The following is a 55,622-nucleotide window of genomic DNA, read 5'->3' as shown; positions in this document are numbered from 1 at the left end:
CGGTTTCACCACGACCTCCTCCTGATCGAGGACGGCGTCGCAGTGGAGCGCGACCTGCCGCGTCTCCTCGCGGATGCGGACGAGCATCCCGTCGCCGTCGACGCCGCCGTCGGTCGACGCGGAGCCGGCGTCGGCCGTCGGTTCGGTGGTGTCGGCCGTCGGTTCGGTGGCGTCGGCGACCGGTTCGCCCGCGTTAGCCGTCGACCCGCTCGCGCCCGATCCGGCCGCCACCGCACCGCTGTCGGCGAGCCGCTCGCTCAGTCGGATCACGGGGTACAGGTCGTCCTCGTGTCGGACGATCTCGTCGCCGTGGACCTCCTCGACGTCGTTCGCGCGGGCGACCTCGGCGATCGATTTGATCGGGATGCCGTACTCCGTGCCGCCGACGTCGACGAACATCACCTTCACGATGGCGACGGTGACCGGGAGCCGGAACCGAACCGTGGTCCCTTCACCCGGGTCGCTCTCGACGGCGACCGAGCCGTCGAGGTCGCGGGCGGTCGTCCGGACCACGTCCATTCCGACCCCGCGGCCGGAGACGTCCGTGACCTCCTCCGCGGTGGAGAAGCCGGGGTGGAACACGAGGTCGTACGCCTCGTCGTCCGACATCGCTTCGACCGCCTCGCGGCTCTTGACGCCCTCGTCGACGGCCTTCTCGCGAAGCTGGTCGGCGTCGAGCCCGCCGCCGTCGTCGACGACCTCGATGATGACGTGATCGCGTTCGCGCTCGGCGCGGAGCCGGACGCGACCGGTCGGGTCCTTGCCGGCGGCCTCGCGCTCCGCCGGCGACTCGATGCCGTGATCGACCGCGTTTCGGAGGACGTGCACGAGCGGGTCGCGCATCTCCGTCAGGATCGTCCGGTCGAGCTCCACGTCGTCGCCCTCGATCTCGAAGGCGATCTGTTTGTCGAGGTCGCGCGAGATGTCGCGAACGAGCCGCGGGAACGAGTCCGACACCTGCGAGAACGGGATGAGCCGCATGTCCATCGCCGTGTCCTGCAGGCTGGACGCGAGCTTGTCGAGCTCGTCTAGCGCGTCCGACTGGACGTTCGATTCCGCCAGCTCCCGCCGGAGCTTGATCCGGCTCGTCACCAGCTGCTCGACGAGCCCGTACAGCTCGTCGACCTGGTCGACGTCGACCCGGATCGACTTGATCTCGTCGCGGTCGGCGGAGCCGGAACTGGACCCCGAGCGGGAACCCGCGTCGCCCGCCTCCGCCGTGTCACCGTCTGCCTCCGCCGTGTCGTCCGCTTCCACCGTGTCACCGTCCGTCGCCTCAGCCACATCGCCCTCCGGATTCGTCGCGTCGTTATCGGTCGCTTCTGCCGCGTCGCTGTCGGCCTCCCCGTCGCCGACGACCGCCGTCTCCACCGCCTCGACCTGCGTGAGTGCGCCGAGTCCCTCGGCGACGACGGCGGGGTCGGCGGCGGCGACGAAGGCGTCGAACCCCTCGTCGTACTCGCCGTCCTCTAGCGCGTCCGGAGCCGGGTCGGTGACGTGGCCGTCGAACTGGCCGTCGAGCGCCTGTAACACGAGCGCGGCGTCGACGCCGGCCATCGCCGTCTCGCCGATCGTGACGGCCGCGTACACGACGGGCGCGTCGAGGTCGGCGGCCGCGTCGGGGAGGTCGGGGACGGAACGTGCGGTCTCGCCGGCGGCGCCACCGTCGTCAGCGCCGCCGCCCTCGATCTCGCCTCCCTCGCCTCTCTCACCGCTCTCGTCGCTCGCGGTCTCATCGTCGCCAGCGGTGCTCTCGTCGCTTGCACCGCCCTCGATGCCGTCCTCCTCCATCGCGCGCAGTCGGCGTTCGAGGTCGGACGGGTCCGTGGTCACGTCGCCGCTGTCGGCGATCTCCGCGACCATCGCCTCGACGGTGTCGACGCCCTCGAAGAGCAGGTCCATCAGCTCCGGCGTCACCTCCCGCTCGCCCTGTCGGACCGCGTCCAACAGGTCCTCCAGCGCGTGGCCGAACGAGGAGACGTCCTCGTAGCCCATCGCCGCGGCGTTCCCTTTCAGCGTGTGGGCGACGCGGAACACGTCGTCCATCGCCGCGGCGTCCTCCGGGTCCGCCTCGAGCGCGAGCAGGGCGTTGTTGAGATCGGTGATGCCCTCCTCCGCCTCGGCGACGAACGCGGCGCGGTGCGAGTCCATCAGGCCTCACCCCCGAGTATCGCGCCGGCCACGTCGTCGAGGTCGCGTACCTCGTCGACGCCGCCCGTCTCGACGGCGCGCTTCGGCATGCCGTAGATGACGCAGGTGTCCTCGCTCTGCGCGAGCGTTCGCGCTCCCGCGTCCGCCATCGCCCGAATTCCCTCGGCCGCGTCCGAACCCATTCCGGTCAACACGACCCCGACGAGCGGCCCGTCGACCACCTCGGCGGCCGAGCGCATCGTGACGTCCGCGGCGGGCGTGACCGACTGAGAGTCGTCCTCGTCAAGCTTGACGCGGAGCCGTCCCGCCCGATAGCTGTCGATCCGCGTGTGGCTCCCGCCGGAGGCGACGAGCGCCTCGCCGGCCCCGATCCGCGCGCCGTCGCTCGCCTCGCGGACGTCGTACGCCGACGCGGCGTCGAGTCGCTCCGCGAAGCGCGGCGTGAACGCCTCGGGCATGTGCTGGACGATGACGACGCGGCAGTCCGCCATCGGCAGCGCGGCCATCACGCGCTCGACCGCGTTCGGACCGCCCGTGGACGCGGCGATCACCACGGTCAGCGGCCCGTCGACGGCGACTTCGCTCGGTCCCGTCGCCGTCGTCGATCCTGCCGCCGATCCCGCGGTCGACCCCGGTCCCGTCGCCGTCGTCGATCCTGCCGCCGATCCCGGTTCCGTCGCCGTCGCCGATCCCGCTCCCGTCGCCGATCCCGCTCCCACCGACGGACTCGACGCGTCGGTCGACGCGGATCGAGCCGCGGACCCGTCTCGTCTCTCTCGCTCGCGCCGATCGCGCGTCGCCGCGGCGAGGTCGGCCCCCGCCACCGATTTGACGGCCTCGACGAGCCGGTCCGATTCCCGAGAGACGCCGGTCGAAACCTCGCCACCGGGCTTCGAGAAGAAGTCCACCGCACCGCGCTCGAGCGCCTCGAACGTGACCGACGCGCCCTCGGCCGTGTGTGCGGACAGCATCAACACGGGCGTCGGCGTCTCGTCCATCAGCCGCTCGACGGCTTCGAGGCCGCCCATTCCCGGCATCTCGACGTCCATCGTCACCACGTCGGGGCGTGTCTCGGCGACCACCGACAGCGCCTCCGCGCCGTCGCCGGCCTCCCCGACCACCGACACCCCGCCGTCAGTCAGGAGGTCGGCGATCAGCCCTCGCATGAACGGCGAGTCGTCGACGACCACCGCCCGCACGGGATCCCCGCGACCGCCCCGCCGATCCGTCGTCCTACTCATGTCCGTAAGCGGTCTCAGAATCAGCATAAACCCACGGACCCAGTAATCACCCCTGATAATTCAGGGGACACGGTTATTGGTGGCTTCGCCGCAGCTACCCCCATGGCAGCCATCGAGACGGAGTCCGAACCCACGAAGGTGTTGGAGTTCGGCCTCGGCGACGGTACGTACTGTCTGGACATCGGCGTGATCGACGAGATCGTCGACGCCGGCGAACTCACGCGGATCCCCAACTCTCCGGACCACGTCGAGGGCGTGATGGACCTCCGCGGTCGAACGACGACTATCGTCGACCCGAAGACGCTCTTCGACATCCCGGAGGCGGGGCCGAGAGAGCGTATCGTCGTGTTCGACGACGCCGAGATCGACGAGGGCGGCACCGTCGGCTGGATGGTCGACGAGGTGTTCCAGGTCCGCGACGTCGCCCCCGAAGACGTCGATCGGGGGACGACGATCAACGACGAGGGCGTCCGCGGCATCGTCAAGTCCGACGACCGGTTCGTCGTCTGGGTCTCGCCCGATATCGACGACCTCGACGCCGCCCCCGACGACGGCGAGGCGTGATGCCCGCCGGATCCGGACGCCTCGCGTCTCGAACGGTTCTCACCGGTGAGAACCGGGTGACAACCCTTATCCAATGACCGACAAGTCTGACAGTATGCGCGTCTCAAGCGGCGTTCCCGGGTTCGACGCCCTCGTCGACGGGGGGTTCCCGGAGAACCGTCTGTACGTCATCAGCGGTCCCCCGGGAAGCGGGAAGACGACGTTCTGCTCGCAGTTCGCCGCGCAGGGCGCCCGCAACGGAGAAGACGTGCTGTACATCAGCATGCACGAGACGAAAGCGGGGATCCGCCGGGACATGAGCGGATACGAGTTCGGATTCGACCGCGCGCTCGACACCGATCGAATCACGTTCCTCGATTCGTTCTCCTCCGACGGCCGGCGCTTCTTCGGCCTCCCGGGCGAGCGGCGGGACCACTCCGGGGTGACGAACCGGCTCACCGGCTTCATCAACTCCCGCGACATCGACCGCGTGGTGTTCGACTCCACCATGCTGTTGCGGTTCCTCCTCGACGACGACGAGGACACGATGATCCAACTGCTCTCGTCGCTCAAGCGGACCGACGCCACCACGCTTCTGATCTCGGAGATGACCGATCCGAACGCCTACTCGGAGGAGCACTACCTCGCACACGGCGTCGTATTCATGCACAACTACCTCGAAGACGAGGGGATGCGTCGGGGGATCCAGGTGCTGAAGATGCGCGGAACCGGCGTCGACACGGATATCCAAGAGATCGAGTTCACCGACGGCGGGCTCCGTGTCGGCTCGGCCGCGACGGTGACGCACTGATGTACGACCGTCTCTTCGGAACGGAGTGGAACGACATTTCGCGGGAGAACGCCGTCGAGCGTGCGTTCGCGCTCGGCGTCGCCGCGGGCGTCGGTGACGAGCGCCCCGCCGAACTCGACCGCGTGCTCTCGTCGTTTTCGAGCGCCTACGACCGCAGTCTGGTCGAACTCGCCTACGACGAGGGACGGACCAAGGCGCTCGACGCCGCCGTCGAGGCGGACAGCTCGACGGAGGTCTGGAACGAGCTCGTCGATCCGGCCGGCGCGCCGCTGACGCCGCCGGTGTCGGCCGCGCTCCCCGGTGCTCTCTCGGAACTGACACTGACGAACCGACCCAAATCGGGGCCGCCGTCGTCGCTCGACTTCCCCTCGATGCTTCGGAAGTGATCCCTCGGAAGGGTTTTACGCGATACCCACCCAACCCAGACACATGACCGTGCTTCCCGACGCTGTCCGCACCGCAGACAGCGTGCTCATCAGCGGCCCCCCGATGAGCGGGAAGTACGACCTCTTCAACCGGCTGCTCGCCGAGTGGTCGACCGGCCCGGTCGTCATCTCGACCGGCCGCACGGCGGAGAAGGTCCGCGGCGATTACGAGACCATCACCGGCGAGGACGGCGACGACGTGATCGTCATCGACTGCGTCACCCACGAGCAGGGCGACAAGCGCGACGACACGCCGACGACGAAGTACGTCGGCAGCGCGGGGAACCTCACCGACATCGGGATCAAGTTCACCGATATCGTCGAGTCCTCGGCCGGCCGCGAGCGCGCCGTCGGCATCTACTCGCTCTCCCAGTTGTTGATGTACTGGGACCCCGAACGGATCTACCGATTCACCCGCGTGATGACCTCTCAGACGTCGGGCGAAGGATGGCCGTTCGTCGGCGTCGTCGGCTCCACCGCCCACGACGAGCAGGTCGTCCACACCCTCCACGAGCCGTTCGACGTCGTGGTCGAGACGCGCGTCGAGGACGATACCCGGGAGTTCCGCGTCCGCGGACGAGTCGGCCAGCCGTCGGAGTGGACGCCTTTTTAACTCGAGTCCGGAAGGCCACCCGACGCGCCACCCGCCCGCTTAGCCGACCAGTTCGAATTCGACGCCGATGGGCGGCGCGTCGACGATTCCCCAGTAGACGAACCGATGGGTTCCGGCCCCGAGCGGCGGACAGACGGCGAGTTCGAGGTCGGGGACCGCCGACGCGAGGGCGGCCTCGTCGAGTTCGATCGACCAGCTGTACGACGATCCGGGATCCATGGTCGCCTCCGAGCGCGGGAGATCGACCGCCGCGCCCGTCGTCGAACCGCGGACGTCGAGCCACCCCTCAGCGGTCTCCCGCTGGACCGAGTACGCGTACTCGCCGAGGGCGGTCGCCGACCCGTCGCCGGTGTTCCGGAGCACGAGTCGGACCGACTGTCCGTAGGTCTCGGCGGTCCCCTCCGTGGCGAGTTCGAACCGGGTGTTCGGCGCGTCGACGGTCGTGCTCTCGACCGGCTCCTCGAACGGCTGGCCCAGTCTGACGAAGTCGGCGTCGTCACACGACAGCGTCTCGGGGGTCCCCTCGGGACCCTGCGGTCCGTCGCCCGCGGCGAAGTCGAGACAGCCGGCGGCCCCGACCGAGCCCGCGGCGGTGACGGTCGCCGCCGTCCGCCTCAGCAGGTCGCGTCGCGTTCGCTTCATGCGGGTCGTACGGACGGGACGGGTTTCAACCGCACGCGTCGCCGGCGCGCCGCTCGACCGTGCGATCGCCTCTCTCCCTGACCGGCGTTCGGAACCGCTTTCCCGTCGGCCGGCGCATGGCCGTCCATGGAGCTGTTCGGATCTAGCGGCATTCGCGGGGTCGCGCTGCGGTATCTCACGCCGGAGCTCGTCCTCGACATCGCGAAGGCGGCCGGCACGGTGTGGGACGCCGACCGGGTCGCCGTCGCCCGCGACACCCGCACCACCGGCGAGCTGTTCGCCAACGCCGCCGCGAGCGGGCTCGCCGCGGTCGGCTGTGACGTCGACCGGCTCGGCGTCGTGCCGACGCCCGCGGTCGGGAACTACTGCGAGTCCGCGGGCGTCCCCTGCGTGCTCGTCACCGCCTCGCACAACCCGCCCGAGTTCAACGGGATCAAGCTCGTCGGCGACGACGGCGTCGAGCTGTCCGTCGACGTGCTCGAACGCGTCGAGCGCCGCGTGCTCGACGACGACTACGACCACGCGGACTGGCGGACCGCCGGCTCGACGACCCGCGTCGACGGCGCCGTCGACGACTACGTCGACCAACTGCTCGACGCGGTCGACCGCGAAGCGATCGCCGAGGCCGACCTCACGGTCGCGGTCGACCCCGGGCACGGCGCCGCCTCGGTCAGCTCGCCGCGGATCTACCGCGAGCTAGGCTGTGAGGTGATCACCGTGAACGCGACGCCGGACGGGCACTTCCCCGGCCGGGAGTCCGAGCCGGTCCCGGAGAATCTGTCGGCGCTCTCCCGGCTGGTCGCGACCTCCGACGCCGACGTGGGGATCGCTCACGACGGCGACGCGGACCGCGGTGTCTTCATCGACGAGAACGGGAGCTTCGTCGACGGTGACACCTCGTTCGCGGCGATGGCGGACGCCTGCTTGGACCCCGGCGACGCCGTGGTCAGCGCGGTGAACGTCTCACAGCGGCTCGTCGACGTCTGCGACGCCAACGACGCCGACCTCGAACTCACGCCCATCGGGGCGACGAACATCATCACTCGGACGCGGGAGCTACAGGACGCGGGCACCCGCGTTCCGATCGCCGGCGAGGGCAACGGCGGCGTCTTCTTCCCGCCCTACCGGCTGTCGCGCGACGGCGCGTACATCGGCGCGCGGTTCTTGGAACTGCTCGCTGCCGCCGACGGCGCGCCCGTCAGCGACGTGATCGCCCCCTACGCCGACTATCACTTCGTGCGGCGCAACGTCGAGTACGAGGACGCCGACGAGCGCGACGACATGCTGTCGGCGGCGCGGGCGTACGTGGAGACGGCGGACGCGGAACCGAACACCACCGACGGCTACCGGCTCGATTACGGTGACGCGTGGGTGTTGGTCCGACCCTCCGGCACCGAGCCGAAGATCCGCATCTACGCGGAGTCGGCCGACGCCGACCGCGCGGAGCGACTCGCCACGGACATGCGGGTGGCGGTCGAGAGCGGCCGGTAGCGCGTACGCGAACACCGGCCCGTCGCGGTCGGTGATTGACCCGTCGCGGTCGGTGATTTTGTCGGAGGATCGAGCTCGTTTCAGATCCGTGAGTGATGGCTCTCGGTCGATCGGAGGCCGACGCACGCGAACCCCGTACGACAACCCGCGGCACGATCTGCGGACGTTCGGTCTCCTGGTGACAAAAATATCAGATAGCGTATGTCTACCGGCAGTAATATATTAACTCAGTCTGTAGTAAGAATTGACATGAGAGCCACGGACCCTAACACTGCCTCACGGACCGCCTCACAGACCGCCTCACAGACCGCCTCGCAGAGCGTCTCGCCGACCGCCGCGCCCAACTCGACCGCCGCTGCCGAACTGGTCGCTATCCTCGAGAGCGACACCGAGACGCTCACCGGTGCCGTCGCCGCGGGCACGGTCACGCTGGATCAACTGGACCAGTTCGTCCGGGCCGTCGACCGCGGCGAGACCGACGGCTGCCGGGGCGTCGACGCCGTCATTCGGATCGTCTGTTCGCTTCTGGGCGACGACACTCCGTGCTGGGAGGAGATGGAGGCGGCCGCGCCGGCGGTCGGCCGCTAGCTCGCTAGGCGAACGCAGGGGTCCGTCGCCCGCCGATATCCGTCGACCGTCGCCCGTCTTTTGTTCGGCAGCCGTCCGCGCCGCCGACCGACCGCGCCGCCGTTTCGCACGTGTCGTCGATATGTTTCCGAGTCTCCCGGAGTGTCACCGATCGAGCGCAGAGAGCGTCTCCGCCGCCTCGCGCGCGGCTCGCAGGTGATCGCGGGCGCGCCGCGGATCGTCGGTCCGTTCGGCGGCACGGGCGAAGCGCGACAGCGTCCGCGTCAGCGACTCGCGAGCGTCGGCGACCGCGTCCGACCCCGCCGCCGACCCGTTCCGCTGTGGCGTCGCCGAGCCGCCGACCGAGCCCTCGCCTCCGGCCGCCTGCCGGTCTCCGGTCCGTTCTGCGCCGACAGCCGATCGTGTGTCCGGGGCCCCTCCCGCCTCCGTGGATGCGTCTCGGTTCGGCGCCGCGCCCGCTTCCGGCGTCGCGCCCGCTTCCGGCGTCGCGCCCGCTTCCGGTGTCGCATCCGCTTCCGACGCCACAGCTGCTCCCGGTGTCGCGTCTGCGTCCGTGCCACTCCCCGCCTCTGCGGTCGATGTCTCGTCCCCTTCCACGTCTGCGGCGTCGACGGTGTGACACGTCGGGCAGAACTCCCGGCCGTCCTGTCGGAAGATCGGGTCGCCGCAGTCGTCGCAGTGGCGATTCGTCATCGTCGCGCCTTTCAAGAGGAGTTCGGACATCCGCTGGGTGTGTTCGCGCTTCTCGTCGTCTTTCGCGAACTTCTCGCGGAGCTTCTCCCGTTCGGCCTCCTTGTCGAACCCGTCGCTCATGGGCGGACGAACGTGACTCACGAGCAAAAGTCCGGTGGGCTCGGGACGGGCCGCGGACCGTCCGCGGGTCGGCCCGGCTACGCTTCGAGGTTGGTCCGGTCGTCCGGGTCGAGCTCGCCGCGGTGGATCTTCGAGCCGTCCTGCGCGACCTGCCTGCCGAGCACCGCGCACTTCACGCGCATCGGCGAGATGTCGACGCCGAGCATCTCGGTGATGTCGTCGGTGTCGAGCGCGTCGAGGTCGTCGACGGCCATCCCGTGGAGCCGCTCGGAGAGCATGCTTGCGGACGCCATCGAGATGGCGCAGCCGTCGCCGGTGAACCGCACCGCCTCTATCGTCTCTTCGGCGTCGTCGAGGGCGACCTCCATCCGGATCGTGTCGCCACAGGAGGGGTTCTCGCCGATGTGCGTGAAGTCCGGATCCTCGAGTTCCCCGTAGTTGCGCGGGTTCTTGTAGTGGTCGAGGATCTGCTGTCGGTACATGTCCGAGCCCAGTCCCATCGTACCGTCGGGTAGGATGGTGCCGGTCAAAAGGGTTCCGTCAGTATCGATTCGAAAAGCCCCGTCAACCCCAGTCGAGGCGGGACGCTACGCGAACAGGTCGCGCGCTTCCCGCACGGCGTCGACCAAGGCGTCGATCTCCTCGACGGTGTTGTAGATGTAGAATGACGCCCGCGCGGAAGCGGCGATGCCCATCTCGTCGTGGAGGGGTTGGGTGCAGTGATCGCCGGCGCGGATCGCGACGCCGTAGTCGTTGAGAATGCTGGACAGGTCGTGCGCGTGGACGCCCTCGACGTTGAACGCGACGAGCCCGCCGCGCTCGTCGCCCGGCGGCCCGTAGATCTCCACGCCGCCGAGCGCCTCCAGTTCGTCGTAGGCGTACTCGGCCAGCAGGTCCTCGTGGGCCTCGACCCGGTCCATTCCGATGTCGTCGAGGTAGTCGATCGCGGCCGCGAAGGCGATCCCCTGCGCGATCGACGGGGTGCCGGCCTCGAACTTCCACGGGAGGTCCTCCCACGTGGAGTCCTCGAAGGAGACGCGTCGGATCATGTCCCCGCCGTAGAGGTAGGGCTGCATGGCGTCGAGCAGCTCTTCGCGACCGTACAGCGCGCCGATACCGGTCGGGCCGCACATCTTGTGGCCCGAAAACGCGAGGAAGTCGACGCCGAGTTCCTTGACGTCGACGGGGCGGTTCGGCACCGACTGGGCGCCGTCGGCGAAGATGTACGCGCCGTGGTCGTGCGCCAGCTCCGCCAGTTCCGCGATCGGGTTCACGGTGCCGAGCGTGTTCGAGACGTGGACGACCGAGACCATCTCGGTGTCGTCGTCGATCAGGGCCGCGGCGTCGTCCATGTCGAGCCGGCCCTCGTCGGTGACGTCGATGAAGCGCACGTCGGCGCCGGTCCGCTTGCCGATCTGCTGCCAGGTCACCAGCGACGCGTGGTGTTCCATCTCGGAGAGGACGACGTTATCGCCGGGACCGAGTTCTTCGAGCCCCCAAGCGTACGCGACGAGGTTCATCGCCTCGGTCGTGTTCTTCGTGAAGACGATCTCCTCGCGGCCCGCGGCGCCGACGAAGTCGGCGACGGTGTCGTGCGCCTGCTCGTAGGCGACGGACGCCTCTTGGCTCAGCTGGTGGATCCCGCGGTGGACGTTGGCGTTGTAGCCGCGATAGTAGTCCGAAATCGTGTCGACGACGGGGTCCGGCGTGTGCGAGGTCGCCGCGTTGTCGAGGTAGACGAGCGGGGTGTCGTCGCCCGGCCCCTCGCCGGGCGTCTCCGGATCCCCGCCGACCAGCCGGTCGAGGACCGGGAAATCGGCCCGGACGGCCTCCACGTCGAACGGGTACTGCTCCTGAACTCCCATTGCCCGTATATGGGCCCCGAGCACTAACACACCTTCGGTCCGGTACGTGTTGCCCGTACCTCGGAGGTGGCGTTGGTGAATCAGAGAGTACGTTTCGTGTGTTCTTTGATGTGTGGTGAGATTCGATTGTGGGTGATGAGATTCGATTTTTTCACTCAGAGAGCGCGTTTCGCGTGTTCCCCGTGACTGAGAGGGCTCGATCGTCCCACAGAGAGACGAGGCGAAAGCCCGCGAGCTCGATCACGGATCACTGACAGTGAGAGAGTACATTTCGCGTGTTCTTCGACAGACCCAGAAGTGCTCTCGTCCGTATTCGTCCAGATTCTATGAGAGTACATTTCGTGTGTTCCGTGAACTACGGAGAGCTGCTTTCGCTCGCTTTTCTGTTCTGATCCTGACTGCAGACTTAGGACCGAAAATCCTCTCAGCGGGTCTGATCAGCGATCTTCTTCCGTGTTTCGACAATGATGTTCGGATCAAGATCCAGCTCGTACTCGTAGTACTGTCCGCCGCTTCGACCCTGGTTCTGTTCATGCCGGATGAGAAACCCGAGCATGTGGAGATCGGAGAGGTGGTCCTGCACGCTTTTAAGGGTCGTCAACGGCGACGCGCCGTGCGCGTCGGCAACCGTCTCGTATACCGTCTGAATCTCCTTGGATCGTGCTGGGAGTCGATCCCCTTTGGCAAGCGTGGCGATCGATTCGAGAATATACTGGCCATGCTCTGTCTGATCGCGGATCTTGTTCTGGAGACGACCCCGCTGGACGAGTGCTCGCGCCCGCTCGATGTGACTGTCGATTACGCGTCGGTCACCCTCCCGTTCTGCGACTTCTGATCCAACACGGAGAAAGTCGATCGCTTGTCGTGCGTTCCCCATATCTTGTGCAGCGAGTGCCGCCGCCTTCGCGATAGCCGACTGGTCACAAACATCGTCAATGAACGCTTTCTCCGCCCGGTGACGAAGGATCGTCTGAAGTTCACCCGCGTCGTACGGACTGAACGAGATCTCCGTCTCCATCAGCGTGTCTTTGACCTTCGGCGACAGCGACCGGCGAAAAGTGTAGTCGTTGCTAATGCCAACGATACCGACGAGCGCCTCCGAGATGTGATTGTTCGCACGTGCCCGTGGCAACTCGTACAAGAGTGTGTTCGCGTCGTTGAGATGGTCGATCTCGTCGATAACAAACAGATGTGTTCCACCGATTCGGTCGAGTTGCGTGTACAGTTCGTCGAACGCGTTGCCCGTTCCGAGCCCCCGCTTCGGGAAGCTACTGGCGCCCTCGGGTAACAGCCGGTTGACAAGCTGTCGAACGACCATAAAGAGCGTCCGACCGTTACAGTTTATTTGGTGGATGTGTAGGTCGTCTGCCTGCTCGCGAGTTGCTGCCTCCTCCCGCAATTCGTCCATCATATACTCGGTGACAGCGGTCTTTCCGAGACCGGCTTTCCCGTACAGAAAGACGTTCTCAGGCTCGCGTCCGAACAATACGTCTTGAAGGGCGTGACTGTACGCTTCGATCTCCTCGTCGCGTTCGAGGATCGTCTCGGGTTGGTAGCTTTCGGTGAGAACCGACTTGTCGGCGAAAATCGTTTCCGTAATATTGCTGAAAGGCCCCGACATCCGTTGGAACACGCAACAACATATCCACTTAAAAAACTACTGTTCGTGAGTTTCGTATGCTTCTGATTCTTAGCGTTCCTCCTGTGACCCCACGTGCATGCACTGGATTTTCTACGTTCGTTTCTCAAGAACACACGAAATGTACTCTCTCACTTCGAGCGGCTCGTGGATCGAGGGCAGCTGACCTGCCACACACATCTCTCAAGAACACACGAAACCCACTCTCACGATTTGAGGGACTGAATATCCGACACGGCCTGCAACCACCTCGGAGAACAGACGAAATGTACTCTCTCAATGTCACCGACGTCTCAGACGGCGTACGGATCGCGGTACGCACACACGTCGTGATCCCGCATTCCACTCCCGTACCAACGTCACGCTCGAACTAATGCCCTTTTGAACGCGGGGACCCTCCCCTCGGGTATGACCGATACGCTCAGGCTCGCCACCCGCGGGTCGGATCTGGCCGTGCGGCAGGCCGGAACCGTCCGCGACGCCCTGTCGAGCCGACGACGCGACGTCGAACTCCGGCGCGTCGAGACCCGCGGCGACCAGATCCCCGACGAGCTGATCCACCGGCTCGGGAAGACCGGCGCGTTCGTGCGCGCGCTCGACGAGGAGGTCCTCGCCGGCGACGCCGACCTCGCCGTCCACTCGCTGAAGGACGTGCCGACCGAGGGGATGGACGACATGGTCGTCGCCGGCGTCCCCGAGCGGGCGCCCTCCGGCGACGTGCTCGTCCAGCCCGACGGCCTCGGGATCGAAGACTTGCCGGCCGGCTCCGTCGTCGGCACCGGATCGCTCCGGCGCACCGCCCAGATCAAGGCCGCGCGTCCGGATCTCGTCGTCGAGCCGCTCCGCGGCAACGTCGACACCCGCATCGAGAAGCTGCTCGCGCCCGCCCTGCAGGCGGAACACGAGCGACGGCTGATCGCCTCGGGCGAGGCGCGCGCCGAGACGGCTGACTCGGGCGGCGAGGGGGTCGAAGCCGACGAGACCGACGAGACCGAGGAGGTCGACGAGGAGTTCGATCGGACCGTCGAGGAGTGGTTCGACTCCCTCTCCGACCTCGAGCGCTCCGCGATGGAGCGGAAGGTGGAGACGGAGTACGACGCCATCGTCCTCGCGGAGGCCGGCCTCCGGCGCTCGGACCTCTACTACGAAATCGAGACGACGCGGCTCCCGCGCGAGGAGTTCGTCCCGGCGGCCGGGCAGGGCGCCATCGCCGTGACCGCGACCGACCCGGACGTGATCGAGGCGGTCCGCGAGGCGGTCGACCACCCCCGGACGCGAGTCGCCGTCACCGTCGAGCGGACGATCCTCGGCGAGCTTAACGGCGGCTGCGTCGCGCCGATCGGCGTCTCCGCGCTCGTGCGGGGCGAGCACGTCCACACGCGGGTCCGCGTGCTGTCGACGGACGGCACCGAGGAGGTGGCGGCCACCCGCGACCTCCCGATCCGCTCGCACGCGAAGGCCGCCGAGGCGTTCGCGGCGGACCTCGCGGACCGCGGCGCGGCCGACCTGATCGCGGCGGCGCGCGAGGCGACGCGCGAAGAGGCGGAGGGCGATGAGTGAACGGGACGACGCGGTCGGTACCGTCTACCTCGTCGGCTCCGGGCCGGGCGATCCGGACCTGCTGACGGTGAAGGCCGCGCGGCTGATCGAGTCGGCCGACGTGGTGCTCCACGACAAGCTTCCCGGCCCGGAGATACTCGGTCGAATCCCCGAGGAAAAGCGGGAGGACGTGGGCAAGCGCGCCGGCGGCGAGTGGACGCCCCAGGAGTACACGAACCGGCGGCTGGTCGAACTCGCGCGCGAGGGGAAGTCGGTCGTCCGGCTCAAGGGCGGCGACCCGTTCGTGTTCGGCCGGGGCGGTGAGGAGGCCGAACACCTCGCCGAGGCGGGAATTCCCTTCGAGGTCGTCCCGGGCGTCACCTCGGCCATCGCGGGGCCGGCCGTCGCCGGAATCCCCGTGACGCACCGCGATCACGCCTCCTCCGTCTCGTTCGTCACGGGCCACGAGGACCCGACGAAAGACGAGTCGGCGGTCGATTGGGACGCGCTCGCCGCAACCGGCGGAACGATCGTCGTGCTGATGGGCGTCGGCAAACTGCCGGCGTACACCGCCGAACTCCGCGCCGCCGGCCTCGACGGCGACACCCCCGTCGCCCTCGTCGAGCGCGCGACGTGGCCGGACATGCGGGTCGCGACCGGCACGCTCGACACCATCGTCGACGTGCGCGACGAAGCGGGCATCGAACCGCCGGCGATCACCGTGATCGGCGAGGTGGCCGCGACGCGGGATCGCGTCGTCGAGTTCCTCCGGAACGACGGCGAACGAGGTGGAGACGCGTGACCGACGCCGACACCCCGCGCGTCGCCGTCTTCCGCCCGGACGACGAGCGGATCGACGACGCGGCGTCGCTGTTGACGTCGCTGGGCGCCGACCCGGTCGCGGACCCGATGCTCGCGGTCGAGCCGACGGGCGCGGTGCCGGCGGACGCGCCGTACGTCGTCCTCACGAGCAAGACCGGCGTGGAACTTGCGGCGGAGGCGGGCTGGGAGCCGGGAGACGCGACGCTCGTCGCCATCGGCCCCGCGACCGCCGGCGCGGCTCGCGACGCGGGCTGGACCGTCGATATCGTCCCCGACGAGTACACCTCGGCGGGCCTCGTCGAGGCGCTGTCCGGACACGTCGCCGGCGAGCGCGTCGAGGTGGCGCGCTCGGACCACGGCAGCGACGTGCTCCTCGACGGACTCCGCGAGGCCGGTGCGACGGTGAACGAGACGGTGCTGTACCGCCTCACGCGCCCGACGGGCGCCGGCGAATCCGCCGAGCTGGCCGCCGCGGGAGCGCTCGACGCGGCCGCGTTCACCTCGTCGCTCACGGTGAGCCACTTCCTCGACGCTGCCGACGAGCGCGGAGTCCGCGAGGCGGCGATCGACGGGCTGCGGGACGCCGTCGTCGGCGCGATCGGCGCCCCGACGGCCGAGACGGCCGCCGAACACGGGATCGACGTTGACGTCGTCCCGGACGACGCCGCGTTCGAGCCGCTCGCGCGGGCGGTCGTCGAGGCGGTCGAGCGGGAGGCGACGAACCGCCGCGCGGCCCCGGACGCGAACGCGAGCGACGAGTAGGCGACCACCCCCGCGGTCGGTTCTGCGGTTGCGACTCACGGCCGAGCGTTCGAGACCCGACTCGGTGGGCCGGTGTATCAAACGTGATGAGATGTCTCGCCTGCCGATATCCTGACGCGTCGCACCGGCGGACGTGTTGTTTATTTCTGAGAGAGCGACGTCCTCCGGCGACGGCTCCGCTATCTGGTGGCGTACCAGCTGTGGCCGTCAAAAATCAATAGTGATAATTTGGGGCGTGAGTTTATATTCCGACAGGTGAGAGACGTTGGCATGGAATCGAGCGAGCGATGGTCACTGCGACTCGACGACGGGGTGCTCGTCGTCGAGTTCCCGCACGGGACCGGGCTCTCGCCCGCGGACGGGGAGGGGCTCCTCGATCGGTGGCGAACGCTCGCGCGCGAACGCCAGGTCGACGCCCTCGTGCTCGTCGTCCGGACCACGCGACCCTGCTCGGACGCCGGCCGACGGACCCTGCAGCTCGCGGCGCAGATCGCCGTCGAACACGGCGTGACGCGTTTCGCCGTCGTCGCCGAGCGCCCGAAGCGCCGGTACCTCGAACGCACGATGGACATCGATGGCGTCGAGGCCGAGCCGTTCAACGACGCCGCGGCCGCGCTGCGATGGGCGAAATGCCAATCGAAGCCGTGTCCGCCGATCGAGTCGCCGTCGTGAGACTTTCCTGAGGCGGCCCTGTGACGGTCCTGAGGCGGCCCTGTGACGGTCCTGAGGCGGCCCTGTGACGGTCCTGAGGCGGCCCTGTGACGATCGCGACTACGCCAACTCGGGCGCCTTTTCGCCGGCGGGAACGACGATCTCCAGCCAGTTCTCCTCCGGGGGGAGCGGACAGGAGAACGCGTCGCTGTACGCGCAAAACGGGCTGTACGCGAGGTTGAAATCGATGGTGACGGTGTCGCCGTCGGCAAGCGCTCCGTCGGGTTCCAACTCCATGTATCGCCCGCGGTGGTACGTCTGCTGGCCGGTCGTCTTGTCGCGGAAGGGAACGAAGATGGCGCCGTCGTCGCCCTCCTGCCGGTAGCCCGCGAGGGTGTGCTCCTCGCCGCGAATCTCGAACGTGAAGGTGACGACCCGGAGGTACCGAACCGGGTTGCTCGCGGTCGTCTCCATCTCGACCGGCTCCGGCTCGTCGTGGACGGTCACGGTCGCCTCGACGCGGTAGTCGGCGTCGGGCGCGAAGTATTCGAGCCCGTCGAAGTCGTCGCGGTGCTCGGGCGGGATCGGCGACTGCGGGTGCTCGTCGAAGAAGTCGTCTTTCTCGCGACGGTTGGCGCGGAGCCGCTCGTCGTAGTCGTCGGTCATGCCGACACGAACGAGCGCCGGAGGTTTCAGGCGTGCGGTTCGGGGCGTCGCCGACGCCGACGGCAGGTGTCGTCGGCTCGCGGCGGTCCGGTCACAGCGACTGGAGGTCCGCCAGACAGTCGTCGAGGTCGCGGGTCGACGTCGCCAGCGAGAACCCGTCGACGCGGGCCAGGTCGGCGGCGTGGTCCCACAGGTCGCCGTCCTCGATCCCGTGGAGCACGACCGCGTTCGGCGTCGGGCTCACGACCCGCAGCGCGACCAGCGGCGACTCCCCCCGGGTCACCTTCGTGAACACGAGCGCGCGGTTCGTCGACTGCCCGTACAGTCGGTAGAACTCCTCGCTCGACAGGCGGGTGATCGCCTCGATGGAGTTGATGACGGTGTGGCCGTTCACGTGGTCCTGATCGCCGCGAACGATCTCCGTCGCGCCCATCGCCTCGTAAAACGTCTCCAGCGGGACCGTCGTCGCGTACTCCCGGAGGTCGTGGACGATGTCGCTCTCGAAGCCGGCGGAGAGCACCCGCGCGTACTGCCGGAGGCGGCCGCCGCCCCGCTGCTCGTCGATGTCGAGGAGACCGTCGACGGTCCGCCGGACGACGCCGATTCCCGGGCTCTCGCGCCGGCCGCTCTCGTAGTCGGAGACCACCGAGGAGGAGACGCCGAGCTGGTCGGCGAGCTCCGTCTGTGAGACGTCGAAGTCGGTCCGCCACTTCCGGAGCGTCGCTCCGGGGTCGTCGCTCAGCGTGATCTCGCCGGCGATCCGACGGGAGAGCTCCTCGCGTGCGTCGCTCATTACCGGTTTCGACGGGCGAGCGGCGCAAAAGGCTACCGAAACGGGGGTTCGTCGGACGTCGATATCGCAGGACCGACCGCGGCCGCGAGTCGCCGGGCGGTCACTCCACGTACAGCGAGTAGACGATGACGCCGAAGCCGACCGCCGTCAACAGGCTGTCGATCGCGATCCCGACGGCCAGATCCGTGCCGATGATCTGGTGGGACACGCCGCCGATCAGCGCGCCGACGGTGACGATCCCGAAACCGATCGAGAGGGCTCGGAGCGAGGGGTCTCCCGTTCGCCCGTACGCGCGGAGCGCGTAGTAGGTGATACTGCCACCGAGCAGCAGGATGGCGGTCTTCGCGACGATGATGAGCAGATCGATGTGGGTAGTCATGTTTCCTCTCGTAGCTCGGACCACAGGTCCGCGAGTCGTTCGTCCCGGGTGCGCTCCGGGCGGGTGAACTCGACGTCGAACGAGCGGTCGCCGTCCGCCTCGTCGACGGAGACGGTCACGCTCTCGAAGGAGACCGAGTACCGGGTCGTGTGCTGTCCGTCCCGCCGGATGTCGGTCGACTCCTCCAGCAGCGAGGCGTCGGTGAGCTTCTCCAGCTTCCGGTACGTCGTCGACAGAGGGATGTCACACTCCTCGGAGAGATCGCTCGCGGTCTTCGGCTCGGCGAGCGCGGCAATGATCCGCCGTGCGGCGTCGTCGGCCAGCGCGTCCAGCACGTCGTCGACCGACGGCGGATCCTCCTCGCGTGACGGGTCCCGCACCATACGTGACCGTTCGACCGCCGGGACTTAAAGCATCGAACTTCCGATCGGGTCTCGGCGATCCTCGCGCCCGACGCGTCCCGCTTTTGTGGATGGGCGTGCTACGCCGCCGTAATGGATTCGTGGAAGCGCCGCGTCGTCGGCTACGGCGCCTTCGTGTTCGTCGTTCTCGTGTTTACCGCCGTGTTCTACCGCTGGGGAATGCGGGTCTACGAAGGCGAGACGCGGACGATGATCGAGGCCCTCCGCTTTTCGATCGAGATGTTCTCGACGACGGGGTTCGGCGGCGACGCGCCGTGGGAGAGCCAAGAGATGAACGCGTTCATCGCGGTGATGGACCTCGTCGGCATGGTGCTCCTGATCGGTGCGCTCCCGGTCGTGGTGACGCCGCTTCTCGAGGCCGCCTTCTCGACGACGGCGCCGACGAAAGCGGAAGACGACCTCTCGGGACACGTCGTCATCTGCTCCGACACTTCGCGGGCGGACACGCTCATCGACGAGTTCGACTCTCAATCGATCCCGTACGTGATCGTCGAGTCGAATGCGGACCGGGCGGTGAGGCTCTACGAGACCGATCACGCCGTTATCAGAGCCGATCCCGAGTCGACCGAGGGATTGGAGGCCGCTCGCCTTCCAGCCGCCCGCGCGCTGGTGACCGACGTGTCGGACCAGGTCGACGCGAGCATCGTCCTCGCCGCCAAGGAGGTCGCGCCGGACGTCAGAGTCATCAGCGTCGTCGAGGACGCCGACCGCGAGCGGTACCACCGCCTCGCCGGCGCCGACGAAGTCCTCTCGCCCCGATCGCTGCTCGGCGGGAGCCTCGCCGCGAAGGTGACGACCGCCCTCAGGACCGACCTCGGCGAGGCGGTCGAGATCGGCGACTCCCTCCAGCTCGCCGAGGTCTCCGTCCCCCACGGGAGCCGGCTCGCCGGGTCGACGCTGTCCGACAGCGGGATCGGTGAACGGACCGGAGTCAACGTGATCGGCGCGTGGTTCAACGGCGAGTTCGACGCCGCCCCCTCGCCGGACGCGATGCTGTCGGCCGGGACGGTGCTCCTCGTCTCCGGGCGGTCGGACCAGTTGGAGCGACTCGTCGACCTCGCCAACTCTGCGACCCGGCGGTTCGGGGCCGGATCGACGATCGTCGTCGGCTACGGCGAGGTCGGACGTACCGTCGCCGAGACGATCGAAGACGCCGACCTCCCGGTCACCGTCGTCGACCACGTCGACAAGGACGGCGTCGACGTGGTCGGCGACGCGACGAAGCCGGAGACGCTGCAGGCCGCCGATATCGAGAACGCGCGGACGGTGGTGCTCGCGCTGCCGGACGACACCACGACGGAGTTCGCCACGCTGGTGGTCCGCGACCTGGCGCCCCAGGTGGAGATCCTCGCGCGGGTAGAAGAGAGCACGAGCGTGCCGAAGATGCACCGCGCGGGCGCGGACTACGTCCTTTCGTTGGCGACGGTCACCGGGCGGATGGCCGCCTCGACGGTGTTAGCGAACCGCGACGTGCTCTCTCTCGACCAGCAGATCGAGGTCGTCAGAACCAGCGTCCCCCGGCTCGCGGGACGGACGATAGCCGAGGCGAACGTCCGCGGACGGACCGGCTGTACCGTCATCGCGATCGACCGCGAAGACGAGACGGTCTCCGATATCGGCCCGGACACCCGGATCGCTCACGGCGACGAACTCGTTATCGTCGGCACCGACGACGGCATCCACGCGTTCGAGGGGGCCTTCACGTGATGGGAGGCCGACGGAGCGGGGCGTTCGTCACCGCGGACCGTCGCCGCTCGTTCGCCCCCGAACGCCGCTCTCGGGTCTCTCGGTGCCGCGACGAGTCGAACGCTTCAAGTATTCGCTGGCTGTTCGTACCTGTATGAAAGACCAGGGACGCTCCACCCGCAAGCGCACCGGCGGCCGACTCAAGCACGCCTCGAACAAGAAACGCCACCAGCTCGGACGCGAGCCCGCCGAGACGACCGTCGGCGAGACCCGAGTCCAGTACATCGACTCCCGCGGCACCGAGTCGAAGGTCCGCGCGCTCTCGACGAACGTCGCGCAGGTCGCACAGGACGGCGAAGTCTCCGAAGCCGAGATCGAGAACGTCCTCGACAACCCGTCGAACGTCAACTACGCCCGCCGGAACATCATCACCAAGGGCGCCATCATCGAGACCTCCGCCGGTCGCGCCCGCGTCACCTCGCGCCCCGGCCAGTCCGGGCAGGTCAACGCGGTCCTCCTCGACTGAGCGGCCCCGCCCCGTTCGCCGGACCGACCGCGATCGCTTTCTGAACGTATTTACTTCTCGACCGCGACCACCGACGCGTGTACCTCGGCGTCGACGAAGCCGGAAAAGGGCCCGTGCTCGGGCCGATGGTCGCCGCGGCGGTTCTCGCGAGCCCGTCGAGTCTCCCCGCCGGTATCGACGACTCGAAACGACTCACTCCGGAGCGCCGCGAGTCGCTCGACGCCGCGATCCGCGACGCCGACGCTGTCGCCGTCGGCATCGCGTTCGTCGATACCGGCGAGATCGACCGGCCCGACACGGACATGAACACGCTCACCGTCTCGGGGCAGGCCCGGGCGGTGCGGGCCGCGCTCGCCGACAGCATCGACGGCGGCCTCGTCGGCGCCGACCGCGACGAGCCGGTCCGAGTCGTCGCCGACGCGGGAGACACCAGCGAGGAGCGGTTCGCTCGTCGTTTGGGAGAGCACATCACCGCGCCCGCAGACTGGCCCGAAGACGGGCCCGCATCTCCGGCGGACGACCGTCGGGGCCTCGACGACGGTCTCGATCCTGCCGGCGGCCGCGCGCTTCCGGGTGTCGACGTCGAGGCCGCCCACGGCGCCGACGAGGACGATCCGCTCGTCGGTGCCGCGAGCGTCGTCGCGAAGGTGGCGCGGGACGCGCGGATGGACGCGATCGACGCGACGTACCCCGACTACGCGGCCGTCGGCAGCGGCTATCCGGGAGACGCGACGACGCGGGCGTTCCTCCGCGACTACGTCGCCGACCACGGCGAGGTGCCCGACTGCGCCCGCCGCTCGTGGTCGACCTGCGACGACGTGTTGGCGGCCGCCGAGCAGTCCGGGCTCGACGATTTCTAAAAGAGCCCCGACGCGGCCCCGCTCACGGTCCCGATAACCGTCTCCCAGACGGAGACGCCGGCGACGATCGAGAGGACGGTGTCGGCGCCGAAGAAGGCGAACAGCAGCGCCGACGCGAGGTGCGCCCGTCGCATGTCGAACCGGTGTGCGAAGGTGTGGAAAAAGTAGGCGTTGGCGAGGCTAACGGGAATGATAGCCAGCATCTCGCCGACCCAGATGGCCGAGGTCGCCCCGTACTGAACCGCCAGCCCGATCGTCACGATCTGGGTCTTATCTCCGAACTCGCCGGTCGCGGTGAGCACGAAAATCGGAAGGAACCCGCCGAACGAGCCCGCGTAGCGGTCCAGTGGTCCCGGTAGCGTCACCCTCTCCAGCGCGGTGAAGGCGGCGGCGCTCTCCTCGGGGTCGGCCTCCCGCTCCGTTGATGCCGCGTCACCCCCGGAGCCACTCGCTTCCGATTCGCGGGACGGCATCGACCGGTACAGCAGGTACGCGAACGCGAAAAACAGCGCCGCGGTCACGGCGTCGAGGACGACGCCGGGGAGCGCAGACTGCAGTGCGCGGCCGAACGCGATCTCGACCGCCGTCCAGCCCGCGAACGCCGAGCCCGCGGCCGCGACGACGATCTTGGGGTCGTATCGCGTCGACAGCGCGGCGATCATGAACTGCACCTTCTCGCCCGGCAGCACCGCGAGCTGGGCGACGAACGCGACGACCAGTATCTCGACGTAGCCGGTCACGGTGCGGCCCCCGCGCGGCTCGCGCGGCCCGCACGGCTCGCGAGCCACCGGCTCGGCCGCTCCGCGTCGGTTCGACTCGTCTCTCTCGTCGTGGTAGCGTGCATCCCGAGTTCGCTCGCGTCGATCCGTGGTCGCGTGCTTTGCGCGTATCTCGGTGCGGTTGCGAGCAGCAGTCGCGTTGACCCCCGCGATCGGTGGGGGCCGCAGCCGGTCGCTTACCGGACCGTCAGCAGGCGCCGCAGGATGTCGCCGTAGGCGGGGCGCGTGATCAACACGCCGATCAGGACGCCGAGGATGGTGAAGATCGCGAACCCGGAGAGGTCACCGAGCGAGAGCACCATCAGCGGCGACATGGCGATTATCGTCGTCGCCGCGGCCGCGCCGATCACCCAGAACGCTCGGCGGAACCGCGAGTCGAACACCTTCCGTGAGTTCACGTCGCCCTCGCTCATCACCTCGTCGGCGATGATCACGAGGTCGTCGACGCCGGTCCCGACGACCGCGATGAAACCGGCGATGACCGCCAGCTCGAGCGGGTAGCTCACGAGCGCGGCGAATCCGAGGAGGGCGTACACCTCCGCCAGTGCGGTGACGATCATCGGTAACGCCACGCGCGGTTCGCGGTACCGGAGGAACACCATGCCGGCGACCGCGAACACCGCGAGGATCCCGGTTATCAGCGAGTAGGTGCGGAAGTTCTCCCCCTGCGTGGCCGAAATCGTCGAGGAGGTTCCCTGGCCGCTGATGTCCAGCTCGGCCGGGAGCGCACCGGCGCGCAGGTTGATCGAAATCGTCTGTGCGCTCTCGAACTCGCCCGTGGTGAGCCGGAAGTTCCCCGTGTCGGCCCACGTCCCGCGGTCCATGCTGGCCGCGAGGTCCGAATCCATGCCGAAGGAGTTGACGACCTCGCCGTCGACGGTGAGCAACAGACACGGGTTGCTCACGTCGTCCGGGTTCTCGCCGTAGTCGCACTGCGCCGCGTTGGAGCTGTACGCCGACGGGAACCCGCGGTCGACGACCGCCTGCTGGAACTCGTGGGCCGGCGACTGCGAGCCGTCGCTCGCCGTGTTCCGAACGGTCACGGGCACGTACGCGCCCGGTCCGCGCTCGCTTTCGGCGGCGGTACCGATCTCGTCGAAGTCGTCTTGCGTCAGGACCGCCTCTTGGACCTCGGTCCCGTTATCGGTGGGATACGCGATGTCGATCTGGACTGTCCCACGCTCCTCTAAGAGGTCGATGACGTCGCTTCTGTCCTGCCCGGGGACTTCGACGAGGATGAAGTACTCTCCGGAGATCGATTGCACCTGCTGGACGCTCCCGCCCGAGAGACCGGCCTCGTTGATCTTCCCTTGGATGACGTTTTCGGCCACGTCTCTCGTCTCCTGGGTCACGCCGCTTCGGACGTCTTCGTACGCGTATCCGGACGCGTCCATCGCCGCCTGGAACTCCGATTCCGTCACGGACGAGTCGGTGACTTCGACCGCGCCTTCTTCGGCGTTGGCGCCGACGTCGCGGACCGGGACGCCGTCTAACTCGTCGGCGACGTTTTGTGCGACGTCCGTCGGTTGGTCTCCCCCGAAGTCGACGCCGGTGGCGGTGTGGCCGAGCAGCGGCGCGCGGACCCGCGTCCCGCCGGCGAGATCCAGTCCGTACTGGAGGTTGGTTATCCCCTGTTGGGCCTCGGACGCGTTCTCTCCCGGTGCGGTTTCGGGACCGAACTGCGGGGCGAACAGGGCGACGGACGCGGCGACGACGACGACGAGCAACAGCAGGATCCGCCAGTTCTTTTTGATCGGTTCGAGCATCAGCGACTCACCCCCTCGAACTTGTACCAGCGAAGCAATGAGACGTTGAGCAGGTACGTGTTCATCAGGTCGGCACAGAGCCCGACCGCGAGGATGATCCCGATATTCCGAAGCAGGTCGATACCGAAGACGGAGGCGACGATCGCCATAACGATCATCGCCGCCATCGACGTGAGCGTCATCGTCACCCCGGTGCGCGTCGCCCGGCTGACCGACTCGTAGAACTCGCCGGTCCGGCGCAACACGGAGTTGTTCAACAGGATGTCGGAGTCGACGCTGTAGCCGATGATCATCAGCAACGCCGCGATCGTCCCGAGCGTCATCTGGATCCCGAGCAGGTTCATTACCGCGATGGGGATGACCAGGTCGGAGAACGCCGAGGCGACGATCGCGATGGAGGGGACGAACGTCCGGAACAGCGCGAACACGAGCACGCTCATGCCGAGGAACGCCAGCCCGACGCCGAAGATCGCCGTCCGTGCCGTGTCGGACGCGAAGCTCGGCGAGACCTGATCGATGGCCTCTGTCGAGAGGTCGGCCGCGTCGGCTTGGGCTTCGAGGTCGCCCGCGAGTCCGTCCGGGTCGCCCTCAGCCGATCGGAACGTGACCACGTACACGTCGTCTGCGGGGATAGACCGGACCGAGTCCGGCTCCTGATCGAACGCGGTTTCGATTCGCTGTTCCATGTTCCCGTCGCCGTCGTCGGCGATCCGGAGTTCGACGCCGCCCGTGAACTCCAGCCCGAGGTTCGCCGGCGCACCCGTGACGAGGAACCACCCGCCGATGATCGCGAGCGCGAGGACGAGGACCGCGAGCGGAATCGCCGCGAGTTGCCGGTTCGAGTACTCGGTGTAGTTTATCTCCGGTACCTCGATCGCTACCATAAATACCGGTTCGCTCGCGGGCGCGAATAAGCCTTCTTATCTCCCCATTCGTCCCGTTCGGCCGATTCTGGCTACGGTCGCGTCGACGCCGAACACGGCCGTCGGGAGGGTCGGAACAGTACGAACCGATCGAGGCCTCCGCCGAAACGGATAGGACTCTGGACACCCTACGTGACGCCATGACACCACCCGAAGCCACCCGCGTCGTGCTCTCGTATCCGGAGGGGCTCAGCGGGTGGGGCCGCGACCAGATCGAGACGCCGCACTACCGGGCGTACTTCACCCGCGTCCTCGATCGACTCGCCGTCGGCGACGTTCGCGAGGAGTTCCTCGACGTCGGCTGCTGCGGTGACAGCCTCGACGTTCCGTTTCGCGTGGAACGGATCGAAGTCGGAAAAGACGCCGACGGGAACGCCGCTCACCCCGTCGACGAGGCGGTCGTGACCCGCGACACTGCGGTCGTCTACGAACCTCGCGCCGGCGAGGTCGGAGGCGGGTGGCGCGTCCAGAGCGCCGGGGGCCCCACCTGCGTCCGGAGCGACGGGGACTGAGTCGGACGGCGCCGCGGTCGCCTTCCGAAGCCGGCCCCGCTCCGTTACCCGGAACTCGTCTTATGCCGACCGTTCACGGCATGTACCGAACGCTGACGATCCCCGGATCCGATCGGATCTCGACCCTGTTCACGCCGAGGCGGGCCGCCCGTGAGAGCGTCCCCTCACGATCGTCGACCACGTCCGCGACGGCCTGTTCCGTCTCGGACTCCGGGGGCGTCAACACGTGTATCTCGCCGATCCCGGCCCGGGGTTCCCGTGCCAACTCTCCGGTCGGGGTCTCGGCGGCGAGTTCGCGTTCGTGGACGGTCGGGGGCTCCTCGCTCTCCTCGATCGAGAGGCTCCGCCGCTCCGTCACCTCGACGACTCGATAGGTGACTTCCATCGGGGGCTCGGGCGCGACGGTGGCCTCGACGGCGTCGTCGACGTCGAGGTCGGGATTCGACCCCAGCGTGTGCACCTGCCCGTCGTGGACGTCTTTCAGCACCGCAGAGTCGCTCTCGACGTGCGTGACGAGGAACGTGCTCTCCTTTTCGGTTCCGGCGTCATCAGTCATTGCCGTCGCGTAGGCGCCCGTCCCTTTTCCGGGTTTCGAGGCCGCGTCGCGGACGGATCGTCTCCGGAAGCGGTCAGCGCTCGGCCGCCCCGCCGGTACTCGGCTGCTCGTCGGCGTCGCCGGCCCCGGCCGCCTCCGCCGGCAGCCGAAGCCGGTAGTGGGTCCAGAACACGAAGAACGCGGCCGCGAGCGGCGGGACGACGCCGACCGGCTGCGGGAGCGCGTACAGGGCGCTGACGACGACGGACTCGGTCGGGTCTCGAAGCTCCGCCGGCGCGGAGATGACCATTCCGAGGTACAGCGAAGCGAGGAACGCGAATCCGCCGTACGCGAGGTTGCGGTCGTACCCGGGCTTCACCGGATCGCCGCGTCGGTGGCGCCTCGCCACGAACAACAGCGGGGCAAGCAGCGGCGCGACGGCGACGAATCCGGCGATCACGTACAGCGAGCGCGAAAAGAGGAACGTCCCGCTCTGTACCTCCGCGGTCTCGGCCATCCAGACGACGAGCGCGAGGGTGACGACCGTCGCGATCAGCCCCGCCGTGAGCGCACCGATCACGCCGTACAGGCGCATCGTCCACGATTCGGTGGTGCGGATCGCGTAGGGAATCGCCCCGAACACCCCGCGGTAGCTGTCGGTCATTGCCGAAGGTAGGGCCGACGGCGAATTAAACCCGTTGTCGGAGCGAAGAGCGGATTCCACACCGGGCCATGGACGTGAAAATTTATACGGCGGCGGCGGAAGCAACACGCGTGGGTTTGTACGACGCGTATCTCGCGGTTCGCCATCGCTTCCACGAGGGGAATCCTCCCGAGCACGTCGCGCTCGTGCTCACCGAACGGGACCTCCTCGCAGACGGCGCCTTCGACACGCTGACGTCGGCGCTCCAGTGGGCGCTGGAGTACGGTGCGACGCGGGTCACCGTTTCGGTCTCCGTCCTCGACGCCGCCGTCGTCTCGACGCTCACGCGCGAGCTCCGCCGACTCGATACGCCGGCTCCGGCGGTGGTCCGGGACCCGAACGACGTGGCGGCCGCCGACGAGTCGACCGACGCCGCCGATCGGACCTCGCTCGGTGACCGCACTCCGGCCGACGCCCCCATCCGGATCGTCGTCGGTCTCGGCGGCAAAGCGGAGTTCGCGGCCGCGGTCCGCGATATCGCGGTCGACGTCGACGCCGGGCGGCTCGACCCCCACGCGATCGACGCGACCGACATCACGGACCGGCTCGTGTTCCCCGAAGAGCCCGACCTCGTGATCAAGACGGGCGCCGAGCGGCTCTCCGACTTCGCCATCTGGCAGTCGGTGTACGCCGAGCTCTACTTCACGGACGTGAACTGGCGCGACTTCAGGAAACGGGACTACCTCCGAGCGGTGCTGGATTTCCAAGACCGGCAGCGCCGGTTCGGTCGGTAAGTGCCGACAGATCGGCGCTCACCGGCCGTCTGTGATTCCTTCCCCGCTCTTCTCCTCTCCCCCTGCGACCGAGCGGCCCGCTACCAGACGAACGAGAACAGCACCCAGAACGTTCCCAACGCGCCGACCGTCGAGAGGATCGGGACGACGTTCTGCATCAGAACGACGCGCGCGCTGGTCCCGGGATTGAACAGGTCGGCCGCGGAGGGGATGTCCGCCGGGTCGCCTTCCCCGATCGCGGGCATCTCGTCGGCTTTGAGCGCGCCGACCGACACGTTCGGCTCCTTCTCGCCGCGGATCCCTTGTTTGACCGTGACGGTCCGGGTCGCGCGCCCCCCCCCGAGCCCGACGATCGACATCGTCGCGATGATCACGAACGAGGCCGGAATCCCGACCGCGGACAGGCTGATCACGATCCCAGACGAGACCACGGCGACGACGATCGCCGCGGTGAGCGGCAGTTCGGTGATATCGTTACCGAGCGTGTCCAGCGTCCGGCGGGCGATGGTGAACGCGCCGACGGCGACCGCGGCGCTCCCGAGGAGGATCATCGGCGTCATCTCCACGCCGTCGAGCGCGACGAGCGGCGCGATCGCGTTCGCGATGTTCGACGTGCCGGACGAGAAGGCCATCAGACAGCCGATGGCGATGACGACGACGCCGCCGAACAGCTCTCGGCGGGTGGTGTTCGGTCCCGCGACCGGCTTGGGGACGACGCCGGAGCGGTCGATCTCGAACAGCGCGCCGTCGGTGCTCTCGATCGCCACCCAGCGGTCGATCGCCGGGTAGAAGTACCGCCCGACGACGCCCGAGACCCAGAAGCCGATGATCGGCGCGACGAGCCACCAGATGGCGATCTCGCCCATCACGGCCCGGTTGAGGGTGCCCGTCGCCAGCCCGAGTCCGGCGATCGCGCCCACGGCCGTCATCGACGTCGACGCCGGCACGCCCGCGTAGTTCCCGACGAACAGCGCGCCGCCGATGAAAAACAGCACGATGATGCTCGTCTCGAGGGTGAACACGTCCGCGCCGGTGATGAGGTCCTCTCCCAGGGTCGTCACGACGCGCTGCCCCAGCGTGCCCGCTCCGATGAAAAAGAAGATCGACATCAGCGCCGCGGCGCCCGCCTTCGAGATAACCTTGGCGCCGACCGCCGGCCCGAACGCCGGTCCGGTCGTCGCACCGCCGATGTTGTACCCGACGAACGCTGCGACCACGAATCCGATAAGAAGGAGGACTTCAACCATATATCAACACTAACAGGACACGCAGGGTTAAACGAACAGGTTCCGCTCCGTCGACGGCGGCGTCGTATTTAAAAGGTTAGTGACGCTGTGACCGCAGGAAGTGCACCGGCCGAGATTTGAACTCGGGTTGCAACCATGGCAAGGTTGCGTGATACCACTACACTACCGGTGCGTGCTTCGCATCTCCACGTTGGACCGAGGCTCACTTAAATCTGTCACATTCGACCGACGCTGGCGCCGCCCGTCGCTCTCGCCGCGGTGGATCGTGCCGGCGCGTCGTCGACGCCGCCTCACCGAAACGAGCGCGCCGGTCACCGCCCGCGTTCCGCAGCGATCTCATCCGCGTGCGCTCGGACAAGATCACCGAAGACGGCCGCCTCCGCCTCTTCTTGCCGCTCGTCGTCGCGTCGGTCGCGCAGGCGGTGCTTGATCGCGCGGAGAGCGTCCGGCTTCCCGCCCGCGATCTCGTCGGCGACCGCCCGCGGATCGTCGACGATCCGCGAGACGAGTCCGGTCCGAAGCGCCGCCTCGGCGTCGAGCACGCGCCCCGAGAGCGCGAACTCGAGGGCGTCGCCTTCGCTCATCACTCGCGGCAGCCGGACTGTCCCGCCCCAGGCGCCGAACAGCCCGAACGCCACGGCCGGCTCGGCGAACGTCGCCGCGGGCGTGGCGACCCGCACGTCGGCGGCCAGCGCGAGTTCGACGCCGCCGCCACGGGCCGCGCCGTCGACGCCACAGACGACGACGGTGTCGCTCTCGGCGATCGCGGCGGTCATCCGCTGTCCCGCGCGGGCGAACGCCTCGGGATCGTCGAGGGCGGCGACGGCGTCGAGGTCGGCGCCGGCACAGAAGGCGTCGCCGGCGCCGCGGAGGTAGGTGACCGGTTGTGCGGCGGTGTCGACGGCGGTGCGGAGCGCGTTCAGATCGTCCGGTTGCAGCGCGTTTCGGCGCTCCGGCCGATCGATCGTGACGGTACGGACGGTCTCCTCGTCTCGGGTGCGGATCACGTGCGTGGATCCCGTTCGTTTCCAAAGGTCTTTGCCCCTCCCTCGCGTATCCGACGACAATGGACGATGCCGCGCGAGCGCGCGACGCAGCCCGCGAGGCGCTCGCGGACGTCGAGCCCGAACAACTGCGCGAGACCCTCGAAACCCGTATCGTTGATGCCGCCGTCACGCCCGGCGTGCTGGCGCTCGTTACCGCCCGTGCGCTCGACCCCGATATCGACCCGTCAGAGGTGGTCGAACGCGCGGCCGGCGTCCAACTCATCTACGAGGGACTCCGGCTCACCCGCTCGGTGGCTCACGCCGAGCCGTGGGTGACCGCGGCCACCGAGGAGTCCGACATCGAGGCCGACATGGACGTGCTCACCGCCGACGTGCTCGTCTCTCGCGGCTTCTCGCTGCTCGCGTGCACCGACGCGGCGGCGGCCGCCGTCGAAGTGGTCCGCAGCTTCGGCCGGGACCAGACGCTCCGCGACGAGACCGACCCGGCGGCGGCGACCGCGCTCGACCGGAACTTGGAGATCGACGCCCTCGAACTCGCGGTCGTCGCCGGGACGACCGCCGTCGGCGGCGATCCGCCCGAGGAACTGCTGGCGTACGCCCGCGAGCTGGCGGCCGACTACGACGGCGAATTCCCGCCGTCGGGCCGCGCGCTCCCGGACGCGACGGCCGACCGGATCGCCGACATCTCCGACCGCGCCGTCAGCGCGACGGATCGGTGATCGGGACCGACCGACGGCGGCGACTTTCCGGCGTGCGTCTCCGTGACGAGACGCCCCGGGATCGAAACCCATAAAGTCAGCTCCGGTCAACGAGGAGTTACGCGCCTGGGTAGCTTAGCGGTAAAGCGCGTCCTTGGTAAGGACGAGACCCCGGGTTCAAATCCCGGCCTAGGCTTTCTGCGCGTCTCGTCTGTCCTCCCACGAGCGATAGCGTGTTGTCTGTCGACAGTTCGCGATCGGTCGGCCGTCTGGTGGCGTCGCCCGTAATCTGACAGTCGTTAATGATCTTTTGTACCGTAATATTTGCCAGCTTGACGAGAGAGTTACGGATCTTTTTGGATATTATCGCGTTATTGGTTGCAGTCTGTGTAAAAATCGGCCCAAAATCTGACGCCCGAATCTTTCGTAACTTATTATAGTGATTGGTTGTTGTTTGTGGTATGCCAAGTCGGCACGAAGATTCCGGTGAGAGCCGGACGATCAATCGACGTAATGTTCTCTCCACGATCGGGGCGGCCGGTGCCGTCGGCCTCGCCGGTTGCGGCGATCAGTCCGGTTCCGGCGACGACGGAAGCGGTAACGGGAGCGGCGACGGAAGCAGCGACGGCGGAAGCGGCGGCGACGGGTTGTTCCCCCTCCAGGTGCAGCTCGAAGTGAACGCGGACAACAGCGACCGCGTGCAGATGGTCGAGCTCATCGCCGAATCGATGGAGCAGACCGAGTACTTCGAGACCGAAATCGAGACGTACGAGTGGAACACGTACGTCGGCCGCGTCCTCGACCCCGAGTACCAGGACAACGGGTTCATTCCCTGTATCGGGCTGTCCGGCACCTTCAACCCGGAGAGCTTCTGTAACGCCCTCCACCACTCCGATAACATCGGCGCGTGCTGTAACCTCAACGGGATCAGCGACTCCGAACTGGACGAGCTGATGGACTCCGCGCGGTACGGTCAGGAAGTCGCACAGGACAACGCGCTCCGCGCCGAGCGGTACGACGAGGTCTGGAACTACCTCGCCGAGGAGCGATACAGCTCGATCACGCACTTCGATCTGGAGACGTCCGTCTCCAACACGGACGTGCACGGGTTCGAGATGTGGCCGTTCCAGGAGGGCATGTACAGCTACAACATGTTCGCGCCGCAGGACGAGCAGATCATGTGGATCGACCGCGACACCGCCGCGGGCGACTCCGAGCTGTCCGACCTCGTCGAGGGCGGCACCCTGTCCATCGCGGTGGGCGCGAACATCGAGTCGTTCGACCCGCCGCACAGCAGCGACACGACGTCGACGCTGGCACAGAACTTCCTCTTCGAGAGCCTCGTCGCGAACGACACCGAGGGCAACATCTACCCGTGGCTCGCGGAGAGCTACGAGCTGCTCGACACGACCGACATCGACCGGACCGCCTACGCGGACTACATGAGCACGGTCGAGACGACCGAGGAGGGCGTCCCGGACACCGACGAGCAGATCATCATCCAACACCCCGAGGACAACCCGGCCGAGGACGACGAGGTCCGCGTGCTGCTCCCCGACGACGCCGTCGAGGCGGCCGAGGACGGCACCTACGGGATGCACTACCGGTACTCCCTCCAGGAGGGCGTCGAGTTCCACAACGGCGACGAGATGACCGCCGAGGACGTCGTCGCCACCTACGAGTACTACGAGAACTCGCAGCTGGCGCCCCAGACGTTCGACTCGGTGCTGACCGCCGTCGAAGTCGACGAGTACACGGTCGACGTGTACGCGCAGATCGCCGACGCCGAGGCGGAGCGCGAGCTGCCCGGCATCCTCGTACTCAACGCGAACCAGCTCGCCGAGATCGAGAAGGGAAGCCTCGACCCGCGCGAGGACAACGTCCCCATCGGGACCGGCCCCTACGAGTTCGCCGAGTTCGAAGACGAGCAGTACTACGAGGTCACGAAGTCCGACAACTACTGGGTCGAACAGCAGGGCGTCGCCGAGGCGTTCAGCTGGTTCGACGGCTCCGACGCGTTCCCCGACGGCCCGGTCATCGACGGGTTCGAAGTCGAGATCGTGCCGGACGATTCCACTCGATCCGGTGCGCTCCAGAACGGCGAGATCGACTCCACGTACGGGCTCAACTCGTCGACGCTCGACGACTTCGACTCCTCGGAGGACTACATCGTCTACGGCGTCGAGACGGGCGGCTACGAGTACATCCAGTACCCCGTCAACGTCGAGCCGTTCGACGACCCGCGTCTCCGGAAGGCGATCAACCACCTGATCCCGCGTCAGGCGATCGTCGAGAACGTCCTGAACGGCTACGGCCGTCCCGCGTGGACGGACCTCCCCGAACTCGCACAGGGGAGCGGGACGGCGGACTACGACGCGTTAGAAGACGAGATCCGGCCGACCAACGAGTACGACCCCGAGCGCGCCGCGGAGCTACTCGAGGAGATCGCCGCGGAAAACTAACTCGCCGCCGCGCTCGACACCCGGTTCCGTTTCGAAACGACCGACAACCGCACCCATCTACTGACAAATGACCCTCTCACGGTGACCAAGCGACGATGAGCCTCCAACGTTTCATCCTGAAACGCGCACTATCAGTGATCCCGATCATGTTCGGCGTCTCGGTGATCACCTTCGGACTGTTCCACCTCACGCCCGGCGACCCGGTGACGCAACTGGTCGCGTTGAACCCAGACGTGAGCGCGGCCGAGGAGGCCGCCCTCCGCGAGCGCTGGGGCCTCTCCGGTCCGGTGTGGGAGCAGTATCTCACGTGGATCTCGAACGTGCTGGTCGGCGACTTCGGCCAGGAACTCCGAACCGGCCGCGAGGTGTCCGCCATCGTGTGGCGACGCCTCCCCGAGACGATCGCGCTCGGCCTCTTCGGCTGGGCGTTCGCGCTCGTGATCGCCATCCCGGCCGGGATCTACGCGGCGGTCAACAAGGACCAACTCGGCGACACCGTCAGCCGCTTCGTCGCGCTGTCGGGGATCTCGATTCCGAACTTCTGGCTCGGACTCATGTTGATCCTGATATTCTCGCTGTACCTCGGGCTGTTCCCCGTGTTACCGCCGTCGAGACAGCCGCTGTACCACCCGGACATGCTGTGGTACCTGATACTGCCGGGCGTCACGATCGGCACCGCGTCCGCGGCGAGCATCATGCGCGTGATGCGGACGTCGATGACCGAGGAGCTGAACAAGGAGTACGTCACGGCGGCCCGCGCGAAGGGGCTCCCCGAGCGAACGGTGATCTTGAAACACGTGCTCCGCAACTCGCTCATCTCGGTGGTCACGCTGGCGGCGACGCTCACGGCGTCCATCGTCGCGGGCTCGGTCGTCGTCGAGGTCGTCTTCAACTGGCCGGGGCTCGGCCGGGAGTTCATCAACGCGATCAACCAACGCGAGATCAACGTGGTGATGGCTATCACGCTGTTCACCGGCTTCTTCGTCATTCTCGCGAACCTCGTCGCGGACATCGTGTACGCGGCGCTCGATCCGAGGATCAGATATGACTGAGAAACGACAGACACACGACGAGCGCGGTCGGATCCGGGTCACCGGATTCGACTCCGACCGCGTCACGGAGCGGGATCCCCTCTCCGACTGGACGGACGGAACGAGCGGTGAGACGGTCGGCCGCTGGCGTCGCGGGCTGCAGCGGTTCAAACGGAACCGATCGGCGATGGGCGCGTTGGTCATCGTCGTGCTGATGGCGCTCGCGGCGACGTTCGCCCGGCCCATTTCGGTGTTCGGTGTCGTCGTGCAGCCCTTCTCGCTGGCGCCGTACGACCCGACCACGATCCTGTATCTCCAGGACCCGTCCGTGAGCACGTACGACCCGCCGTCGTGGGACTACCCGATGGGGGTCGACGGCTCCGGCCGCGACCTGTTCTCGCGGATCCTCGTCGGCGGCCGGTACAGCCTCTCCATCGGCTTCATCGTCGTCGGACTGACGGCGTCGATCGGGCTGATATACGGCGCGGTCTCCGGGTACTACGGCGGCAACGTCGACGAGCTGATGATGCGGATCGTCGACACGATATTCGCGTTCCCCGGGCTCATCCTGGCGCTCATCATCGTCGCCATTCTCGGCGGTGGCTACTGGCAGCTCGTGTTGGCGTTCAGCCTCTTCGGCTGGGCCGGCTACGGCCGGCTCGTCCGCGGCGAGGTGTTGAAAATCAAAGAGAACGAGTACGTCATGGCGGCGAAGGCGCTCGGCGCGCGCGACCGCTCCGTCGTCTTCAGGCACATCGCGCCCAACGCGATGCCGCCGCTCATCGTGCTGGCGTCGCTCAACATCGGAAGCGTCGTGATCGGCGTCGCCGCGCTCGGCTTCTTAGGACTCGGGATGGACCCGAGCACGGCCGAGTGGGGGACCATGCTCGACGCGACGCGAGAGACCCTGATTCAGGGCCCAGACGGGCAGATCCCCTGGTGGGCGACGGTGTTCCCCGGTGCGGCGATCTTCGTATTCGTGATGTCGATGAACATGATCGGTGACGGAATCAACGACGCGTTGGACGCACAACAGACCGGCGTCGGCCGCGGGGGTGAAGACTGATGGCCCCGCTGCTCGAAGTGAAGGACCTCACGGTCCGGTTTTACACGCAGGAGGGCGTCGTCACCGCCGTCGACGGCCTCTCGTATCGGATCGAGAGCGGCGAGAAGTTCGGCGTGGTCGGCGAGAGCGGCGCGGGCAAAAGCGTCACCGCGCTCTCCGTGCTGCGGCTCATCGACAGCCCCGGACAGATCGAGAGCGGCGAGATCCTGTTTAAAGGCGAGGACCTCTTGGAGATGTCCGAATCGGAGATCCGGTCGATCCGCGGCAACGAGATCGCGATGATCTTCCAGGACGCACAGACCGCGTTGAACCCGGTGTACTCCGTGGGCGGTCAGATCGCCGAGGCGATCGAACACCACCTCGATTACACTCCCGAAGAGGCGCGCGATCGGACCATCCAACTGCTCGACCGCGTCGGGATTCCCGAGGCCGAAGCGCGGTTCTCGGACTACCCGCACGAGTTCTCGGGCGGGATGCAACAGCGGGCGATCATCGCGATGGCCCTGTCGTGTGACCCCGATCTGATCGTCGCCGACGAGCCGACGACCGCGCTCGACGTGACGATCGAAGCGCAGATCCTCGACGAACTGCGCGAACTCGCCGACGAGTTCGACACCGCCATCCAGCTCATCACCCACGACCTCGGAGTCATCGCCGAGGTGTGCGACCGCGTCATGGTGATGTACGCCGGCAAGCCGGTGGAGAAGGCGTCGGTCGAAGAGCTGTACTACGACCCGAAGCACCCGTACACGGTCGGGCTGATGAGCTCGATCCCGCGGGTCGGCGACGGGCGCGACCGGCTCCAGACCATCCCCGGCACGATGCCGGACCTCGTCGAGTTGCCCTCCGGCTGTAGCTTCCACCCGCGGTGTCCGTTCGCCGAGGAGCAGTGCACCCGGACCGAACCGGCCCTCACCGACGTCGAGACCGGTCGTGAGGCGACGCTCGACACCGAGCACGCCGCGGCCTGTATCGAGTACACCGAGGGACTCTCGCAGGGGCTCACCTACTCCGTCGAAGTCGACGGGCCGGCGGACGACGCCGTCTCGCAGTACGTGGAGGGCGATTCCCGTGAGTGACGCCGAACCGATCCTGCGCGTCGACGGCTTAGAGAAGTACTACGACTCGACGGGCGGGTTCATCGACAAGCTGCTCGGCCGGTCGCAGTGGGTGAAGGCGGTCGACGGCGTCGACCTCGAGCTGTACGAGGGCGAGACCCTCGGCGTCGTCGGCGAGTCCGGCTGCGGCAAGACGACGCTGGGCCGGAGCATGCTCCGACTGATCGAGCCGACCGGCGGCTCCGTCTACTACAAGGGACGAGACCTCACCGAGCTGTCGAGCTCGGAACTCCGGAACCTCCGGAAGGACGTCCAGTACATCTTCCAAGACCCCTTCTCCAGTCTGAACCCGCGGTTGACCGTCGGCGACATCATCGGCGAGCCGCTGGACATCCACGACATCGCGTCCGGCGACGACCGGACCGAGCGGATCTACGAACTGCTCGAAACGGTCGGGCTGAACCCGAGCCACGCCAACCGCTACCCGCACGAGTTCTCGGGTGGGCAGCGCCAGCGGATCGGGATCGCCCGCGCGCTCGCGGTCGACCCCGAGGTGATCGTCTGTGACGAGCCGGTCTCGGCGCTCGACGTGAGCGTGCAAGCGCAGATCCTCAACCTCTTGGAGGATTTACAAGACGAGTTCGGGCTCTCGTACGTGTTCATCGCGCACGACCTCAGCGTCGTCGAGCACATCTCCGACCGCATCGCCGTGATGTACCTCGGCGAGATCGCCGAGGTCGGTCCCACGCGCGACGTGTTCGAGCCGCCTTCACACCCGTACACGGAGGCGTTACTCTCGGCGATCCCCGAGCCCGACCCGCTGTGGGAGGGCGAGCAGATATTCCTGTCCGGGACCGTCCCGTCGCCGCTCGATCCGCCCTCGGGCTGCCGGTTCCACACGCGGTGTCCGAAGGTGATCCGCGACGGCGACTACGACCTCTCACAGGACGTCTGGCGCTCGATCATGGACTTCAAGCTCCGGGCGCGGCAGGCGGAGTCGGTCGAGTCGGTGACCGCGGAGCTGGCGGACGACGTCTCCGGTTCGCGCGCGGACCCCGAGACGGCGTCTCGAGAGGTGTTCGGGCGGATGGTCCGGAAAGAGTTCGACCTGCCGGCGGAGCTGTCCGACGCCGCCTCCGAAGACGCCGTCCGCGAGGCGATCGACACGCTCCACGACGGGCGGATCGCGGCGGCGTTGACGCTGCTCGAAGACGCATTCACCACGCCCTGCGCTGAGATCCACCCGACCGGCTACGACGCCGGCACCGACCACCAGATCGCGTGTCTCCGCTACGACGACCGCTTCGACGAAACGACGGAGACGTTCGACGCCGCCGGTGAGGCGGCCGCCGACAGCGGCGTGAGCGCCGGTGCCGGTACCGGTGCCGACGACGAGCGCGGCCACGCGGACGACTGAATCGCGGTCGGCACACCGACCGGGAATTCGCGAGCGAGGCGTGCTCGACCGCTCGCCGTAACCCTTTCTTTCCACCTTCTCCTAGGGTCGTCGATGCGCCGGATCTACGAGTCGGACGCGATCCACCGCGACGACGACGAGGCGCACGTCCCGAACGAGCGGCGTCGAAACACGACGCTCCAGGCCATGCGCTCGGTCCCGTCGTCGACGCTGAGCGACCTGTTGGTGCCGCGTCGGCTCCGCCACCGGTTCGTCACCGTCGACGTGCAGACGCCGGAGCAGGAGTACGCGGTCGGCGAGCCGATCCCGTTCGCGGTGACGATCCGCAACCGGATGCCGTTCCCGGTGTCGATCCCGACGGTCTCGCCGCTGCTGTGGGAGTGGACGGTCGACGGCAACGTCGAGGCCTCCGAGGTGCCGCTTCGGGACCCGCCGGAGGAGGCGGGGAGCTTCGCGTTCGACCGCGGCGAGCGCAAGGAGTTCCGGAAGCGCTGGGACCAGTTGGTTCGCGTCTCCGACAGCGAGTGGACGCCGGCCGCGCCCGGCACGCACACGATCGGCGCCGCGATCAACACCGCGGACGCCGAGCGAACCGGCCTCTCCGCGGAGACGACCGTCGAAATCGTCCGCTGATCGGCGCCGCGCCAACGCTATTTATCACGACTTATACGGCTCAGAACGTCTCGCACGGTCCGTTACCGCTCGTTACGGCGTGATACCCGTGTCGTCTCCGGGCGTGGCGACCGCCTGCGGGTCGAGTTCGAGGAGGTGCTCGTCGCAGTCCACACACCGGATCGCGACGACCTCGTGCGCCAGACAGCACGACTCCACGGTGTCGGCCGTGGCGGCGACCTCGCCGCCGCACACCGGACACGTCGTGTGGAACGACCGGAGCGACTGGAGGATCGAGAGCCGCTGTTCGGCGGGGACCTCCAGCCAGCGGTCGGTGCGGTCTTCGAGCGCGAGGTGCGAGGCGACGTCCGAGAGGAACGCGCCGTCGCCCGGCCACTTGCGGACCCGTCTCCGGACCGTCACCGCGGGGTACGGCCGGTCCTCGATCGAGACCTGGTCCGGTTCGACGCCGAACATCGTCGCGAGCGTCTCGACGTCGACGTCGCGGCGTTCGAGCGACGAGACGTGCGCCGCGACCCGGTCCGCGAACGTCTCCTCGAACGCCAGCTCCTCGGTCCCGTCCGTCGGCTCGACGACGCCGGTTTCGAGGAGGAATTCGACGGGGTCGACCGCGTTCTCGCGCCGGTCGCGGATCCGCTTGACCGTCTCGAACTCCGGCTCGTCGGAGCCGGCGCCGCCGCTCCCTGTGCCGTCGTTGAGGCTCCCCGCCTCACTCGCACCGGTGTCGCGGTCCGTCACGACCCGACCGGCTCCGACCCGATCGGGGTCGTCGCCCGTCACCGCCGCCGTCTCGTCGGTGACGGTCACGGGGCCGCCGCCTTCCCAGCCCTCGCGCGGGCCGCCGGGCGCCTTCCCGAACAGCGCGAGCACCTGCTCGGGGAGGTACCGCTTCGTTAGCTCCGGCGTCCCGGGGACGAGGTAGCCGCGGAAGTAGATGCTCGCCATCGATCCGGTGAAGACGGCGAGCGCGGCGACCGGCCCCAGTACCGCCGAAACGGCCGTCAGCGCCACGGCGAGCGCGACGTTGATCGCGGTACACGGCACACAGCGGTTCTCGCCCGTGTACTCCGGCTCGCGGAACGCGTCGAGCAGCGACGAATCGCGGGATCCCATACGACGGGGTACGGTCGAAGCGGTAAAAACGGGCGGCATCCGGCGACCGTCGAGCCGAACTCGCGGAGGCGGCGCGGTCGCAAGGCGAATACGGCTGGCGATCGACGGATCGGGTATGACGTTCGGCGACCTTTTCGAGCGGGCCGCTCGGTACGACGTGGACGAGGACGCGGTGCGTGCGGCGCTCGTCGACCGGCGTTCGGACGGCGACGGTGAGACGAACGAAAACGACGCAGAAGACGGTGAGGAGGCGACGCACGACGCCTCGTCGTCCGATCGCGACCCCAGTCCGGCGCGGGTGGTGGCCGACGCCGACGTGCTCGCCGCGGACCTCCTCGTCGGCGGGCCGGCCAGGGACGCGCTCGACGCGCTGCGCTCGCACTCGTGGACGGCGCTCGTCGCTAGCGATCCCCTCCTCGACGACGCCGAGTCGGTGATCGCGTCGCTCGCGGACGCCGCGCTGGCGGCCGACTGGCGGACGGCGATCGAGGCGTGGCGGGTCCCGATCGCGCACCCCGCGGACGACCACCCGGCGTTGGCGTCGGCGTACCGCGGCGCCGCCATGCAGGTCGTGAGCCTCGACCCGTCGCTCACCGGCCCGCGGGCCGCGGCCGGACTGCGGGACCGACTGCCCGTGAGCGTCCGCGAACCGCGAGCGTTCGCGGTCGTGTTCTCGCCCGCGAAGCTCTATCCGGAAGCCGTCGGCGGCGAGTATCCCGGCCCGGACCGCGATCCGCGCTCGATGGCTCCGCTCCGCTCCGACGGGGACCAGCACGGATAAACCGCCGCCGACCCGACCGAGGGTAATGACCGATCCGGACGCGGGCTCCACGAGCGGCCCGTCCGCCGACGGCGACGCCACCGCCGCTACCGACGGCGACGCCACCACTTCCGTCACCGGCGGTGACGCGCCCGAACTCCCGGCCGACCTCGACGCGGTTCGCGACGCGCTGGTCGGCTGGTACGAGGCGGACCACCGCGACTTCCCGTGGCGACGCACCGCCGACCCGTACGAGATTCTCGTCAGCGAGGTGATGAGCCAGCAGACCCAACTCGACCGGGTCGTCCCCGCGTGGGAGGACTTCCTCGACGAGTGGCCGACGGCCGCGGCCCTGGCGGCCGCCGACCGCGGCGACGTGGTCGCGTTCTGGTCCGGCCACTCGCTCGGCTACAACAACCGCGCGAAGTACCTCCACGAGGCGGCCGGGCAGGTCGAAACCGAGTACGACGGCGCGTTTCCCGAGTCGCCCGCCGAGCTCCAGGCGCTGATGGGCGTCGGCCCGTACACCGCGAACGCGGTGGCGTCGTTCGCGTTCAACAACGGCGACGCCGTCGTCGACACCAACGTGAAGCGCGTGCTCCACCGCGCGTTCGCGGTCCCGGACGACGACTCGGCGTTCGAGCGGGTCGCGTCGCGCGTGATGCCCGACGGCGAATCTCGCGTCTGGAACAACGCGATCATGGAATTGGGCGGCGTCGCCTGCGGGACGACGCCCCGCTGTGACGAGGAGGGCTGCCCGTGGCGCGAGTGGTGTCACGCCTATCGGACCGGCGACTTCACCGCCCCCGACGTGCCCACACAGCCGAGCTTCGAGGGAAGTCGGCGGCAGTTCCGCGGGCGCGTGGTGCGCGTGCTCGGCGAGTACGACGCGCTGCCGCTCGACGACCTCGGCCCGCGGATTCGGGTCGATTACGCGCCCGACGGCGAGCACGGGCGGGAGTGGCTCCGCGGACTCGTCGACGACCTCGCCGAGGACGGGCTGGTCGCGGTCGACGGCGACGCGGCGGAACACGACGGTCCCGTCGTATCGCTTCGCCGGTGAACCGTCACCCGTTTATCGCGGGAGTCGGAAGGGAACCCATGAGCGAAACCGTCGACTCCGACCTCTACACGCGGACGAAGGCGCTTCTGGAGCCGGGCGACATCGAACTCCTCGGCTGTATCGTCCACACGACGCTCGAGGGGCAAGAGGACCTGGAGATGCACGAGCTCACCGTCGACGCCAACGAGGTCATCGCCGACCACGCGGGCAAAGGCGAGACGTACATCGAGGCCGGCAACGACGACACGAACTTCTCGTCGAACCAGTTTCAGGGGCTCACCCTCGACGACGAGGCGTTCGTCTGGGAGTGCCAGCAACTCCTCCGAAGCGGCACCTTCGATCTGGTCTTCTACTACGAGGCCGGCGTCGATCAAGAGGCGCTCGCGGCCGATCTCGAAGCGCTCGACGGCGTCGACCGCGTGACGCAGGTCCCGTGAGGACGACACGCTCCGAACACGCTTCGCAGCCGTGACCGACACCGTCCTCGTCCCCGGCGGCCGCGACGTGCGCGGCACCCTCGACACCGCCGCGAGCGACGGCTCTCGGGCCGACGCGGTCGTCGTCGCCTGTCCGCCCCACCCGCAACAGCGCGGTCACCGCGGCGACCAGCGGCTCACGGCCGTCAGCGATGCACTCTCCGCGCACGGGATCGACTGTCTCCGGTTCGATTACGGCGACTGGGACGAGGGGTACGGCGAGAGCACCGACGCCGACGCGGCCGTCGGCTGGGCGACCGAGCGCTACGACCGCGTGGGGCTGTTCGGCTTCTCGTTCGGCGCCACGGTCGCGCTCGTGACGGCCGCGTCCCGACCCGGGCTCGCCGGCGTCTGCGCGCTCGCGCCGACCGCCCGCCTGAATCCCGACGTGGACGCTGTCGCCGCCCTCGACGACCTCGTCGCGCTCGGCGTCCCGGCCCGGATCGTCTACGGGACCCGCGACTCGACGGCCGACTGGAAGCCCGTGGTCGAGCGGGCCGAGGCGCTCGCCGTCGAGACCGTCGCGTTCGAGTCCGATCACTTCTTCGTCGGTCGGGCCGGCGACGTCGGCGAGACGGTCGCCGAGTTTCTGGCGCCGCGCTTGCGGGACGCCGTCTGAGTCGGTCGGATAGACCCGTTCCGCCGCGCTTACCGCAGGCCGTCGATCAGCTCTGCGGCCATCCGCTCGCCGCGAGCGGGGTCGTACCCCTCTCGTCGGAGGTGTTCGCGGGGGGCGACGTACGGGTTCCGCTCCCAGTGGGCCCACACCTCCGTTCCGCCGTCGGGCGCCGGGAACAGCCGCACGTGGACCTGCCAATCGCCGGTGATGCCGCCGGGGCGGTGGACGAAACTCCCGACCTCGTGGACCGGTTCGCCGTCTCGGTCGTACGCGTGGAAGTAGGCGCGGATCTGCTCTGAAAACCCGGCGTCGGGAAGCCGCGCCCGCGTTTCGGCCGGGGTCGCGCTGAGTCGTCCGGCGTACTCGTCCGCCGGCGGCGGCAGGACCCGAACGTGGGCGGGGACGCCGTCGTCGGGGAGCCGAGCGAGGAGCCGACCGGAAGCGAGTCGGAGCCGCCAGAACCCGGTGGTTCGGACGAAGAGGAACGCGAGGGACAGCGCGACGAATGTCGTCCGCCACGGCCACGCGAGCCGCGATATCGAGCGCACGGCTGGGAGAGCGGAAAACGCGGGGAGCGCGGGAAGCGCGGGAAGCGAGAGAAGCGAAGGGAGGAGCCGCCGACCAGCCATCCGGTCAGTTGTACCCGCGCCAGCGGCGGCCGCACTCTTTGCACTTGAAGAACCGCGTCGGCGGCTCGTCCGCGGCGCCGGTCTGTTTGATCGTGTACCACGCCTCGCCGTGGCCGCACTCCTCGCAGACGACGTCGGTCGCGGTGGGCTTTCCCTCGAAGTTCGCGCCCTCTTCGGTTTCGATCACCTCGTCGCCGGTCTGTTCGGTCGTCGACTCGAACTGCGCCGCGAGCGACTCGTCGCGCTCGGTGGTCGCGCCGCAGTCGTCGTTTTGACACACCATCTCCCCGTCGTGAGCGACCATCATCGAGCCGCAGTCGTCGCAGAACTGCATCTATCGCCCGGTACGGTATCGAACGGTTTAGCTCCGGTGGCTGTCCGCCGACCGACGGCCGCGACGTGCGGGTCATTTATAAGCAGTTGCCGCGCGGCGAGCACCGCAACCGCACCTCACGACTCCCCAGCCTCGTCGGCCGCCCTCCGCGTCGCTCCGGGCGACCGACTCCGAGGGACCTTCGGTCCCTCTGGCAGCGAGGGACGCAGTCCCCCGGGCAACCGGGCTTTGCCCGGTGACAGCCGGCGCGGAGCGCCGGCGACCTCGCACGCGCTGTTCGCGCCTTTAAAAGGCGCTCGCAGGCGCGCACTACCGCAATCGTACGCTGTTTATACCTGACTGGTTCCCTCGCCAGCCGCTCGCACGCGCTCCAACGCGAGGTGACCGACGATTCCGAGGAGGAAGGCGACGCCGACGTTCGTCGCCAGCGCGATCCCGCCGATCGCGACGGAGAGCGCGACGTTCGACGAGTCGAGCGCGTTCCGCGCGAGCGAGACGGCGACGATCGCGAGGAGCGCGCCGAGCATCGCCACCGGAAACGCGGACAGGAGCGCCGGCGTCGCGAAGAGCGCGGCGACGAGGTACCCCGCGCCGAGGACGACGTTCGCCCCGCCGGTCCGCGCGCCGAAGGCGTGTTTACCCGCGACGCCGTCACACCCGTGACACATCGGAATCCCGCCGAGCGGGACCGCGAGCAGGTTCGTCGCGCCCATGCTCGCCGACAGCTCGTCGGGCGTCACCTCGGCGTCGAGCAGGTCGGCGAACAGCAGCGAGGTCGCGAGCGCGGCGTTACCGATCGTCATCGCGAGCTGGGCGAACACGCCGTCGAGGGTGCGCCGCGTGAGCGCGTCGCCGATCGCGGGCGTCGGCGGTGCTCCCGGCCACTGCGCGGTCGGGATCCCGGCGGCGAACAGCGCTAGCGCCACCCCGACGGCCGCGACCGCGAGCGCGCTCGCTTTCCCGTGCCCGAGGGCGGCGGCGACCGCGGCGATCGCCACCCCCGCGAGCGCGAGCGCCGGATCGCCGAGCGCGAGATCGAGCCCCGTTTCGAGGAGGATCAACCCGACCGCGAACTGCACCCCCCGGATCACGGGCTCGCCGATCCAGCGTTCGACCCGCCCGAGCGTTCCCGAGAGACCGATGGCGAGCAGCAGGACGCCCAGCACGAGCCCCGCCAGCGCCAGTTCGGCGTACGTCAGGGCCCCGGCGACGGCGAGCGCGGCGAGCGCCTTCATCGGCTCGACCGACACCGGGAGCCCGTATCGCACGCCCCAGACGATCTGGAAGACGCCGAACGCGACCAGCGCGTGGGGCAGCGACACGTCGGTCAGCAGCGCGAGTGCGACGACGAGAGGGACGACCGTAATCGAATCCCCTATCGCACCGGTGAACGCGCCCGCGCTGAACTCGACGCCGCGCTGACCCGACCGATCCCCCTTTCTCGTCGACATCACGCGTATCGGTACTCGAGACTCGACGCTCTTGAGCGTGTTCAGAAACCGTCTGTCAGTACGTCAGAGATAGTCGTTACCGGGAGTGGTTACGTCACTCGTCGGCGTCGAACGCGGGATCGGCGCCGAGTCCCGCGTCGTCGTCGGCCGTCACCATCGGGCAGTTCCGGACGCGGAACTCGTCGAATCCGACCGCCTCCACGATCGTCGTCCCCTCGTGGCCGCAGGCCACGTCCGGAGGGGCCGAAAAGTGCGGACACTGCTGGCAGTAGGCGCGCTTGTCGACGACGCGCTCGCTCTCGGTCGCGGTCCGATCGGCTGCGGTCGTCGGCCCTTGGACGGTGCCGGAGCCGCGGGAGTCACCGGAGGCGCTCGCGGCGTTTGAGTCACCGGAGGCGCTCGCGGCACCGGCGCCGACGGTCTCGCCGACACCGGCCGCGTCCTCGTCGAGCGCCTCCCAGACGCTCTCACCGGTCGTCTCGCCGACGTCCATCCGGTCGAAAGCGTCGTCGAGGGCGCCGTCGAAAGCGTCATCTCCGTCTCCGTCAGCTGCCGGTCCCAACTCGTCGAACGGGTCGACCGAGTCGATCGAGTCGATCGAGTCGGGGTCCGGTGTCGGCGCCGCGCCCGTCCGGTCCCGATCTCGATCGTCGCCGTCGACGCCGTCGACTCCCGCTCCGAGTTCGGCGAAGGGGTCGTCAACGGCTTCCTCGTCTTCCGCCGCGAACAGGGGATCTCCGTCGCGCGTCTCCGACGCTCCGTCGTCGTTCGGTTCCGGACGCGTGTCGTCCGTCATCGGCTCCTCTCACCGACGTCGTTCCGGGCGGTCACGGAGCGCGACTCGCCGTCTGCCCCCTCGCTGTCGGACACGTCGCCGTCGAGCGGCGGTGCCGCTTCCGCGACCAGCCGAGACGTGCCGAGGAAGCCCGGGTTCGGGTCCAGTTCGGCGAACTGCCGGCCGCAGTGAGGACACTCCGGGGTCGTCAACAGCCCGAGCCCCACCGTCTCGCCGCACTCGGTGCAGTTCGCCTTGCGGACGCCGTGGCGGTTCGCGGCGGCCGTCAGCGCGTCGAGGCGCTCGCGGTCGGCCCGGTCGCGCTCGGCCGCCTCCAACCGCCGCCGGACCCTGACGATCGCGCTCGCGACCCGCGAGAGCTTGTCGTCGACGTCTTCGATGTCGATACCGTCCATCCGCGACTCCAGACCGTCCACTCGCGACTCCAAGTCGTCGAGCCCCTCCGTTCGGGATTCGACTCGCGCGAGCCGGTCGTCGAGTTCGTCGAGTTCGTCGAGAGCCGTTTCGACCGACGCCTCGGCCGCCGCCGCCGTCTCGGCCGCGTCGGTCGCGTTCGCAGCCGCTTGGGACGCGTCCGCCGCCGCTCTGGTCGCGTCCGCCGCCACCTCGTCGAGCCGGTCCGCGGTCTCCTCGTGGGTGTGGTCGGCCGGCGCTTTCGACTCCACGTCGCGGTACAGGTCCACGAAGCGCTCGCGGAGATCCGTGACCTTCTCGTCGACGTCTGCGTCGAGGTCGTCGAGGTCGCGTCTGATCGCCGCGACCTCCTCCGGGTCGGGGATGTCGATGCCCTCCGCCTCCGCGAGGGAGACGAGCGCCCGTTTCAGCAGCTCCTCGCGGCCCACGCCGGTCTCGTCGACGGCGGCCTCGATCGCATTCTCGGGCGGGCGGTCGGTCGGACCGAGGTCGCTCATCGCGGGTCCCCCGTCATCTAGGCGTCGTTTGTCGGGCAGGCTTAAGTAAGCTGTCGCGTCGTTCTCCGAATCGATACTCGGTGGCTCGGGAGCGCGTCACCGGATCTTCCGCACGTCGCTGATGTCGAACCCGCCCTCGTGGATCTCTGTTTCGAACCGGACGATGTTCTCCGCCTCCAGCCGCGAGAGCACGCCGCGGAACTCGCGGACGAACATCGTCCGCGCCCGCTGTGACCCCCCGCTCTCCCAGGTGAACTGGAGCGTTCCGCCGGCAGCATCCATCAGCGTCCCGAACTCCCGGTCCGTGATCGAGTCGGTGTTCACCAACACGAGGATGAGCCCGCCCCAGTCGTAGGCCGCCTTTTTTAGCCCCTTCATCACCATCGCGACGTCGCTCCACTCGGTGTCGCCCGCCACCATCGACACGAGGTCCGTGACGGAGTCGATACAGACGAGGCTCCCCTCGGCGTGCGCGGACAGGTAATCACCGAACGCGGTGAGCACCTCCTCGTACTCGCCCCGGTCACCGAGGTCGGCGATCGACGCGGTCTCGTCTTCGTACCAGTCGCGCGGGACCGGGCTGAGCTGGAAGAACTCCGGAGAGAGGTCGCGAAAGGCGATCTCGTCGACCGCCGCGTCGACGATCTCGTCGGCCATCGCGTACCCCATCTCGCGGGTGATCGCGTCGGTGTCGGCGGTGAACGAGACGTAGTGAACGCTCTCGGGGAGCGCGGCGTCGGCCGAGAGATCGCCGTAGTAGAGGTCGAACAGCTCCGGGTCGGCGCTCGCGAGGGCGTTCATCGCCGCGCTCGTGTAGCAGAACTCGCGGGCGCCGGCGCCGGACTCGCCCGCGAGCAACACCACGTTCCCCGGCGGCGCGCCGCCTTCGAGGATCGAGTCGAGGCGGGCGACGCCGAACGGAAGACTCGGCATATTCCGTAAGGCGTCGGCGCTCGGCTTAGTGTTGTTGCTCGTCCGAGCGGTCGATCGAGGACCGCACCCTCGCTCCCCCGTTGGCCGCCTCGACCACGGAGACGGACCCCTCGACGCCCGCCTCGTCGAGCGCGCGCTCGCCGGCCGCCGCGGCCGCCTCAGCGCGCGTCGTATCGGTGACGCCGTACACCGTCGGCCCCCACGACGACTGGCCGGCACCGAACACGGCCGCGGACTCCGACAGCGACGCCACCACGTCGCCGACGGGCGGTCGATAGACGCCGCCCTGCTCGTCGGCGTACCACGCGCCGTTGAGCCGACCGATCTCCGCGACCGCCGCGCCGAACCGCTCGGCGTTGCCCGTCGCGATCGACGGGAGCACGCGGCGGGTGACGATCCCGCCGATCCGGTCGGCGAGCCCCGGCTCCGCGCGCTCGACCGCGGTCCGCATCGCGTCGTCCTCGGCGGCCCCGTTCCGCCCCGGGTCCGCGTCGGGGCGCACGAGCAGGAACCGCCAGTCGTTGGGGACGGGGTGGCGCGCCGCCACCGGCGGAACGGTCCACGCGCCGTCGGCGGGCCGGTCGGTCGTGAACCGGGCGGTCGGGTGGCCCGCGTCGAGGACGAAGCCGCCGCCCTCGAACGTGGCGACGCCGATCCCCGATCGACCGCCCCGACCGAGCGCCGGAGCGCGCTCTCGAACGCGGGCCGGGCGGTCGTGGGCGGCCGCGACGGCCGCGAGCGTCGCCGCGGCCAACTGCGTTCCGCTGCCGAGCCCGGCGTGGCGCGGTAACGACTCGCGGACGGTGACCCGAGCGCCGTCGACGCCGAGGAGGTCGGCGGCGACCGCCGCGTACTCGCGAACGTCGGCGGCGACGGAACGGTCGGGGCCGCCGTCGGAACCGGTGCTGGCACCGCCGTCGGAACCGGTGCCGGAACCGCCGCCGGAACCGTCGACCGCGACCCTCACCGCGTCCGCCCGCTCCGCGTCGACGACGACGCGCGGCTCCGCGAGCCCGAGACCGAGGGCGCCGTACAGCCGCTCGTGCGACAGGCTCAGGTTACAGAACCCGAAGTGGAGCCGTCCCCCGGCGCTCGCGCGTGCCATGCTTACTCTCCGTTCGGGACGGACTCATAAAGGGCGGCCGACTGTGGCGGGAGTTGCCCCGGAACGCGGGGCGAGCCGACCGCGCCGGCTACGCGTCTTATTTATAAATGGCCGTTCTCGCCACTCGCTCGGCTTATAAATCGCCGTCGACGGTGCGCCGCCGCCGACTCACTCCTGCCAGTCCGGGTTCGTCCGCGGCGGCGAGAAGATGTCGTAGCCGACGACGGGGTCGTCGCCGTCGTTGCGCGCCGCGTGCGGCTCGCCGCTCGGGATGACGTACGTGTCGCCCGGGCCGACCAGGATGTCCTCGCCGTCGACGACGAACGTCGCGGTCCCCGCGGTGATCACGCCGACCTGCTCGTGCGGGTGGTCGTGGGTCGGGACGTCGGCGCCCGGCTCGATGACGAACTCCTGTACGCTCATCTTCTCGCCGGCGGCGCCCTGCGTGAGGAAGACGTCCTCGACCGCCTCGACCGCCTCGACGTCCGCGTCCTGAACTACGTCCATGGCGGAACCGGCACCGCGAGCGACTTAAACCGGCAGGATGGGGCAAGCGGCGGGGCCGTCACGGGAACGGGTGGTACGGCTTGTCGAGCGCCGGCTCGAACCCCATCGATCGGGGCACGTCGTGGGCGCGGTCACCGAAGAAGGGGTCACCCGTAAACAGCGGCTGCGCGCCCGGAACGAGCACTCGGACCGCCTCGAAGCCGAGCGCGGCGAGGTCTCGGGTCGTGAGCCGGGCGACGTAGGCGTCGAGCCCGACCGCCTCGACGCGCTCGACGACGGCGTCGAGCTCCTCGGCGCCCGAAAGCGCCGGGTCGCCGAGCGAGTCGGCGGGGACCGACGCGTCCGGGTCGAAGAACGCCCGCGTCTCGTCGGGGAAGCCGGCGTGATGCCCTATCGCGGCGCCCTCTCCGTCGGCGGCGTCCTCGCCCATCGACCGGAGCTCAGTCCAGTTCTGGAGCGCCTCCGCGAGCGCGCTCCGCGCGGCGGCGACCGGATCGAGGTCCGCACCGGACCCCGCGGCGAACCGCGGCCACTCGCCGTCGCGGTGGACGCCGACGGCGACGACGGGCACGTCGACGTCGGTCGTGACCAGAAGCGGGGTCACCGAGAGCGACTCGGCGCGTGCGCGCTTCTCCAGCTCCGCGACGACCGGGTCGTCGATCTCGATCCCCAGCGGGTCGGCGGTCGAGTACCAACTCGTCATCGTCGCGTCGCGCTCGATCGCCTCGTACAGCCCCGACAGCGCCGCCTCGGGGCCGGAGTTCCCCAATCCGAGCCCCGTCGTGATCGCGGGGCGGTACCGGCGCTGCGGCGGCGGGAAGTGGACGAACTCGGCCGGGAGACTCGCTACGTCGCCGGTCGCGAGGTCCGCGCCCGTGACCCACGCGAGCCGGTCGTCCCGGTCGTAGGCCGCCGCGCTCTCGGGGCGGACGAACGCCGCCGGCGTCACCGGGTTCGGAACGGTCGCGGCCGCGGCGCGGGTGAACGACGCCTCGCGGTAGATTCCCGCGGCGTACCGCTCTAACCCCTCGCCGAGCGCCTTCATGAACGCGCCGTCCCAGTCCGCGTCGACGCCGCCCCCGAACTCGGCGGCCCGCGCGTCGGAGAAGGGCGTCGTGTCCGCGGTCCGCGCGACGTAGTACGGCACCGGGAACGACTCCTGCTCGCCGACCTCTGAGAGCGCGCCGATCCGCGGGTCGACCGCCCGCTCGGCGCGTTCGATGGCGGCCGACAGCGACCGCTCCTCGTGGGATCGCGGCAGCGCGTCGCTGGGATCGGTCCCGCACTCACACCCCGGCACCGGGAGGAGCGTCCGTTCGGGGCCGGGAACCTCGACGACCGTGTCGGCGACTGCGTCGCCCGCGAGGAGTTGGATCGTCCGCCGACCGGCCACGGCCCCCGCGTAGCGCACCGCCGAGCGGCGCCCGCGCGGCGCGTCGGCCGGCTCTGCCCCGCCGCTCACGACTCGCCGGCGAAGGCAGTCGTAGCAGGCGTCGTCGAAGACGGTCACAGCGGCGTCGACCTCCTCGAGGGGAACGCCGCCGACCCCGCCCACTTCGATCGCGACCCAGCGGTCGAGCAGGTCGTTCGCGGCCTCGAACGCCGCCGATCCGGCGGTGTCGACGACGACTGCGAGGTCGACCCCGTCCAAAAGCCCCGTCTCGACCGGCAGCACGTTCACGTCCACGTCGCCGAGCGCGGCGCCGACGGCGTCGACCGCGGGGCCCTCGCCGACAAGTCCGATGTCCATGTGCGCTCCGACGCGAAGCAGCGGAAAAAAGCCGCGGGTGGAGGCGTTCGAGTCGCCGGCGACCGGGGGGCGTCGACGCCGCGCGTCTCGAGTTCCGGTCTTCGAATCTACGCCATGATCTCGGCGACGACGCCGGCGAGTTCGTCGGCGCCGACGCCGTGAAGCCGCTCGTCGCCGAGTTTCAGGCGGAGCCGCGGCCGACCGACGTCGATCGGGACCTTTTCGGTGTCGATGATCCCGAGGTCCTCGAGCCGGGTTTTCGTGCGGGAGAACGTCGCTTTCGAGGCGATCCCGACGTCTTCGCCCCATTTCGAGATGTCGTAGAGGAGCACGTCGTTTTTCGCGGCCACGAGCAGGGAGACCGTCACCTCGTCGAGCGTGTCGCCCTCCCCGTCGGCCGAACCGATCGAGGCGAGCACCGCGTCGAAGTCGTCGCGGGTCTCCTCGTCGATCTCCGCCGCCAGCGTCTCTCGGACGCGACTGATAGCGGGGGTTCGGAGCCCGAACTCCTCGGCCGCCTCGAAGGCGGCGCTGTGGGTCTCGAAAACCGCGTCGACGAACTCGCCGTCGTCCGTCGAGAGCGCGGCCACGCGCTCGCCGGAACTCACGAGCGCGACGACGCGCGACGCCGAAACGAAAAGCGAGTTGTCGACCTCGTCCGCGAGCACGCGAAGCGTGAGCCGCCCGTCAGCGACGAGATCGGCGGCCTTCGACGCGACGAGGAAGTCGTCCATCACCTCCTTCAGGGTCCGTTCGTCGGCGAGCATCGACATCGACGGGAGGTCGTCACGGTCGACGGCGGCCTCGATCAGCGATACGATCGTCTCCGCGGAGGGGTCGACGACGAGCAGCTCCTCGTCGCCCCCGGTGAACGCCGTCTCAAGGACGTTCTCGACGTCTGCCTCCAACAAATTCGATACCATATATCTCTCCGGATAAAAGCAAGTTGCGTATTTAATATTAACGGGATATCGAGAGTGAACAACCCGTTATCAGGCCCCTAAACCGCCGAAAATCGGAGATCAGCGATTCGGGATCGGGACGCCCTCGACCGCCCGGCGTCGTCAGCCGTCACCGGTCGTCAATGAGCCGCCCGGCGTCGCTGCCGTGACGGAAGGATTAATGCGCGATCGAACCGGCGTTCGTACATGGACACAGAGCACGTCCGGGAAGTCGACCCGGCAGTCGCCGACGCGCTGGCGGGCGAGCGCGACAGACAGGAGCAGACGCTCGCGATGATCGCCAGCGAGAACCACGTCAGCGAGGCCGTCCTGGAGGCGCAGGGGAGCGTCCTCACCAACAAGTACGCCGAGGGGTACCCCGGGGCTCGGTACTACGCCGGCTGCGAGTACGCCGACGACGTCGAGGAGCTCGCGATCGAGCGCGCGAAAGCGCTGTGGGGCGCCGACCACGTCAACGTCCAGCCGCACTCCGGCACGCAGGCCAACCAGGCCGTCTACTACGCGGTACTCGACCCGGGCGACAAGATCCTCTCGCTCGATCTGACCCACGGCGGGCACCTCTCGCACGGCCACCCCGCGAACTTCACGGGGCAGATCTACGAGGTCGAACAGTACGAGGTCGACGCCGACACCGGCTACATCGACTACGAAGGGCTGCGCGAGGCCGCCGAGTCGTTCGAGCCCGACATCATCGTCTCCGGGTACTCCGCGTACCCGCGGACGGTCGACTGGGAGGAGATCCAGGCGGCCGCCGACGCGGTCGACGCCTACCACCTCGCCGACATCGCGCACATCACCGGACTCGTCGCCGCGGGCGTTCACCCCTCGCCCGTCGGGGTCGCCGACTTCGTCACCGGCTCGACGCACAAGACGATCCGCGCCGGCCGCGGCGGGATCGTGATGTGTGACGAGCAGTTCGCCGACGACATCGACAAGGCGGTGTTCCCCGGCGGGCAGGGCGGCCCGCTGATGCACAACGTCGCCGGCAAGGCGGTCGGATTCAAGGAGGCGCTCGAACCGGAATTCGACGAGTACGCACAGCAAGTCGTCGACAACGCCGAGGTGCTCGCGGAAACGCTGCAGGGCCACGGCCTCTCGCTCGTCTCGGGCGGCACCGACAACCACCTCGTCCTGGTCGACCTCCGCGACTCGCATCCGGACCTGCCGGGCGGCGACGCCGAGGACGCGCTCGCGGCGGCGAACATCGTGCTCAACGGGAACACGGTACCGGGCGAGACGCGCTCGCCGTTCAACCCGTCGGGCATCCGCGTCGGCACCGCCGGGGTCACCACCCGCGGCTTCGACGAGGAGGTCATCGCCGAGGTCGGCGACCTCATCTACCGAGTCATCGACAACGTCGACAGCGAGGACGTCATCTACGAGGTCGGCGAGCGCGTCGTCGAACTCTGCGAGGAGCACCCGCTCTACGAGTAGCGCCGCGATCGGCGCCACGATCGTCGACCCGCTCGCTGACCCCTTACCGACGCCGCGATCGACACCGCTCCCGCCGGGCGGTCACCGCCGGACCGAATCCGTACGTACAAAGTAGGCGCGGCCCCGACGGCTCGACATGGACGACTCGTCGTTCCTCGCTCGCCGTCTCGATCGGGGTGCCGTACCGCTCGCGGTCGGTGACCTGCTCGCGTTGATCGCGCTGTTGACCGTGGGGACGCTCAGCCACCAGGCGCCGGAGTTCCTGGCGGCGAACCCCCTGTACCTGCTCGAAGTGTACGCGCCCTTCCTCATCGGCTGGGTCCTCGTCGCGCCGCTCGTGGGCGCGTACTCGGCCGGCGCAGTCGAGACCGCGAAGTCGTCGGTTCCGCTCGTGATCCGGTCGTGGATCCCGGCGGCCGCGGTCGGCTTCGTGCTCCGCGCGTTCGTCTTCTCCGGCGGCGCCGCGCCCGCGTTCATCGTGATCATGCTCGTGCTCGGTTCGGTCGCGCTCGGCGGGTGGCGCGCGCTGTACTTCAAACTCCGGTAGGCGCACGCCGCGCACCGGCTGCTTTTTGCGGTTCGTTCGTTTTTCGCGGGTCGTCGTGTTTTGTGCGCCGCCGACTCATCGCCGCCATAACTTATGAGAAACTTCGGTGTGAACTCGGCACGTCACACACCGAACCACGAGAAAAATTTAATAGGCATTTTGCACTAGTATACGGCTGAGTATGACTGGCTACTACGACTACATTCTCGGACTCATCCCGGCCGCTCTGATCGGTGTGACCGCCTTTTTGAACTTGGTCGGGCTGTCGCTGACGGCGGCGCTCCCCGCGGGCGCCGCGGCGGCGGCGGGGCTCATCGCCCACGCGATGTTTGTCAACGGTCCAGTCGACGGCGAGGGACGCGCGGCCGGCGGGCGGGCGGGCGGATCGCCCACGAGGCGGCCGGACGGATCGACGACGGGACGATCGGTCGGACACTCGTTCGATCGACCGGACGGACCGTCGGACGGCGGGGCCGTCAACCGCCCGTTCGATCGGTACTCCGGGCGGTCGCGGACGGGCGGCGCGTCCGACTGAGAGAGGTGATCGCGCGTTCGAGGGCGGTTCCGCTTTCCTGTACCGTTTAGTCGCTCCGCGCCGAGCGGTCGCGTATGACCGACGCCCTGTTCCTGTCGAGCGCCGACGTCGACGACCTCGCCGAGCCGGCCGACTACGTCGCGGTCGTCCGCGACGCCTACCGGCAGATCGGTGAGGGCGCGCCCGCGGAGCCGCGAACGAAGCTGTTCAACCGCGAGCCGCCGGGCATGCTCACCACGTACGCCGCCGTGCTCCCCGAGACGGGCGCGATGGGCGGGTACACCTACTCCGCCGGCTTCGGCGCCGAGGACGCGTGGTTCATGACGCCGCTGTTCGACGCCGCGTCCGGCGAGCCGCTCGCGCTGCTCGACGGCGCCTCGATGAACCCGTTTAAGACGGGCGCCGCGGGTGCGGTCGCCGTCGACGCGCTCGCCCGCGCGGACGCGACCGAAGTCGCCGTCATCGGCAGCGGCGCGCAGGCCCGCGGTCAGCTCGCGACCACCGCGACCGTCCGCGAGTTCGAGGCGGTGCGCGTCTTCTCGCCGACCTCCGAGAACCGCGAGGCGTTCGCCGAGGCGTTCGCCGGACGGCTCGACGCCGACGTGTCGGCGGTCGCCAGCGCGAGCGAGGCGGTCGCCGGCGCCGATGTGGTGATCACCGCGACGACCGCGAGCGAGCCCGTGATCGACGACGCGGACGTCGAGCCCGGCACCCACGTGACGGCGATGGGGCAGTACCACCCGAAGAAGAACGAGCTGCCGCCCGAGCTGATCGCGCGGGCGACGTACGTCCCCGACATTCGCGAGCGGGCGACGCAGGACGCGGGGTCGTTCCTCGCGGCGATCGAGGCGGGGCTCGTCGACGAGGACCACGTCGCGGCCGACTTGGGTGAGGTCGTTGCCGGCGAGCATCCGGGCCGGACGAGCGACGACGAGGTGACGGTGTTCGACTCCGGCGGGACCGGGATCGAGACGGTCGCGGCCGCGCACATGCTTTATAAGCGGGCGAGCGAGAAGGGGCGAGGCAAGACGATCGACTTCGCGCCCGCGAGCGAGGCGCTTACGGGGCAGTAATACCGCATCAGTGCGTTGGCGGTGAGCGCCTCCAACGCCCTCGTCGTTCGGTTATAAATCGTCGCTGGCGCGGTGACCACCTCCGAGGCTCCGACCGCACCACACCGCGGCCTCACGCCTCTCCA

General features: G+C 68.7%; 58 protein-coding genes, 2 tRNA genes and 1 pseudogene (1 of these 61 running past the window's edge). 31 read left to right on the top strand and 30 right to left on the bottom strand.

Translation table 11 applies throughout. From position 1 onward, the window contains the following. Both C461_RS10570 and cheB read right to left on the bottom strand, forming a co-directional pair. On the bottom strand, positions 1-2,151 hold the 5' portion of the coding sequence (locus C461_RS10570; protein ID WP_008001086.1) for a chemotaxis protein CheA. Its footprint begins 96 nt before the window's first position; only the first 2,151 of its 2,247 coding nucleotides appear in the window; it begins with the start codon at positions 2,149-2,151; the stop codon falls past the left edge of the window. Beyond that, entirely contained in the window at positions 2,151-3,392 is a 1,242-nt protein-coding gene (gene cheB / locus C461_RS10565; RefSeq protein ID WP_080506280.1) for a chemotaxis-specific protein-glutamate methyltransferase CheB, read from the bottom strand. The genes C461_RS10570 and cheB overlap by 1 nt, the downstream gene beginning before the upstream one ends. Before the next feature lie 102 nt (positions 3,393-3,494). Here cheB and C461_RS10560 point away from each other — a divergent pair, with 102 nt between their 5' ends. The 4 genes from C461_RS10560 (at position 3,495) to C461_RS10545 (ending at position 5,784) form a co-directional block, all read left to right on the top strand. Beyond that, complete coding sequence (locus C461_RS10560) at positions 3,495-3,956, top strand: chemotaxis protein CheW (protein WP_008001084.1); 462 nt, start codon at positions 3,495-3,497, stop codon at positions 3,954-3,956. 94 nt (positions 3,957-4,050) lie between these two features. Next, complete coding sequence (locus C461_RS10555; RefSeq protein ID WP_049906543.1) at positions 4,051-4,746, top strand: RAD55 family ATPase; 696 nt, start codon at positions 4,051-4,053, stop codon at positions 4,744-4,746. Then, on the top strand, positions 4,746-5,132 hold the full coding sequence (locus C461_RS10550; protein ID WP_008001079.1) for a hypothetical protein: 387 nt from the start codon (positions 4,746-4,748) through the stop codon (positions 5,130-5,132). The genes C461_RS10555 and C461_RS10550 overlap by 1 nt, the downstream gene beginning before the upstream one ends. A gap of 43 nt (positions 5,133-5,175) precedes the next feature. Further along, complete coding sequence (locus tag C461_RS10545) at positions 5,176-5,784, top strand: DUF7504 family protein (RefSeq protein ID WP_008001077.1); 609 nt, start codon at positions 5,176-5,178, stop codon at positions 5,782-5,784. 39 nt (positions 5,785-5,823) lie between these two features. On the opposite strand, the gene C461_RS10540 is transcribed toward C461_RS10545, so the two are convergent. Continuing rightward, entirely contained in the window at positions 5,824-6,426 is a 603-nt protein-coding gene (locus tag C461_RS10540) for a hypothetical protein (protein WP_008001075.1), read from the bottom strand. A gap of 126 nt (positions 6,427-6,552) precedes the next feature. On the opposite strand from C461_RS10540, the gene glmM reads away from it, so the two are divergent. Next, positions 6,553-7,917: a phosphoglucosamine mutase gene (gene glmM, locus C461_RS10535; protein WP_008001065.1), complete on the top strand. Its 1,365-nt coding sequence runs from the start codon at positions 6,553-6,555 to the stop codon at positions 7,915-7,917. Between the two features lie 249 nt (positions 7,918-8,166). Next, entirely contained in the window at positions 8,167-8,505 is a 339-nt protein-coding gene (locus C461_RS10530) for a hypothetical protein (protein WP_008001064.1), read from the top strand. A gap of 144 nt (positions 8,506-8,649) precedes the next feature. On the opposite strand, the gene C461_RS10525 is transcribed toward C461_RS10530, so the two are convergent. The 4 genes from C461_RS10525 to C461_RS10510 form a co-directional block, all read right to left on the bottom strand. Next, the gene (locus C461_RS10525) at positions 8,650-9,318 is read right to left on the bottom strand and encodes an Sjogren's syndrome/scleroderma autoantigen 1 family protein (RefSeq protein WP_008001063.1); all 669 of its coding nucleotides are present in this window, start codon (positions 9,316-9,318) and stop codon (positions 8,650-8,652) included. A 77-nt stretch (positions 9,319-9,395) separates the two neighbouring features. After that, on the bottom strand, positions 9,396-9,818 hold the full coding sequence (sufU, locus tag C461_RS10520) for a Fe-S cluster assembly sulfur transfer protein SufU (protein ID WP_008001062.1): 423 nt from the start codon (positions 9,816-9,818) through the stop codon (positions 9,396-9,398). 87 nt (positions 9,819-9,905) lie between these two features. After that, positions 9,906-11,183, bottom strand: coding sequence for an aminotransferase class V-fold PLP-dependent enzyme (locus C461_RS10515; RefSeq protein WP_008001061.1), 1,278 nt, complete (start codon positions 11,181-11,183; stop codon positions 9,906-9,908). Between the two features lie 424 nt (positions 11,184-11,607). Next, positions 11,608-12,804, bottom strand: coding sequence for an orc1/cdc6 family replication initiation protein (locus C461_RS10510; protein ID WP_008001060.1), 1,197 nt, complete (start codon positions 12,802-12,804; stop codon positions 11,608-11,610). 426 nt (positions 12,805-13,230) lie between these two features. On the opposite strand from C461_RS10510, the gene hemC reads away from it, so the two are divergent. From hemC to C461_RS10490, 4 genes are all read left to right on the top strand, one after another. Continuing rightward, positions 13,231-14,382 carry a hydroxymethylbilane synthase gene (hemC, locus tag C461_RS10505; RefSeq protein WP_008001059.1) on the top strand — a complete coding sequence of 384 codons (1,152 nt, stop codon included), beginning with the start codon at positions 13,231-13,233 and terminating at the stop codon, positions 14,380-14,382. Further along, positions 14,375-15,163, top strand: a complete 789-nt coding sequence (gene cobA / locus C461_RS10500; protein WP_008001058.1) for a uroporphyrinogen-III C-methyltransferase — start codon at positions 14,375-14,377, stop codon at positions 15,161-15,163. Before hemC ends, cobA begins: the two co-directional genes overlap by 8 nt. Then, positions 15,160-15,945, top strand: coding sequence for a uroporphyrinogen-III synthase (locus tag C461_RS10495; protein ID WP_008001056.1), 786 nt, complete (start codon positions 15,160-15,162; stop codon positions 15,943-15,945). Before cobA ends, C461_RS10495 begins: the two co-directional genes overlap by 4 nt. A 270-nt stretch (positions 15,946-16,215) precedes the next feature. Further along, entirely contained in the window at positions 16,216-16,617 is a 402-nt protein-coding gene (locus C461_RS10490; protein WP_008001055.1) for a hypothetical protein, read from the top strand. A gap of 99 nt (positions 16,618-16,716) precedes the next feature. Here C461_RS10490 and C461_RS10485 read toward each other — a convergent pair whose 3' ends face one another. From C461_RS10485 to C461_RS10470, 4 genes are all read right to left on the bottom strand, one after another. After that, on the bottom strand, positions 16,717-17,262 hold the full coding sequence (locus C461_RS10485) for a DUF1684 domain-containing protein (RefSeq protein WP_008001049.1): 546 nt from the start codon (positions 17,260-17,262) through the stop codon (positions 16,717-16,719). 91 nt (positions 17,263-17,353) lie between these two features. Next, entirely contained in the window at positions 17,354-18,055 is a 702-nt protein-coding gene (locus C461_RS10480; protein ID WP_008001048.1) for a helix-turn-helix domain-containing protein, read from the bottom strand. 100 nt (positions 18,056-18,155) lie between these two features. Next, positions 18,156-18,434 carry a DUF7521 family protein gene (locus tag C461_RS10475; RefSeq protein WP_008001046.1) on the bottom strand — a complete coding sequence of 93 codons (279 nt, stop codon included), beginning with the start codon at positions 18,432-18,434 and terminating at the stop codon, positions 18,156-18,158. Continuing rightward, positions 18,431-18,817 (bottom strand): winged helix-turn-helix domain-containing protein, encoded by a 387-nt coding sequence (locus C461_RS10470; protein WP_008001044.1) that lies wholly within the window; start codon positions 18,815-18,817, stop codon positions 18,431-18,433. Before C461_RS10470 ends, C461_RS10475 begins: the two co-directional genes overlap by 4 nt. Positions 18,818-18,928: 111 nt before the next feature. Here C461_RS10470 and C461_RS10465 point away from each other — a divergent pair, with 111 nt between their 5' ends. The 3 genes from C461_RS10465 (at position 18,929) to C461_RS10455 (ending at position 21,928) form a co-directional block, all read left to right on the top strand. Then, positions 18,929-20,563, top strand: coding sequence for a potassium channel family protein (locus tag C461_RS10465; RefSeq protein WP_008001041.1), 1,635 nt, complete (start codon positions 18,929-18,931; stop codon positions 20,561-20,563). Positions 20,564-20,696: 133 nt separating this feature from the next. After that, complete coding sequence (locus C461_RS10460; protein ID WP_008001032.1) at positions 20,697-21,068, top strand: 30S ribosomal protein S8e; 372 nt, start codon at positions 20,697-20,699, stop codon at positions 21,066-21,068. 77 nt (positions 21,069-21,145) lie between these two features. Further along, on the top strand, positions 21,146-21,928 hold the full coding sequence (locus tag C461_RS10455; RefSeq protein ID WP_008001030.1) for a ribonuclease HII: 783 nt from the start codon (positions 21,146-21,148) through the stop codon (positions 21,926-21,928). Here C461_RS10455 and C461_RS10450 read toward each other — a convergent pair. The 3 genes from C461_RS10450 to secF all read right to left on the bottom strand — a co-directional run bounded on the left by C461_RS10450 (position 21,925) and on the right by secF (position 25,357). Beyond that, complete coding sequence (locus C461_RS10450) at positions 21,925-22,668, bottom strand: TMEM165/GDT1 family protein (protein WP_049906573.1); 744 nt, start codon at positions 22,666-22,668, stop codon at positions 21,925-21,927. The two genes, C461_RS10455 and C461_RS10450, sit on opposite strands and share 4 nt — an antisense overlap. Before the next feature lie 215 nt (positions 22,669-22,883). Next, positions 22,884-24,473 carry a preprotein translocase subunit SecD gene (locus C461_RS10445; RefSeq protein WP_008001027.1) on the bottom strand — a complete coding sequence of 530 codons (1,590 nt, stop codon included), beginning with the start codon at positions 24,471-24,473 and terminating at the stop codon, positions 22,884-22,886. Continuing rightward, entirely contained in the window at positions 24,473-25,357 is an 885-nt protein-coding gene (gene secF / locus C461_RS10440) for a protein translocase subunit SecF (protein ID WP_008001024.1), read from the bottom strand. The genes C461_RS10445 and secF overlap by 1 nt, the downstream gene beginning before the upstream one ends. A 179-nt stretch (positions 25,358-25,536) precedes the next feature. Here secF and C461_RS10435 point away from each other — a divergent pair, with 179 nt between their 5' ends. After that, on the top strand, positions 25,537-25,908 hold the full coding sequence (locus tag C461_RS10435) for a hypothetical protein (RefSeq protein WP_008001022.1): 372 nt from the start codon (positions 25,537-25,539) through the stop codon (positions 25,906-25,908). Between the two features lie 73 nt (positions 25,909-25,981). Here the strand turns inward: C461_RS10435 and C461_RS10430 are convergent, their stop codons facing one another. Beyond that, positions 25,982-26,464, bottom strand: coding sequence for a DUF5812 family protein (locus C461_RS10430; RefSeq protein WP_008001021.1), 483 nt, complete (start codon positions 26,462-26,464; stop codon positions 25,982-25,984). Between the two features lie 73 nt (positions 26,465-26,537). After that, positions 26,538-27,107: a hypothetical protein gene (locus C461_RS10425; protein WP_008001020.1), complete on the bottom strand. Its 570-nt coding sequence runs from the start codon at positions 27,105-27,107 to the stop codon at positions 26,538-26,540. A 110-nt stretch (positions 27,108-27,217) separates the two neighbouring features. Here C461_RS10425 and C461_RS10420 point away from each other — a divergent pair, with 110 nt between their 5' ends. Continuing rightward, a complete protein-coding gene (locus tag C461_RS10420; RefSeq protein WP_008001019.1) occupies positions 27,218-27,880 on the top strand; it encodes an undecaprenyl diphosphate synthase family protein in 663 nt (220 codons plus the stop codon). A gap of 80 nt (positions 27,881-27,960) precedes the next feature. Here C461_RS10420 and C461_RS10415 read toward each other — a convergent pair whose 3' ends face one another. From C461_RS10415 to C461_RS10405, 3 genes are all read right to left on the bottom strand, one after another. After that, the gene (locus C461_RS10415) at positions 27,961-29,127 is read right to left on the bottom strand and encodes an inorganic phosphate transporter (protein WP_049906541.1); all 1,167 of its coding nucleotides are present in this window, start codon (positions 29,125-29,127) and stop codon (positions 27,961-27,963) included. Positions 29,128-29,228: 101 nt separating this feature from the next. Then, positions 29,229-29,299 (bottom strand) — tRNA-Gly (locus C461_RS10410). Positions 29,300-29,438: 139 nt separating this feature from the next. Further along, on the bottom strand, positions 29,439-30,134 hold the full coding sequence (locus tag C461_RS10405) for an enoyl-CoA hydratase/isomerase family protein (RefSeq protein ID WP_008001017.1): 696 nt from the start codon (positions 30,132-30,134) through the stop codon (positions 29,439-29,441). A gap of 59 nt (positions 30,135-30,193) precedes the next feature. On the opposite strand from C461_RS10405, the gene C461_RS10400 reads away from it, so the two are divergent. The 8 genes from C461_RS10400 (at position 30,194) to C461_RS10365 (ending at position 38,499) form a co-directional block, all read left to right on the top strand. Then, a complete protein-coding gene (locus C461_RS10400; protein WP_008001016.1) occupies positions 30,194-30,853 on the top strand; it encodes a DUF7114 family protein in 660 nt (219 codons plus the stop codon). A gap of 103 nt (positions 30,854-30,956) precedes the next feature. Continuing rightward, positions 30,957-31,028, top strand: a tRNA-Thr gene (locus C461_RS10395). Between the two features lie 508 nt (positions 31,029-31,536). After that, entirely contained in the window at positions 31,537-33,294 is a 1,758-nt protein-coding gene (locus C461_RS10390) for an ABC transporter substrate-binding protein (RefSeq protein ID WP_049906572.1), read from the top strand. A gap of 95 nt (positions 33,295-33,389) precedes the next feature. Then, positions 33,390-34,346 (top strand): ABC transporter permease, encoded by a 957-nt coding sequence (locus tag C461_RS10385; protein WP_049906539.1) that lies wholly within the window; start codon positions 33,390-33,392, stop codon positions 34,344-34,346. Then, positions 34,339-35,391, top strand: a complete 1,053-nt coding sequence (locus tag C461_RS10380) for an ABC transporter permease (protein ID WP_008001011.1) — start codon at positions 34,339-34,341, stop codon at positions 35,389-35,391. The genes C461_RS10385 and C461_RS10380 overlap by 8 nt, the downstream gene beginning before the upstream one ends. Beyond that, on the top strand, positions 35,391-36,470 hold the full coding sequence (locus C461_RS10375) for an ABC transporter ATP-binding protein (protein WP_008001010.1): 1,080 nt from the start codon (positions 35,391-35,393) through the stop codon (positions 36,468-36,470). The genes C461_RS10380 and C461_RS10375 overlap by 1 nt, the downstream gene beginning before the upstream one ends. Beyond that, entirely contained in the window at positions 36,457-37,866 is a 1,410-nt protein-coding gene (locus C461_RS10370; RefSeq protein ID WP_049906570.1) for an ABC transporter ATP-binding protein, read from the top strand. Before C461_RS10375 ends, C461_RS10370 begins: the two co-directional genes overlap by 14 nt. A gap of 93 nt (positions 37,867-37,959) precedes the next feature. Further along, entirely contained in the window at positions 37,960-38,499 is a 540-nt protein-coding gene (locus C461_RS10365) for a hypothetical protein (protein WP_008001006.1), read from the top strand. 72 nt (positions 38,500-38,571) lie between these two features. Here the strand turns inward: C461_RS10365 and C461_RS10360 are convergent, their stop codons facing one another. Beyond that, positions 38,572-39,612, bottom strand: a complete 1,041-nt coding sequence (locus C461_RS10360; RefSeq protein ID WP_008001004.1) for a hypothetical protein — start codon at positions 39,610-39,612, stop codon at positions 38,572-38,574. A 115-nt stretch (positions 39,613-39,727) separates the two neighbouring features. Between C461_RS10360 and C461_RS10355 the strand changes: the two genes are divergently transcribed. The 4 genes from C461_RS10355 to C461_RS10340 are packed head-to-tail and all read left to right on the top strand — an operon-like array spanning position 39,728 to position 42,530. Further along, positions 39,728-40,393 carry a DUF7384 family protein gene (locus C461_RS10355; protein ID WP_008001003.1) on the top strand — a complete coding sequence of 222 codons (666 nt, stop codon included), beginning with the start codon at positions 39,728-39,730 and terminating at the stop codon, positions 40,391-40,393. Between the two features lie 25 nt (positions 40,394-40,418). Continuing rightward, positions 40,419-41,435 carry an A/G-specific adenine glycosylase gene (locus C461_RS10350; protein WP_008001001.1) on the top strand — a complete coding sequence of 339 codons (1,017 nt, stop codon included), beginning with the start codon at positions 40,419-40,421 and terminating at the stop codon, positions 41,433-41,435. Positions 41,436-41,473: 38 nt separating this feature from the next. Continuing rightward, the gene (locus C461_RS10345) at positions 41,474-41,872 is read left to right on the top strand and encodes a DUF5778 family protein (protein ID WP_008000998.1); all 399 of its coding nucleotides are present in this window, start codon (positions 41,474-41,476) and stop codon (positions 41,870-41,872) included. Positions 41,873-41,903: 31 nt separating this feature from the next. Further along, positions 41,904-42,530 carry an alpha/beta hydrolase gene (locus C461_RS10340; RefSeq protein ID WP_008000996.1) on the top strand — a complete coding sequence of 209 codons (627 nt, stop codon included), beginning with the start codon at positions 41,904-41,906 and terminating at the stop codon, positions 42,528-42,530. 29 nt (positions 42,531-42,559) lie between these two features. Here C461_RS10340 and C461_RS10335 read toward each other — a convergent pair whose 3' ends face one another. From C461_RS10335 to tbsP, 10 genes are all read right to left on the bottom strand, one after another. Continuing rightward, positions 42,560-43,078: a hypothetical protein gene (locus tag C461_RS10335; RefSeq protein WP_008000994.1), complete on the bottom strand. Its 519-nt coding sequence runs from the start codon at positions 43,076-43,078 to the stop codon at positions 42,560-42,562. Positions 43,079-43,163: 85 nt separating this feature from the next. Beyond that, the gene (locus tag C461_RS10330) at positions 43,164-43,493 is read right to left on the bottom strand and encodes a transcription factor S (RefSeq protein ID WP_008000992.1); all 330 of its coding nucleotides are present in this window, start codon (positions 43,491-43,493) and stop codon (positions 43,164-43,166) included. A gap of 329 nt (positions 43,494-43,822) precedes the next feature. Then, complete coding sequence (locus C461_RS10325; RefSeq protein WP_008000989.1) at positions 43,823-44,944, bottom strand: putative sulfate/molybdate transporter; 1,122 nt, start codon at positions 44,942-44,944, stop codon at positions 43,823-43,825. A 94-nt stretch (positions 44,945-45,038) separates the two neighbouring features. Further along, the gene (locus C461_RS10320; protein WP_008000987.1) at positions 45,039-45,740 is read right to left on the bottom strand and encodes a hypothetical protein; all 702 of its coding nucleotides are present in this window, start codon (positions 45,738-45,740) and stop codon (positions 45,039-45,041) included. Next, complete coding sequence (locus C461_RS10315; protein WP_008000986.1) at positions 45,737-46,651, bottom strand: hypothetical protein; 915 nt, start codon at positions 46,649-46,651, stop codon at positions 45,737-45,739. The genes C461_RS10320 and C461_RS10315 overlap by 4 nt, the downstream gene beginning before the upstream one ends. A gap of 96 nt (positions 46,652-46,747) precedes the next feature. After that, entirely contained in the window at positions 46,748-47,584 is an 837-nt protein-coding gene (locus C461_RS10310; protein ID WP_008000985.1) for an RAD55 family ATPase, read from the bottom strand. Between the two features lie 25 nt (positions 47,585-47,609). Beyond that, positions 47,610-48,689: a beta-ribofuranosylaminobenzene 5'-phosphate synthase family protein gene (locus C461_RS10305; protein WP_008000984.1), complete on the bottom strand. Its 1,080-nt coding sequence runs from the start codon at positions 48,687-48,689 to the stop codon at positions 47,610-47,612. A gap of 168 nt (positions 48,690-48,857) precedes the next feature. After that, the gene (locus tag C461_RS10300) at positions 48,858-49,196 is read right to left on the bottom strand and encodes a cupin domain-containing protein (protein ID WP_008000983.1); all 339 of its coding nucleotides are present in this window, start codon (positions 49,194-49,196) and stop codon (positions 48,858-48,860) included. 58 nt (positions 49,197-49,254) lie between these two features. Then, positions 49,255-50,946 carry a YcaO-like family protein gene (locus tag C461_RS10295; RefSeq protein ID WP_008000982.1) on the bottom strand — a complete coding sequence of 564 codons (1,692 nt, stop codon included), beginning with the start codon at positions 50,944-50,946 and terminating at the stop codon, positions 49,255-49,257. A gap of 107 nt (positions 50,947-51,053) precedes the next feature. Then, entirely contained in the window at positions 51,054-51,869 is an 816-nt protein-coding gene (gene tbsP / locus C461_RS10290) for a transcriptional regulator TbsP (protein ID WP_049906537.1), read from the bottom strand. A 225-nt stretch (positions 51,870-52,094) separates the two neighbouring features. Here tbsP and glyA point away from each other — a divergent pair, with 225 nt between their 5' ends. From glyA to C461_RS10270, 4 genes and pseudogenes are all read left to right on the top strand, one after another. Beyond that, positions 52,095-53,342: a serine hydroxymethyltransferase gene (gene glyA / locus C461_RS10285; RefSeq protein WP_008000979.1), complete on the top strand. Its 1,248-nt coding sequence runs from the start codon at positions 52,095-52,097 to the stop codon at positions 53,340-53,342. Positions 53,343-53,478: 136 nt separating this feature from the next. Beyond that, complete coding sequence (locus tag C461_RS10280) at positions 53,479-53,889, top strand: DUF3054 domain-containing protein (protein ID WP_008000977.1); 411 nt, start codon at positions 53,479-53,481, stop codon at positions 53,887-53,889. A 181-nt stretch (positions 53,890-54,070) separates the two neighbouring features. Continuing rightward, positions 54,071-54,274: pseudogene (locus C461_RS16300) on the top strand (hypothetical protein); the annotation flags it as partial. A 224-nt stretch (positions 54,275-54,498) separates the two neighbouring features. Beyond that, on the top strand, positions 54,499-55,497 hold the full coding sequence (locus C461_RS10270) for an ornithine cyclodeaminase family protein (protein WP_008000973.1): 999 nt from the start codon (positions 54,499-54,501) through the stop codon (positions 55,495-55,497). Positions 55,498-55,622 lie beyond the last annotated feature (125 nt).

This window comes from Halorubrum aidingense JCM 13560 (assembly GCF_000336995.1).
Taxonomy (GTDB): Archaea; Halobacteriota; Halobacteria; order Halobacteriales; family Haloferacaceae; genus Halorubrum; species Halorubrum aidingense.
This window is presented reverse-complemented; position numbering and strand designations above follow the sequence as displayed.

Coding starts and splice junctions, on each gene's coding strand:
- C461_RS10485 (WP_008001049.1), bottom strand. CDS start 17,262: ATGACCGACGACTACGACGAGCGGCTCCGCGCCAACCGTCGCGAGAAA.
- C461_RS10445 (WP_008001027.1), bottom strand. CDS start 24,473: ATGCTCGAACCGATCAAAAAGAACTGGCGGATCCTGCTGTTGCTCGTC.
- C461_RS10345 (WP_008000998.1), top strand. CDS start 41,474: ATGAGCGAAACCGTCGACTCCGACCTCTACACGCGGACGAAGGCGCTT.
- C461_RS10375 (WP_008001010.1), top strand. CDS start 35,391: ATGGCCCCGCTGCTCGAAGTGAAGGACCTCACGGTCCGGTTTTACACG.
- C461_RS10540 (WP_008001075.1), bottom strand. CDS start 6,426: ATGAAGCGAACGCGACGCGACCTGCTGAGGCGGACGGCGGCGACCGTC.
- C461_RS10305 (WP_008000984.1), bottom strand. CDS start 48,689: ATGGCACGCGCGAGCGCCGGGGGACGGCTCCACTTCGGGTTCTGTAAC.
- glmM (WP_008001065.1), top strand. CDS start 6,553: ATGGAGCTGTTCGGATCTAGCGGCATTCGCGGGGTCGCGCTGCGGTAT.
- C461_RS10430 (WP_008001021.1), bottom strand. CDS start 26,464: ATGACTGATGACGCCGGAACCGAAAAGGAGAGCACGTTCCTCGTCACG.
- C461_RS10465 (WP_008001041.1), top strand. CDS start 18,929: ATGGATTCGTGGAAGCGCCGCGTCGTCGGCTACGGCGCCTTCGTGTTC.
- C461_RS10525 (WP_008001063.1), bottom strand. CDS start 9,318: ATGAGCGACGGGTTCGACAAGGAGGCCGAACGGGAGAAGCTCCGCGAG.
- C461_RS10550 (WP_008001079.1), top strand. CDS start 4,746: ATGTACGACCGTCTCTTCGGAACGGAGTGGAACGACATTTCGCGGGAG.
- C461_RS10320 (WP_008000987.1), bottom strand. CDS start 45,740: ATGACGGACGACACGCGTCCGGAACCGAACGACGACGGAGCGTCGGAG.
- tbsP (WP_049906537.1), bottom strand. CDS start 51,869: ATGGTATCGAATTTGTTGGAGGCAGACGTCGAGAACGTCCTTGAGACG.
- C461_RS10510 (WP_008001060.1), bottom strand. CDS start 12,804: ATGTCGGGGCCTTTCAGCAATATTACGGAAACGATTTTCGCCGACAAG.
- C461_RS10365 (WP_008001006.1), top strand. CDS start 37,960: ATGCGCCGGATCTACGAGTCGGACGCGATCCACCGCGACGACGACGAG.
- secF (WP_008001024.1), bottom strand. CDS start 25,357: ATGGTAGCGATCGAGGTACCGGAGATAAACTACACCGAGTACTCGAAC.
- sufU (WP_008001062.1), bottom strand. CDS start 9,818: ATGGGACTGGGCTCGGACATGTACCGACAGCAGATCCTCGACCACTAC.
- C461_RS10390 (WP_049906572.1), top strand. CDS start 31,537: ATGGTCGAGCTCATCGCCGAATCGATGGAGCAGACCGAGTACTTCGAG.
- C461_RS10475 (WP_008001046.1), bottom strand. CDS start 18,434: ATGACTACCCACATCGATCTGCTCATCATCGTCGCGAAGACCGCCATC.
- C461_RS10435 (WP_008001022.1), top strand. CDS start 25,537: ATGACACCACCCGAAGCCACCCGCGTCGTGCTCTCGTATCCGGAGGGG.
- C461_RS10350 (WP_008001001.1), top strand. CDS start 40,419: ATGACCGATCCGGACGCGGGCTCCACGAGCGGCCCGTCCGCCGACGGC.
- cobA (WP_008001058.1), top strand. CDS start 14,375: ATGAGTGAACGGGACGACGCGGTCGGTACCGTCTACCTCGTCGGCTCC.
- C461_RS10330 (WP_008000992.1), bottom strand. CDS start 43,493: ATGCAGTTCTGCGACGACTGCGGCTCGATGATGGTCGCTCACGACGGG.
- cheB (WP_080506280.1), bottom strand. CDS start 3,392: ATGAGTAGGACGACGGATCGGCGGGGCGGTCGCGGGGATCCCGTGCGG.
- C461_RS10315 (WP_008000986.1), bottom strand. CDS start 46,651: ATGAGCGACCTCGGTCCGACCGACCGCCCGCCCGAGAATGCGATCGAG.
- C461_RS10295 (WP_008000982.1), bottom strand. CDS start 50,946: ATGGACATCGGACTTGTCGGCGAGGGCCCCGCGGTCGACGCCGTCGGC.
- C461_RS10530 (WP_008001064.1), top strand. CDS start 8,167: ATGAGAGCCACGGACCCTAACACTGCCTCACGGACCGCCTCACAGACC.
- C461_RS10545 (WP_008001077.1), top strand. CDS start 5,176: ATGACCGTGCTTCCCGACGCTGTCCGCACCGCAGACAGCGTGCTCATC.
- C461_RS10385 (WP_049906539.1), top strand. CDS start 33,390: ATGAGCCTCCAACGTTTCATCCTGAAACGCGCACTATCAGTGATCCCG.
- C461_RS10560 (WP_008001084.1), top strand. CDS start 3,495: ATGGCAGCCATCGAGACGGAGTCCGAACCCACGAAGGTGTTGGAGTTC.
- C461_RS10515 (WP_008001061.1), bottom strand. CDS start 11,183: ATGGGAGTTCAGGAGCAGTACCCGTTCGACGTGGAGGCCGTCCGGGCC.
- C461_RS10460 (WP_008001032.1), top strand. CDS start 20,697: ATGAAAGACCAGGGACGCTCCACCCGCAAGCGCACCGGCGGCCGACTC.
- C461_RS10280 (WP_008000977.1), top strand. CDS start 53,479: ATGGACGACTCGTCGTTCCTCGCTCGCCGTCTCGATCGGGGTGCCGTA.
- C461_RS10425 (WP_008001020.1), bottom strand. CDS start 27,107: ATGACCGACAGCTACCGCGGGGTGTTCGGGGCGATTCCCTACGCGATC.
- C461_RS10355 (WP_008001003.1), top strand. CDS start 39,728: ATGACGTTCGGCGACCTTTTCGAGCGGGCCGCTCGGTACGACGTGGAC.
- C461_RS10480 (WP_008001048.1), bottom strand. CDS start 18,055: ATGAGCGACGCACGCGAGGAGCTCTCCCGTCGGATCGCCGGCGAGATC.
- C461_RS10400 (WP_008001016.1), top strand. CDS start 30,194: ATGGACGATGCCGCGCGAGCGCGCGACGCAGCCCGCGAGGCGCTCGCG.
- C461_RS10415 (WP_049906541.1), bottom strand. CDS start 29,127: ATGGTTGAAGTCCTCCTTCTTATCGGATTCGTGGTCGCAGCGTTCGTC.
- glyA (WP_008000979.1), top strand. CDS start 52,095: ATGGACACAGAGCACGTCCGGGAAGTCGACCCGGCAGTCGCCGACGCG.
- C461_RS10300 (WP_008000983.1), bottom strand. CDS start 49,196: ATGGACGTAGTTCAGGACGCGGACGTCGAGGCGGTCGAGGCGGTCGAG.
- hemC (WP_008001059.1), top strand. CDS start 13,231: ATGACCGATACGCTCAGGCTCGCCACCCGCGGGTCGGATCTGGCCGTG.
- C461_RS10490 (WP_008001055.1), top strand. CDS start 16,216: ATGGAATCGAGCGAGCGATGGTCACTGCGACTCGACGACGGGGTGCTC.
- C461_RS10360 (WP_008001004.1), bottom strand. CDS start 39,612: ATGGGATCCCGCGATTCGTCGCTGCTCGACGCGTTCCGCGAGCCGGAG.
- C461_RS10555 (WP_049906543.1), top strand. CDS start 4,051: ATGCGCGTCTCAAGCGGCGTTCCCGGGTTCGACGCCCTCGTCGACGGG.
- C461_RS10325 (WP_008000989.1), bottom strand. CDS start 44,944: ATGTCGACGAGAAAGGGGGATCGGTCGGGTCAGCGCGGCGTCGAGTTC.
- C461_RS10470 (WP_008001044.1), bottom strand. CDS start 18,817: ATGGTGCGGGACCCGTCACGCGAGGAGGATCCGCCGTCGGTCGACGAC.
- C461_RS10270 (WP_008000973.1), top strand. CDS start 54,499: ATGACCGACGCCCTGTTCCTGTCGAGCGCCGACGTCGACGACCTCGCC.
- C461_RS10380 (WP_008001011.1), top strand. CDS start 34,339: ATGACTGAGAAACGACAGACACACGACGAGCGCGGTCGGATCCGGGTC.
- C461_RS10310 (WP_008000985.1), bottom strand. CDS start 47,584: ATGCCGAGTCTTCCGTTCGGCGTCGCCCGCCTCGACTCGATCCTCGAA.